Origin of the sequence: Planomonospora sp. ID82291, from assembly GCF_015711645.1 — a bacterium.
In the GTDB taxonomy this organism is placed as follows: domain Bacteria; phylum Actinomycetota; class Actinomycetes; order Streptosporangiales; family Streptosporangiaceae; genus Planomonospora.
This window is the reverse complement of sequence record NZ_JABTEX010000010.1, coordinates 1-52,147: the sequence shown is the minus strand read 5'-3', so window position 1 is coordinate 52,147 and position 52,147 is coordinate 1. Positions and strand designations below refer to the sequence as shown.

Genomic DNA, 52,147 nt, shown 5'->3' with positions numbered 1-52,147 from the left:
CGGCCGCGGCCGCCGCCTCGGCGGTCTTGGCGAGGTCTTCGCCGACCGTGACCTTGGACATGCCGACGAGGTCGGCGATCTCTGTGTTTGTGAACAGCGGTTCGCCGTCGAGCTCGGCGTCGGCCAGGGCGCGCAGGCCGCGGATGCGGACCTCGCGGACCCTCGCCTCCTCAATCGCGAGGTCCGCGATCGTCTTGACCGTCTCGGCGAGGACCTCCTCCGCCTTCTCCGCCGTCCAATCGGGGAGCCGGGTGGGGGCCTTGGGCAGGATGCCCGTCACCCAGTTGTTGCGGGCGAGGCCGGCGACGCGCAGGGTCGGCACGACCTTGCGTTTGTGGGTCCGCACGAGGACCAGGGCGCCGAGGTTGCGGCGGTGGGCGCAGCGCTTGTGCTGGTTCTGGAGGTCGAGGACGGTCTTGTGCGCGGAGGCGACTTCGTCGGCGATCTTCTTCAGGCGGCTCGGCAGGGTGGTCGTCATGGTGGGGTCCTTGGGTTCCTGGGGCTTGCTTCCTCCCGCTCACAATTGATCGGGCGGTGCGCGCCTGCCGGCGCACACCGCAGATTGTATAGGGCGTTTACTTTCCTGTGAACCAGGAGGAGATTACTCGCGCATCGGCGCGGAAGCCGGGGCCGTGCCAGGTGAGGAGAGTTCGGCCTCGATGGTGCCGTCTAGCCAGTCCTCCGGCCGCCAGACCTTCACGTCCATGCCGACTGCCGCGAGGTCGGCCATGCATGCGGCCTGGGCCTCGCTGATGACGCCGCGACTGCCGGAGCGCTTCAACTCCCGGAACATGATCCGGCCCTGACCGGTGTGGATGAGGGTCAGGTCAGGGAACCCGGGCGGCGACTTGCGGCTGTTGTACCAGCAGTGGACCCGCCAACCCATCGCGGCGGCCAGGCGGCGCACGTTGGCCTGGAGGACGTCCTCCATCATGTCTCGGGCCGCCTGCCGCAGGTATTTCTCCCGGCTCAGGCCGACCGGCACGACCGGTCGCCGTACGGTGGTGCGCCTTGTCCTCGTGACCACGTTGTTCTCCTTCACGGGGTTCCTTCCTCTCGAGTTGGTGGGCCCGCGGGCGGCGGAGGTCGATGCTCGGCGCCGCCCGCGAGCCGGTCACAGGGGGATGAGATCGAGCAGCACCTGGCCGGGGATGACGAGGGCCGGCGTGCCGGGCGGGTGCAGGGCTGCGCAGGAGCAGCCGCATGCCCCGTCGCAGTCGGCGCCGTCGCGCTGGCACTGGCCGCACATGCCGGTCGCGGCGTACCAGTCGGCGTCCGAGCCGAATTCGACGTGGTCCGGGCAGGGGCCGGTCTCGACCGAGGTCCGGCAGATGTTGCAGACCAGGCCCGCGCCGGGGCGTTCGTCGTCGGGGATGGCGTAGTACCTCACGCGGTCGGGGGTCTCCTTGCCTGGGGGGAGGGCTGGTCAGGCGGCGCGCGTGCGCCGCTTCTTGGTCCGGTAGAGATCGCGCCGGTAGGTGCGTTCGGCGTCCTGGCACGGGATGCACAGCGGTTCGGCGCGGTCACGGTGCTGCTTGGCCGTCGCGGGAGCAGCGGGGGCCCGGGTGGCGGTGCATCGGGGCGTGGTCGGCTGATTGAGGGGGCGGCCACGCTCGTCCCAGGTGATCCATTCCAGGAGCGCGTCCACCGGCTGGTCGACGGGGATGAGCGCGGCGAGCACGTACGGCAGGGCGTCGCGCTGGTCGGCGGGGAGGGAGGTGACGAACTCCCGGCAGGCGGTGGCGTCCTCGTCGCGGACCATGACCGCGAGGTTGAGCGCGGCCTGGAGGGTCCGTTCGGCGAGGCGCTGGCGCTGCCGGTCGTCCAGCGGCGCCGGAGCGGCCGGGGCGGGGACGGGAGGAGGCACGGGTGCTGCTTCTTCCTGGGGCGGGCAGAAGGCGTTGCGGTAGCGGATGACGGTCCGCTCGGAGCAGCCCAGCTCGGCGGCCAACTCCATGTTGGTGACGCCCGGCCGGTCGAGCTCCAGGAACCGCGCGTACCGCTCGGAGGTGGAGCCGTGGCGCGGCGGGCGCTTCGCTTTCGACGTCGGCGCGGGCGTCTTCGCGGGCCGGGGGAACGGCTTGCCCTGGTCCGCGAAGCGCACATAGCAGGTACGGCACAGGCCCCGCGCATGGTGGGGCCGGTCGCACCCGTCCAGGCAGCACGCTTCGCGGGCCACGGGCGCCGGTCGCTATCGGCTGGCCGGGGCGGGGACGGTCAGGCGGAGCACGGTGTCACCGCACGCGCACACCACCTCGGGCCACCGCGAGTCATGCGTCCACCCGGCGTGCTCGCCGTGCCCGGTCGCGTCGAGCAGATCCCAGATGACGGCCGGGTCCAGCTCGACCGGCTGGGCGGTCGCGGCGATCTGATGGGCGGCGTCGGCGATCTCCGCGGCCTGGCCGGGGTCGACGGCGAGGGTGATGGGGCCGATGTCGGCGGTCACCGCCGCCATGGCCCTCTTGAAGCGGAGCAGGTCGGCCTCGCGCCGCTCAGCGTCGACAGCGGTGCCGTCGTGGCCGTTGGCGAGGTCCTCGCTGATCGCGATGCACGCCAGTGCCAGCTCGGCGAAGCGCTGCTCCTCCTCCCTGCCCATGGACACGGAGATGGCCCAGTCGGCGAGACGGGGCACCTGCACGCCGTACGGGATGGGCAGGAGGTAGACAGTGTCGGAGCCGTGCGTTTCGGGCGCGTCGATGATGGTCACGTGAGGGACCTTTCTCCCTGGGGGCAGTAGGTGTGCCGGGAGGACCGCACCCCCAGACACGCTTAGAATTGTACAGCAAATTTACTGTCGCTTCTAGTCGTGTAGGGGACCACGCGGCCGATCGTTCGTACGGCCCAGGGAGATAAGCACAAAAGAGCGCTAACGTCGCGCCGCCCCCGCTGGCGGCCCGTGCGGCTCGACCACCACCCACTCCGGCGGCCCGAACACCGCCCTCACCTCATCCGGGAACGACCGGTCCTCCCCGTCGTCCGCCTCCGGCCCGAACCCGGCATTCACGATCTTCAACCACGTCCGGAACTCCTCCCGCTCCTTCCGGTAGCGCTTCACCACCTGGTCGACCCGCTCGTACACCCCGAGCCGTTCGGCCACCTCCCCCGGGTCCGCGGGCCCGCGTACCCACCCGCCGGCGACGCGCTCGGCCATGCCGTGCTCAGCAAGCGCCCGCACCCCGACCTTGGCCGCCGTCTCGGAGACCCCTGCCAGGCCGGGCAGGTCGCACGAGCGCACCGGCTCGGCGCCGAGGACCTCGTACAGCATCGCGGCCGGCCCGCCCAGCTCCCGGAACACCGGGTGGATCCCGCCGAGTCTGCCGGGCTGCCAGCGCCGCCACGCGGCCGCCTCGGCGTACCCGGCCGGGATGATGAGCTGGTAGATGTCCGGCTGCTCCTGGTGGTACTCGGCGACATGGTCGATGAACGGGTCAGGCTCGGCTCGCAGCTCCCGCAGGTGGTTCGCGACGGTCGAGTGGTCCAGGCCCGCCAGCAGCCCGATCTCCCGCACGCCGAAGCCGATCACCATGCTCCGCCGCAGCTGCGCAGCTTTCAGCATCGCGCGCAGGATCCGCCGCTTCGTGATCCCGCCCGGCCCGCTCCACCGGTGCGTCTCCGCTGCCCTGAACGCCGAGTACCACCTCCGTGTCTGCTGCAGCGCCGAAGCCTCATCCAGGGGAGAGGAGGACCTCGGAGGTTTCAGCGTCAGCGGCACCCCTTCAAGGGCTATCTCCCCTACCCCCCCGTGTGTTCTCTCCCGTGTGTGGATGTCACGCCCGGTCTCCCGCCCGGCAATCCAGGCGACCGCTTTGTCCCAGTCCGCCCGGAGCGCCTTGACCCGGGCGGCGGCGTCCTTGTACCGGGCGTAGAACCTGCCGAGGCCGGGCCAGTCCCCGGCGCGGAGCCGGGCAGCGACCTCGGCCAGCCGCCATCCACACGAGACGGCGCCCGCGATGACCGCCTGCCTGGCCTCGGAGTCGGAGCCGTACCGGCCCGAGCCGACCCCGCGCTCGTACCGGCCGGTGCACGCGATGGACTCCATGAGCGGAGACAGGCGGGGAACGGGACCTCCGGGTCGCCTCCACACGGGAACGCCGTCCTCGTCGTCGGCCACCGCCCAGGAGGCGGCCGCCACCGCCGCCCGTACTTCCTCGGGTGTCGCGTCGGGGGCCTCGGCGGCCGCGGCCGAGGTGGTCGTCTCCTGACGACGGGGTCCGATCCGCTCCAGCTCCTCCAGCTCCGGCCGCAGCGCATCCAGCAGCGCCGACCAGACCTCCGGCCCGTTCGGGTGATCGAGCACCCATTCGACGTGCGTCGGGGGATCGGTGAGCTGCCGGAAGCCGCCACCACGGACCCAGGAGCCCGGTGGGACGATCAGCCCCTCTACGGCGTTCTGGTGCGGCGCGGGGTCGAACGAGACGTAGCGGCGGGCGAGCGCCTCGGCGACGCGCCGCATCGGCCCGAAGGAGATGGCCGTGGCCCACGGGATGTAGACGTGCCGGCCGCCGGTCGCCGGCGAGACGTCGGTGAAGCCGTCACCGCCGCAGGCCGCGATCAGCGCGGCCAGGTCCGCGGTCTCGGCCTCGACCACAGCGAGCGGGTCGGCTGCTCCGGCGGCGGCCGCGCGCTTGGGGTCCATGTCGCCGAACAGGACCTTCGTCGCGCCGTACCGGTAGACGTACAGGGCAGCGACGTACGGAGGCTGCCGCCTGGTCAGCGGGAGTTCCCGGCGGCCGGTGAAGCCCCGGGACTTGCCGCTCCGGGCGATCCGGATCCGGTCGTGCTCGCTCAGCCGCGGGGCGCACAGCTCCCACGTCCGGGCAGCGGTCAGTACGGCATGCCCAGCTTGACCCATGGGGGGATCAAGTGGCGATATGTGGTTGTCCAGCGCGGCAATGCCGGGCATGCCCGGTTCCGACACGCCGAACCCGGGCATGACTGGCAGAGCCTGGGGCCCATCGTTTATCGTGGCTCCAGACGTCAGGACACCGGCCAGGCACGCGAAAGCGCTCCAGCCGACACGAGCCGGGCCGGATGTCTACTGGGGAAGGTCCTCGCGCATGAGCTTTGGTCGGCGATAGCGCGGGGGCCTTCTTGCATTTACGCGTTTGTCGTGCAGGTTCTCCTTCCGGGAGCCGTGTGGCTCGCCCGAGGTCTACGCGGACAGGCTGAGCTGATCCATCGGCTTCTGCTCCACAGGGTTGGCCTGCGGGTCAGCTTCAACGAGGATCACCAGGTACTGGGCGATCCGTACGCCGCGCACGGCAGCGCCACGGCGGGCGCGCGCGTAGACGTCCAGACGGACCCGGCCTTGCAGGAGCTTGCCCTTACCGGAGCCGAGGGCGGTGCGGGGCCGGCAGATCAGCATCGTGTCTGCCGTGTCGTCAGCCACCGTGTCGGCCTCGACCAGGATTTCCAGATATCTGGCGACGCTCACTCCGCGGGCAGCGGCACCGCGGTGCGCGCGGGCGTGGATCTCCGGGGGGACGAACCCCTGAAGGATCTTGTCGCCCTCGTCGCTGTTCGCGCGGCGGGTACGTCCCGGGATAGCAGCCATGCGGAGCATCATTGCGCACTCAGTTATGCATATGCCACTACTAGCGCCGGGCGTGTCGCACATCGTTTCCAGAAGTTGATCTTCAGAGGGTTCAACGACATCACCGATGACGACCAATCACCGCTCGTCGCGCCATTCCGGCGCCAGGATCGAGTGCACGATCGAGTCCCGCCACTGGCCGCGGACCAGGAGGTGCCCGCGGATACGGCCCTCCTCGACCATGCCGACCTTGCTCATCACCCGGGCCGAGGCCTCGTTGAGAGGGCTCCGCGCGCCCCAGACGCGGTACAGGTCGAGCTCGTCGAACGCGAGGCGCAGCAGCAGCCGCACGACGTCGGTACCGAGGCCCTGGCCCCATTGGTCGGCGCGGAGCGCGAACCCGATCTGGCCGCTGCTTTGGCCCGGGTGCTGGGTGTCGATGGCCAGGCGGGCGAACGCGATGAGGTCCCCGCCGGGCCGTACCGCGGCGAGGGAGTACTCGGTCCGCGGTACGGCCTTGGCGGCTTCCGTCACGGTGGTGATGGTGGTCTGCACCTGCTCGCGGCTGCGCGGCTCGAAGCTCATGTGCTCGGCGACCTTCGGGTCGCCGTAGATGGCGGTGAGCGCGTCCACGTCGTCAGCGGTGAACTCGCGCAGGGCGAGCCGGGGGGAGGTGATCGTGACGGGATACATGAAGGGAGGTTAGCGACCGCGGGGAAGCGCGGCACTGGCCGACACCTGCCCGTAGACCTCGATCTCCTGCTGCAATGTCCTCGCGGTGGTCGTGCCCCGGTAGGTCGGGGTCCGGAGGGCGGCGTGCACGCGCATCGCGCTGGCGACGACTCCGCCGATGCGCTGCTCGACGGGCAACTCCAGCACCGGCCGCAGCGCTTCGGCCGCGCCCTCCAGATCGCCCAGGTTCACCCGGGCGAGCGCCTGATCGGCACGGGCACCGGCCTCGTCGCTGAAGGACCGCTCATCCGGCGCCGCTTGGCCGTAGGCGGCGAGCGCTTCGCCCGCGACCCGGTCGGCCTGCTCCTCATCCCCGGGGAGCCACACGCGCGTGTCAGCGGCGTAGTAGAGCTGGCGGGGCCGCGGGAACGTCATGATCCCGCCGAGGACGTCCAGGTCGTCCGGCTCGACCTGTTCCCGAGCGTCGTTCGCGCGCTCGATCGCCGCGATCGCCCGCTCCCCGTCCCCGAGGACGGCCCATACCCGAGCCTCCTGCGCGGGCAGCCACACCGAGCTCGTCCCACGGGTCCGGGAGGCATACTCGCCGCCGGACTGCGCGTAGCGGCCGGCCTCGTGGGGCCACCCGGCCCAGTAGGAGATCATCGACTGCAGGCCGCGCGTCCACGCTCGCAGTCCGTCGTGGCCGGCGTTGTCCGCGCAGACGAACGACGCGCGGGCCTGCGTCATCGCCGAGTGCGGGTCGCCGAGGTCGTGGGAGGCCTTGGCGAGCATTCCGCTGATGACCCCGGCGAGGAGGTACATCTCGGCGGTCTCGGCGGGCCGCTGTCGGCCTTCGAGGAGCCGGAATGCGACGTCTTGGAGGTCCGTCAGGTCGCCGAGCAGGGTCGGCAGGGGTTGCTGAGGGTAGGCCAGTGCGAGGCGGCTGACCTCGGCACGTAGCTGGTCCAGTGTCTCGGGGCCGATGTTGCTGCCCTCTGCGCCGACAGTGAACCGCAGCGCTCTGCGTGCGGCCATCTCTACCTCCTTCTTCAGGCTGTCGGATGCTGGTACCTGTAGGTGGACCAGTGGACGTGCCCGTGCCGTTGGTGAAGGTGCTGCTCCGGCCGGGGCGGTCGGAGCAGCGGTGAATCCGGTGTTGCATCGGATCAGGACGTCCCGTTCCGATGGGTCGAGCCGGTCCAGGGCTGCCGGGTCGAGCAGCCTCAGCGGAGTGGTCCCGTAGACGCTGGCCAGCGTGATGATCTGCGTCGCCTGCGGCGCCCGAGATCCGGCCGCCGGGAACATCTCCAGCCGCGACAGCAGCGGCTGGTCCAGGACCGACGTCGGTGCTTGCCGCCGGCACCGCTCCACCGCCTCGGGCTGGCTGAGACCGAGTGCCATGCGGAACGCCGCCAGGCGCGAGCATCCGCACATGTGCCGGATCTCTTCGGCGATCTCCTCCACCTCGCGGCCCTGCTGGGCCATCTGGGTGCGTAGCCGGTTGACGTCCCTCTTGCTTGATCCGCTCATCACAGCTCCCTGGAATGGGCTCTGGGGGCAGAGTCGCCGTTGATACCCGCGTTCGGCAACCACGCAAATCGGGCACCGGTCTTTCGGGTGACATAGAACAGCCTCTCCTGCCGGTGAATCCGCAGGTCAATGGGGTTCTTGAGTGCATAGAAAGAATGTCCGCACGCCCAGTGACCATCCAAGTGCCGAGGGCGTTTACTAACGGCAGTCCTCCAGCCGTCTCACTTTTCCGAGGCCCCGATGAATGAGCAGTCCCCCAGTCCAGCGATGCCGAGCCACGGCACACGCATGCCGCTGGACCACCAGGGCGAGGGCGCCACGACGGTGTGGGTGAGCGACGGCAGCGTGGTCTTCTACGGACCCCACGGAGGAGTCCTCTCGCAGACGTTCACCGGCAGGGGGATGCGGTGACGGTGAACACTCCGGCGGAGCAGATAGCCCACCGAATCGCCGCGGCGCTACGGGACGAGCACGGCGTTTCCGTGGACGTGCACCCGCTCGTCTCCGGCCATGTCCAGCTCTCGATATGGCATGGTCTGGTCGCCTGGACAGATGGCCGCGTCATCTGGTGGACCGCCCCCGCGGCAGCCATCCCGGGCAGGGACCGGCCCCTGCTCGTCCTGACCTTCACAGCCCGGGGCGCGGCCGCGCGGCTCGCTAAGCACCGTGCCGCGCTCCGGGCCGACCTCGTGGCGCGTGTCCGTGAAGGCACCGCCGGCACCCTCGCTGACCTCTACCTGGAAGAGATGACTTCTCATGCCGCGCCCGTATGACGTCGCCAACGCCGCCAAGGCCCGCGAGCTCCAGGCCCGCACCGGAGGCCGCTGGTTGGTCATGTGGGGACCGTGGAGCCGGTGCTTCACCGCCTTGTACCTCTGCGACCCCCAGGGCTGCCCCACGGTCGAGGACCGCACCCCCGAAGGCCTCTGGGACCGCATGGTCCAGGCCGAAGACGACCTCTGGCAGGCGCTCGTGCTCCCCACGGCGCACCTCCGGCCGCCCACACCCATCAGGCCGGTGACGGGAGCCTGCCAGATCACACCCCGCGGCCTCGGCGGCGGTGACCACGCGGCGAAGGGGAGCGCAGTCCCCCAGCGCCGACGCAGGTCCCGCCGAGGCCGCGGGCAAGCCTCATCCGTTTCCGCTGACCATCTCCCTGGAGTCCGGTATGCCTGAGAACGACGTCCCCACGCCCGCGTCCGACGACCCCGCCGACGAGCCCTCCGAGAAGGCTCCCCTGCCGCTGTCGGCGTACCAGATCCTCGGCGCGATGCCGGGCTTCGCCGGGATCCCCCCGCAGGCCAATCGGTGATCACACGCCGGGGCTTCCTCACCCTCCGGTGGATACGCAGGCGCCTCCGGCAGAAGTCCGCGGCGGCCCGGCTCGTACACCGATGGAACCTGCTGCCGGAAGACCTCGACGCGGCCGCCGACCGGCTCGGCGTCGAACGCACGACCGTTTCCGCCGGTCCCCCATGAACTGGCGCGGCAGCACGGGGGAAACCACTCGCTTCCCGTGCTGCCGCGCCGTACGACTCCGCAGGCAGCACAAGGTCCACGGGACGCCGCCGGCGGAGGAACAACAGGCGCCACCCCTGCGGCGCCCCGGGAGGCGATGCAGGGTCCCCACCCGCTGGCGTGACTCCCATGCCGGCGTTCCCCGCACAGCAGAGGAGGACAGGGATGAGCACCCCGACCATCGACCAGCCGACCACCGCGGACAGCGAGACCGACGTCGACCCGTTCGGCTTCGACATCACCTATGTCGAGGGCACCCCGGCGGCCGACACGGTGCTGATGTGCAGCACCGGCGACAACTGCGGAAGCTCCTGCCCGAGCGCCTGCACGACGTCGTAGACCCGGCTCGCGCGGGCCTCACCGGCTCGGGCCCCTGTCTTCCCGGATGGCGTACAGGACGGAGTGAGAGTGATGACGCGGAAGCGGATCAGGCTCTACCAGCGCACCGGCGCAGGGATGCTGCGCGCTGCGGTGAACACTGCGACTCCTCCCCTTCCGGCATGGCCGGGGCCCGGGTCTCCCATCGAGCAGTGGCGATCGTGGCTTGCCACGGTGTGGGCCGATGCCCCCTTCCGGCGGGCGGTCACCAACGCCAGCCCCGACCTCGCCCACCAGGTGGCGGCGATCCTGGCCAGGCAGGTGACGAATCCTCACCGGGCCCGCCGCGCCGCCCTCGCCGTCGCCCGCTACGCCCTGCGCTCCGCGCACCGGTCCACCCCGTTCGGGCTGTTCGCGGGCGTCGGCCTGGTCGAGTTCGGCGACAAGCCGTTCGTGCGCGTCGGGGAGGCGCACGAGGTCGTCGTACGGCCGGACCCCACCGTACTGGATGCGGCGATCAGCGCCTACGAAGCAGACCCCGAACTGATGGCCGACATCGAGGTGTGCGTCAACACCCTGGCCCGCGTCCGTGCGGGCCGCGTGCATGTCCCCGCCGAGGGGGCCGCGGAGTTCTCACTGGCGCTGACTCCCGCGCTGGCGCTGGTGCTGGAGGCGGCACGGTCACCGATCCGGTACGCGGCCCTGCTCGACAGGCTCGCCGCCGCGTTCCCGCACGGGAGTGCGCACCGCCGGGCGGCGATGGTCGCCGACCTGCTGCGGACCCGGCTGCTCCTGTCGCAGTTGCGGGCCCCCGCCACCGTCATCGACCCGGCCGACGCTCTGCCGCCCGCGGTCGTGGCCGCCAGCGCTCGGGCGGCGGCAGACCTGCGGCTGGACGCCGAGGTGGTCCTGCCGCAGACGGTCGCGGTCGAGCTGGAGACCGCGGCGACCGCGCTGGCCCGCCTGTCGCCCTGCCCGGCCGGGACCACGGCCTGGCAGCGCTACACCGAGCGGTTCGCCGAGCGGTTCGGCGAGGGCGCCGAGATTGCCCTGGAGTACCTCACCGACCCGGACGCCGGGCTGGGCCTGCCGGACGGGTTCGACGTGCTGTCACAGCCGCCCCGGCCGATGTCACGCCGCGACCGGGTGCTGCTGGATCTCGCCGGGACCGCCGCAGCCGAAGGCGACCAGACGGTGATCTTGTCGGAGGCGATGGTCGAGGAGTTGGAGGCCGCCGCGGGCGGGCCGGGCCCCGCCCTCGCGCCCCACTTCGAGCTGTGCGCACAGGTGCAGGCGTGCTCGCTGCCGGCACTCGGCAGGGGCGACTTCCGGCTGCGCGTCCACACCGTCTCCCGCGCGGCCGGCACCATGACCGGCCGGTTCTGGTATCTGCTGCCGGAGCTCACCGCCGGGTACGGCGACCTGCCCACGGTGGCGCCCGGCGCGCAGGCGGCGCAGTTGTCGTTCCATCCCTCCCGCGTCGGGGCCGACCTGCTCACGCGGGCGCCGAAGGCCCTGCCGCGTCTGCTGAGCGTCGGCGAGTTCCGCACCGGCGACGAGAAGGTGCTCCTCCCCTCCGATCTGGTCGTCGGCCTCCGCGACGGCCACCTGTACCTCGCGGTGGCGACCACGGGGGAGCGCGTGGAGCTGTTGGCGCCGACCGCGATCAACTTCGTGTGGAACAACTACACCCCGCCGCTGGTCCGGTTCCTGGCCGAGATCAGCCGCGCCGCCACCCCCCAAGTCACCTGGTGGGACTGGGGGGCCGCGTGGACGCTGCCGTTCACCCCGGCGCTGCACTACCGGCGCAGCGTCCTGGTCGCCGCACGCTGGCAGCTCCGCGCCCGGACCCTGCCCGGCCGTACCGCCTCTCTGGGCCAGTGGGCGGAGCAGCTGCACGCCTGGCGCGAGAGGGCCCGGGTGCCCGAGCGGGTGCTGTGGGCCGTGGACGATCAGCGGCTGCTGCTGGACCTCACCCAGGACATGCACCTGGACCTGCTCCGCACCCACCTCGGCGGCGCCCCCGTCGCGACGCTCTACGACGCGCCGCCGCCGGACGCCGATGGCTGGATCGGCGGGCGAGCGCACAGCATCGTCGTCGCGCTGAGGGCGGCCCGATGACCCCGCCCAGAACGCAGGCCCTGGCCGAGGGCACGCTCGGGATGGCGCTGCTGCCCATCGAGCGCGGCGACCTCGAGACGGCGCGGCCGCTGCTGGCCGAGGCGGTCGCCGGCGGCGTCAGCGTCGGCGCGAACGCGTCCCTGTTCCACGGCGCCCCGGCGCTGGAGTTCGTGCTCGGCCGCGCCGGACGCACCAGCCCCGGCGTCCAGGCCGCCGTCGACCGGGTCGTGGCCGCCCGCCTGGCCGCGGCCCGGCGGCGGCGGGATTCGGCGCTGCTGGTGCCGCTGGCGGAGTTCGACCTGATCCGCGGGCTCACCGGGCTGGCCGCGCTGCTGCTGGCCCGGGAGAGCCCGCCGCCGCTGCTGGGGGAGGTGCTGGCCTGTCTGGTGTCGCTGGCCCACCCGGTCCACGACGACGGCCGGGTGCTGCCCGGCTGGTGGTCCGCGGACGGTCCCGGGCACGAGGAGGTGGTCGGCGGGCACGGCAACAACGGGGTCGCGCACGGCATCGCGGGCCCGCTGGCGCTGCTGTCCATCGCCGCCCGCCACGGCATCCAGGTGGACGGCCAGACCGACGCCATCGAGGTGTTCGCGCGCTGGCTGGACGTCTTCGGTGCCTTCTACTGGATCACCCGCGACCAGCTCACCCAGGAGCCGCCACCGTCGTCGGCGCCGCCGGGACGTCCGTCCTGGTGCTACGGGGCCCTGGGGATCGCCCGCGCCCTGCAGCTGGCCGCGCTCGCGCTCGGCGACCCCGCCCGCAGGCAGATGGCCGAGGAGATGGCCCTGGCCGCTCTCGCCGACCCGGCCCGCCTTGATCTGGTCACCGATGCGTCCCTGTGCCACGGCTGGGCGGGCCTGCTGACCGTCACCAGAGCCGTCGCCACCGACAGCGCCGCCCCCGACCGGTTCGCCGGGCACATCGAACAGCTCCATCAGCGCCTGGCCGCAGGGATCGCTGGACTGCCGAAACCCGGGTTCATGGAAGGCCGGGCCGGCGCGCACCTGGCGCTGGACGGCTCGAACACCACCGGCTGGACCCGAGCTCTGCTGATCCACTGACCCCCGCACCACCCGACCTCTACCGAGCAGGAGCGAACACGACGACATGAACTCCACCGAGGACAACCGGGTCCCGGCGGCCGAACCGGACTGGTGGCACGCCACCATCAGCTTCCCCGGCGGCAACGGGATCAGCCCCAAGGCCGCCGCCGCCCTGTCGGCCGCCCTGCACGGCCAGCGGTTCCACTTCCTGCACAAGGACGGAGGGCTCCGGCTGCGCACCGAACACCCCGCGGGCGACCTGCTCGACCAGCTCGTCGCCGACGACCTGGCGACCGGCTGGGTCGGCGGCATCTACGAGCCCGAGACCGACGCCTTCGGCGGCCCGGACGGTATGGCCGTCGCTCATGAGGTGTTCTGCGCCGACAGCCCTCCCGCCTTGGCCGAGACCGGCAGCCCGCACGCCAAGGAACGCTGCGTGCTGCTGCTGTCCACCATGTACCGCGCCGCCGGACTCGACCCGTTCGAGATCGGCGACGTGTGGGCGAAGCTCGCAGCCCTCCGCCCGCTGATCGACCCGCCGCAGGACGCGGCCCGCCGGACGGCAGCGATCGGCGCCATGCGGCGCCTGATGAACGCCGACGCCGCGCAGCGACAGGCCACCGAACCGGGCTGGGCTGAGCGGGTCACCGCGTTCGCCGACGCCGGCCGCCGCCTGGCCCGGCTCGCGGCCGGCGGGCACCTGACGCGAGGCCTGCGCGCGGTGCTCGCCCACCACGCCATCTTCGCGTTCAACCGCGCCGCCGTACCCGTGGCCGAGCAGGCCGCGGCGGCATGGCTGGGCCGCCGCGTCGCGTTCGGCGATGACGAACCGGCCACCGTGTCCACCCGCCAGTCCGTACCCGTAACCCCTACCGTCGAGAAAATGGAGACCACCATCACTACGACCGTCGACCCCACCGAGCTGCGCGAAGCCATGGTGGACAGGTTCACCGCCTCCGGGCACCTGCGCACCCCCGCGATCATCGACGCGTTCCGCACCGTCGAGCGCCACCGGTTCATCCCCGACGCCAGCGTCGAGGCCGCGTACGTCGATGACGCCGTGCCCGTGAAGCACGACGACGAGACCGGCGAGATGATCTCGTGCATCTCCGCGCCGTCCATCGTCGCCACCCAACTGGAGCAGCTGGGCGCCCGCCCCGGCGACAAGGTCCTGGAAGCCGGGGCCGCCACCGGCTACAACGCGGCCCTGCTCGGGCGGCTCGTCGCCCCGGACGGTCACGTGTGGACCGTCGACGTTGACGAGGACCTGGTGGCCAGCGCGCGGAAGAACGTGGCGGAGGCGGGCGTCTCGAACGTCACCTGCGTCCTTGGTGATGGCGCGGCCGGGCTGCCCGGCCATGCCCCGTTCGACCGGATCCAGTTCACCGTCGGCACGGGAGACGTCCCCGTCACGGTGCTGGACCAGCTCGCCCCCGGCGGCCGGGTGGTCATCCCGATGCGGATCCGCGGCAGCATCTCCCGCTCGTTCGCGTTCGAGCGTGACGGCGAGGTCTGGAAGACGGTCTCCTGCGAGATGGCGACGTTCGTCCCGCTGCGCAAGGGCATCTGCGACGACGTCTACACGCGGGTGCTCATGGCCGGGGAAGGCAACGTCCGCCTGGAGACCTTCAGCGAGCAGCTCGTCGACCGGGAGGCGATCCGGACCGTCCTGGACGAGCCCGCCCACAAGGTCTACACCGGGGTGAAGTTCCGGCAGGGCTCCCCCTGGGAGTGGCTGTACCTGTGGCTGGCGTGCGTCCTGCCGAACGGCCTGTCCCGGCTGCCCGGCCAGCGGCCCGGCTTCACCCCGCACTTCGGCTGGGGTTCCATGGCCGCGCTCGACGGCGACTCCCTCGCCTACCTGACGGTCCGCGAGGGTGAGGATGGCGAGGGCCGGTTCTGGGAGGTCGGCGTCATCGGGCACGGCTCGCGCGCCGCCGTGCTCGCCGAGCAGGTTGCGGCCGCGATCAGCGAGTGGGACCGCGACTACGGCAACGACGCTCCGGCCCCTACCTTCCGCATGGCCACCGGCAGCGCCCGCGACCTGCTGACGGCCGCCGACCCGCGGTTCGTCATCGACAAGCCCTACAGCCGACTCGTCATCGACTGGCCGTAGAAGGAGAGCAGCGCGATGAACCCAGCGATAGCCTGCCGCATCCCCCTGGTCCGGCGGCCCAAACCGCCCGGAATGCCCCTGGACAAACGCATCGCCGAGCTCACCGCGCTGGTCGAGTCGGACGGCGCGGACCACCACGAGCGGGTGGCCCGCGCCTGCGGCGTCCTGAACTTCGCCGCGCTGATCGCCTCCGACACCGGGATGCCCGACCTTGCCGCGGACCTGTGCTGGAGGCAGCACCGCGTCTTCGCCGGGGCCGGCAGCCTGGAGCAGGACATCGCCGTGATGGCGCTGATGCCAGTGGTGAACATCGCGCGGCTGCTGATCCGCGAGGGCGACGGCGACGGCGCCTTCGAGGTGCTCCAGCGGCTGTACCGCGCCGCCCAGCAGCGCGGGACGGCGCTCATCCGCGGCCACGACGTCGACCTGTCGCCGTGGATCCGCACCGACGCCGACCACCGGAAACTCTGCGAGGAGCTGTGGGTCGCCCTGCTCATCGACGGCGCCAGAGCCCTCGCCCGCGGCGGCCGCTGGACCGCGGCGGCCGCGACCATGGCCGCGCACCACGGCATCGGCAACCGGCTCCTCGACGGACGCCAGATCAAGATCATGTCGCTGCTGGAGCAGGGCCTCCACCAGCAGGCCACCGAAATGATCGACTCCACCGCCCCGGACGAGCCGTGGGAGAACACCGTCGCGGCCATCCTGCGCATCTACTGCCGGCCGGACCCCTCCCTGGCGCCGGAGCAGGAGATCGACCAGGTGGTGCGGGAGACGCTCACGTTGATCGCGGAGCCGGAGCCGATGACGGCGGCGTTCCGGGCCCGTCTCGGCCTGACCGCGTTCGACCTGACCGCCGACCGGTCCACGCCGTGCGCCGCTGATCTGCGGGCCGCGGTCATCGACGTGGCATCCGGTGACGCCTACGCTGCCCGCGATGTCCTGGACCACCCCGTGATGCGCTCGCGGATGACCCACCGGCAGGAGGAGGTGCTCACCGCCGTGCTCGCCGCGTCGGGACTCGGCGCGGGAGTCCTGCCGGCGGATCACATGGACGCCGTCACCGCTGCGGTTCACGCAGCAGAGGAGCGACTGCGCGTCCTGCTGAAACAGCCCTCCCTTGGCCTGACGGGCGCATAGCGGGAGGCGCGGCCGGAGTAAGATCATCGGCTGCGGATGATGACCTCCCGCCGTCCTGAAGCGGCCCGCACCCAACGGCCGCGTCGAGCAGGTGGGAGAAAGATGGGTGGGGTGGCCCCGGGAGGCTGCCCCACCCGTCGCGTTACCCCGCCGTCTGCAGGAACCGCTGCGCCGCCGTGCAGCCGGACTGCGTGGCCATGCACTCCGGGCACCTGCACCCGCCCCGGTACGTCCGCGCCCGGCCGTGCTCCAGGCTCGGGTCCCGCCCGTCCATGAGCGCGCGGTAGAGCTGATCCCGCCACTCGGTGTCCCACCGGGCCCGACCGAAGGCGATCTCATGCGGCAAGCCGTACCGCTCCATGGCCTCGCTCACGGTCTCCCCGCCGGCCACCGCGGAGAGGACACCCGCACGCGCCTCGGCGGGGAAGATCAGCCCCATGGCGTCGCGACGCCACGGGGTCGATCGGTGCCGGGGCTTGTCCATGGTGTCCTCCCACTGCGAGCTGCTGTCACTGCGTGACGACCCCTCTGAAGGGGCGATGAGGCACGGTCGCGGATTCATCAGCGATACCGGCCGATCCCTCGCAGGGATGATGAGGACTTCTCTCGGCACGCTACAGCGGCGCCGCGCGGCTCTGCAAGCTCTCCTCAGTCTCGGGGCGGGTGAGGGTCGAGACGAGAACGTCGTACGGGATGCCAGCCAGGCCGAGCTCGTAGAGCAGTCGCATCCCGCCGACGTGCTCGCGCACGATCCGCGCGGCCTCGGCGACCTGCCGGGCCCGCTCGTCCGCCCGGCGCTTCGCTTCCTCGGCCGCCGAGGGCAGCCGCAGGGCGGCGGCCATGAACCCGCGGACGACGTGGCCGCACCGGTAGCGCGCCCACCCCGGGCCGTTGATCGAATGACGCATCTCCACGAGCTCCGCGGACAGGCAGACCGGGCAGCACGGCAGGTCCCGCCGGTTCATCGGCGCCTCCGCCGGTACAGGCTTTTGACCCGGTGGGCGGCCGGGTGGGTGCGGCCGGTCCGGCGCCGGTACGCCCGCCACGACCTGGAGTCCGGCCGCCACGGCAGGAGATCGAACATCAGCGTTCGGGGAGTCGACCAGTCAGGCAGCATGCGGCTCCAGTCGTCCACCGGCCAGGGCCCGAGGGTCATGTCCGGGAAGTCGAGCGGTTTCCGCTCCCCCGCGAGCTGGAGGCCGGCGCCGTCCAGCACGCCGAGCGGCTTCCACGTGTCCGGGTGGTCGACGTCGCTGTCCTCCGGAATGACGTACAGCGTGACGGGCCCCTTGAGGAGCAGCGGAGCGGACGCCACGCGGCTCTCCACGATCGGGATCCGATACAGGCAAGGGGAGACAGCTTCCGGGAGCGGGCCGGGGTCGACGTCGAGCACGCCGGCGGGGACCTCACCGCCTCGGGCGTAGGAACCGGAGTCGGTCACCGCCGCCTCCGCCGGATCTTGGTGATGTAGGAGCGCTTCGCCCGGTGCAGGCGACGACGCGCCGCCTCCCCTTCGGGGCATTCCTCGGTATGGCGTCCCCGCTCACACCACATGCACCACGAGTCACCGCACCACAGGCACCGAGGCCCGTTGTGGATGTGCCACTCATGAGCGAAGTAGTCGACCTCGCCGTACTCGTCGCGCTTGAATCGGTGCTTCACGGCAGCCACTCCCGCCGGTGGCCGGGGAAGTCGAACCGGTACGGCGCGGCCACCATCCGCAGCGTCCGGCACGGGTACGGCCCGCCGCGACTCCCGCACTCCCGGCACTCCTGGACGGCCTCCGGCGCCCTCCACCTGCCCGTCGTGCGGACGATCTCGACCGGCTGGTGCCAGCCGAGCAGCGCCACGTCCGCCTCTCCACGATGGCCGACGAACGGCGGCTCCCCAAACCGGCCAACGCGATCAGCGATCGCCTCCTTCAACCACTGCCGGAACGCCGCCGTCGACGCCTGCGCCTCGGCCGGGATGCCGGGCGGCTCGTAGACGACGCCGTACCGGCCGCACGACTTGCAGGTCCCGGTGATCGGCTGGCCCGGCTCCGGCACGGGCAGCCGCCAGTCGAGTTCGACGGGGAGCCGGTCGATGGGGTGCTCGGTGCTGGACCACCAAGAGCAGAAGCTCTCGGGCCCGTGCTGGACGAATCCCATCACGCCTCACCCCGCAGACGGGCCAGGAGGTCAGCGCGGCTCTGCTCCTGCTTGCGCTTCCGCTCGCTCGAGAGGACGCGGTCCACCGTACGGAAGAACCTCCGGACCGTCCGGTCGGGGCCCGCGGCGGTGACTCGGTGGTGGCGGAACAGGAGAGCGCCGTCGTGCTGGTGGGTGACCGTCAGCCCGAGGTGCTCGCCGTACAGGGTGATCCGCCGGAGCAAGCGGCGGCCGCCGCCGAGGGTGACGAACCACAGGCTCATTCCGGGGTTGTCGGCTCTCACCGGCTCACCTCGGCTGGGGCGGGCTTGGCGTCCTGGGGGGCTTCGTCCCATTGGTAGCCGCAGCAGCGGCATTGGCGGGCCATCCGTTCGGGCCGGGGCCCGTCGACCAGGACCTCCGGGTTCCACGGAAGGGCGATCGGCCCGCGGGCCGGTCGGTGTTGGGTGTTTGCGCCGGTCGCGCCGCACTTCAGGCAGTCGGTGTCCGGGCCGCTGTACGGCGGCAGCACGGCCGCATCGGGGGGTTGGGGCATGCTCTGGCTTCCTCTCCAGGACGGCGGGGAGAGGAAGCTAGAGCATTTCGTGCTTAACGTCGCATCGGCAGGTCAGGGTGCTTTCGGCGTTGCACCCTGAGTCATCAGGCCGCCCGCTGCATCGAACTCGTACAGCGCCTTCCCGAGCATCTGCGCAGAGAACAGGAGGTCCAGCTCCTCCGGGCCGAGCCCGCCGCTGGCGAGCCGGGCAGACAGGTCTTCGGTGGCGCCCAGCGACTTATGGAAGCGGTGCGCGGCACCGTGCACGTTGAACAGCATGGGCTTCCGCTGCAGGGCGGCAGCCAACGCCTGGCGGGCGTCTTCGTAGTCGCTGGTCGCACCGAGATTGGCCGGGTCGGCGTTGGCCGCCAGCTCAGCGCACTCCATGGCATGAGCGACCACAGAGCGCCACAGCGCGTTCCAGTCCTTGGCCGTCGAGTCGCCGGCCGGGCCGGTCTGCTCCGGGGAGGTGGGCATGCGGTTCCTTCCTGTCTGCGCCGCGTGGCGCTCGTTCAGCCGCTCCGGCGGCCGCGTGAGCGAGTCTCATCTTCCTGTCTGGCGGGCGGCTTGTCCCGCTTTCGTACGACTCCGGGAAGCGGGACCGCGGGCGGTGTGCGCAGCTGGTCGACGGCCTCGCGGCGGCGTCGCTCCGGCCGCCGGTCGTAGCGGGCGGTCGTGGTCGGTGAGGCGTGCCCGGCGAGGGCTTGGGCGGTGGCCAGGTCCACGCCGGAGTCGAGCAGCTCACCGATGAACGTGCGGCGGAAGTCGTGCGCGGCCTGCGGTCCGACCCCGGCCTGCTCGCCGCGCAGGTTGAGGACGTCGCCGACCGTCCGCCCGTCCATGTGCGCCGGGCGGCCCTGGGCGTCGCGGCGGATGTGGCCGCCGCGCGGCGTGAACGGCGTGAATAGGCCCCCGGGCTCGCGGCCGCGCACCGTCAGCCATGCCTCGACGCGGGCGACGGCGCTGGTGGTGATGTAGACGAGCCGTTCCTTGTCCCGCTTGCCGCGTACCCGCAGGGAGCGGGCGGCCGGGTCGTAGTCGGCCAGGGCGAGCCCAGCGAGCTCTGCCCGCCGGACCCCGGAGGCGTACAGCACGGCGATGATCGCCGCGTCCCGCAGCGCCACCCGGCGCAGGACCTCTCGCCGGGCACGCTCGCGCGGGGTCTCGTCGTCGGGCCCGGCCAGGACGGCGTCGGCGTCGCACTCGGCGAGCAGCGCGCCGACCCGCTCGATCGGCAGGTGCTCGCCGGCAGGGAGTCGCGTGCCTTTGAACGGGTCGAGCCGTACGGCACGGTCCTTCTCCTCGGCGCTCATGAGACCGAGCTGCCACGCCTGGTCGAGGATCTGCCGGAGCGCCACCAGATGCTTGTTGCGGTAGGCCGGTGACCAGGGCTCCCCCTGCTTGTTGGTCTGCTCGGCGAGGAGTTCCCGGAGCCGGATGGCGTGCTCGTAGCGCAGGAGATGCCAGCGGACGTTCTCCCCGGTGATCGACAGCACGGCGGGGTCGGGCTTGCCCGTCTCCGGGTCGGTGCCGTTCGGATCGCGGCCCGCGAGGATGCGGGCGATCCGGTCGAGGCAGCCGCGCATGGTGCGCTTGGACTCTACGGAGTCGAGGGAGGCGAGGTAGGCCAGGTAGGGGTTCCGGAGGGAATCGACGGGCGTCACCACGGCGGGCAGCGCATCGCTGCCCGCCGTGGTGGTCTCGGGGAGGTGCTCGTTCACCGAGTGCTCTGCCTGGTCTTGCTCACGTGTGCTCCTGCTCGCGCTTCTCGGCGATCTCGGCGAGCGCCGCCAGCAGGAGTTCCCCCATGGTCAGCTCCTTGCCATCCAAGAGCTGGTCCAGCTCGTAGGCGACGTTCGACGGCTCGTCGGAGGCGGCGCCGAGGGCGACGGCGATGCGCCGAGCGTGGTTCAGCATGAGCAGGTTCCGGTCGATGTGGTCGGTCTTCTCCTGGGTCACGGCTGCTCTCCTGGCCGGTTGGTGAGGTGGATGAACACGTCGTACTCGGTGGCGCCCCAGGGCCCGCCCGGGTAGATGACGTCCTCAACCTCCACTGAGACGGGGATCTGCACGAGGCAGGTCGCGTCGTGCTCGCCGCCCTGGATGTGGATGGTCGTGCCGTCGTCGGCGGTGAGGTCGCCGACCATGAGGTCAGTGGGGTCCTCGGGGAACAGGGTGTGCGCCTGCGCCGGGCAGCCGTGCGCGCAGGACAGGACGGGGGCCTCCTCCGGTTCACACTCCAGCATCCAGGCGTGGCCGCCGTGGCGGGCGACGCACGCGGCGATCGCCTCGCGTGCCCTCTGCTCGCCGCGCTCCATCTCCGCCTCGGTCTGGTGGGCGAGGATCAGCGTCTCCATCTCGCCATCCCTCAAGGGCGGGAACGCGGCTACCCGTCCCGTCTTGCGGTCGGCCAGGCTACGTCGCAGGATGCTCTCAGCCCACCATGAGCCGCGCTTCCGGATGATGTCGGTGACCTCGTTAAGCACCGCGGGATCGCCCGGGGCGGAGCATGCGGCCTGCGTGTACCCCTGGGCGGCGAGCTCGTCGAGCTGCTCGGAGGAGAGCGTGGTCTGCCAGGTCGTCATCAGGCATCTCCAGTAGCGCGGGCGAGCGCGGCCTTGACCGCCTCCAGGCGGCGGCCGCCGAACTTCGGGACGCCGAGGAGTTCGGCGTCGGTACGGGCAGCGAGGTCGCCGACCATGACGATCGACGCCTTCTCCAGAGGCTTGGTGACGTGCCAGGTCAGGCCGGGCAGCGCCTTGATCGGGTGATCGTCGGGCAGGCCGCTCTTGGCGACCAGCTCGGCCATGCTCTGCGTCGGGGTGCTCATGCGGGCTCCACCGCCTCCACCTGTCCGGAGGCGATGAGGGCGATGGTGCTACCGGGCTCGGCGAGCCGGTAGATCGCGGCGAGCCGCTCAACGGCGTCGGGGCGGGTGCTCGGGTCCAGGCCGAGGGCCACGGCGTTGATGGTGTTCACCGCGTCGGCGCACCAGCTCTCGGTGTCGACGTGCTTGGCGACGTCGACGGGGAGGAGGCTCACGCTGTGGTGGCGTCCACCGTAGACGGCATCGGAGACGTCGGGGGAAAGGTCCCAGGTGAGGAAGCCGGAGCGGCGCGTGGCGCGCTCCCAGACGGGGCTGGCGTCGAGAAACTGGATGAGGGCGGGGAGGGTGGCGTTGAACGGGACGAGCCGTACGGCGGTGGCGGTCATCGGGCGTCACCGCCCGCCGCGCTGACAAGCTGCTCCCACTCCGCCTTGTTGGCGAGGACCAGCGTCTCCATCTCCCCATCCTTCAGCCACGGCAGGTGGGGGAAGAGGAGGGAACGGCGGGACAGGTCGCGCATCAGGATGCTTGCGGCCCACGTCTCGCCTCGCTCGCGGAGCAGTTCCTTGAGCTGGGCGACCGTGTCGGGGTTCACGAAGGGGGAGCGGCCGGCTTGGGCGCGGCCCTGGGCGGCGAGTTCGGCGAGCCGTTCGGGCGACAGGGTGGTCGGCAGGTCGCTCATCGGGCGTCCTCCGCTCCGGTGGCAATGGCGACCAGTTCGGCGGCGAGGGAGTCGGGGATGCCCGCTCCGCGCGTGCGCGCCCACTCGGTGATCTCGACCAGGCGGCGGAGGGGCTCCTGCGGGGTGGTGGTGGGCAGGCCGAGCGCGACGGCGTTGATGAGGCGGGCAGCGGTCTGGCAGATCTTGCGGTCCTCGGAGACGAACCGGGGATCGTCGTTGGCGGGGATCTCGATGTGGTCGTGCGGCCGGGAGAAGGAGGGGTGCCGGTAGTAGGCGTACTGCGGGCCGAAGAGGACGCACTCCCATTCGGGGTGGGCGTCGAGGTACTCGGCGAGCGCCGCGCGGTTGGCGTCGAACGGGACGAAGTCGTTGTGCACGCGCTTAGGTCCTTTCGTGCGTCCTGGGGCTGTCGCGGGCGGGCCGGTCGGGGACCGCTCCCCGGGGCGGGCCGCCCTTGGCATGATCATAACAGTTTTATCGGTGGGAACACTAATTCCCGGAAATAAAAACCTGAGAGATTTACCAGCGCCACTAACAGCAGCACTAGTAGCGTGACTCTCATGCGAAGTATCATCACGAGTATGAGTACGACGAAGAACGGTTCCTACAGCCTGAGCGAGGTCGCCCACGGGTTCATCGAGTCCGGCGCCGAGCGTGACGGGCTCAGCAAGTCGGCCTGGGTCGAGAAGGCCGTCACCTACTACGCGCTCGTCACCGGCGCGCCCACCACCGCGGCCGCCGACGACTTCGCCGAGGCACTCGCCGACGAGCACGAGGCATCCCTTGCCGACGATGAGTCCCGCGAGCGAGGCGCCGCGTGATCCAGCTCCAGACCGGCGGCGTCTACCTCTACTCCCCCAAGGGAATCGACCGCGAACGGCTGATGCTGGTCATCTCCGCCCCCGGCGTGCTCGACTCGCGCCGGCGCTTCATCACTGGCCTGACCGTCCTGTCCGCCCACGACGGGGACACGCTCACGGTGCCGATCACGGTGAGCGGCGCCCGCCGCTACGTCAACACCACTCAGCCGATGCGCCTGATCCGCGACTGGTTCATGGAGCACCACGACGTCCTCTCCCGCCAGGAGATGGAGGCCGTGCGGGCGATGCGGCGCATCGCCGAGGACCTGTAAGCAGGGATGAACGCCTGAAAGGGCTCAGGAGCCGCCGAGGCCGCTCCTGAGCCCTTGCCCTTTGGCGTCCCGAGTTCGCCCGCCAGCGTCCGCTACAGAGAGATCATTTAGCGGTGATCGCCGGATGCAAGCCGGGCATGACGCCAGGAACCCCCTGAAACGGGCCTACGCGATCTCTCGCGTGACGGGCTCGTACCACCAGCCCCACGCCACCGGAGCCTCCCCCGCCCCCGCGGGAAGAGGATCCGGCGCGCTCTGCTCGCCTCCGGCGGGAGCATCGTCCGGCTCGCCCGTGGGCTCCGGAGCGGGCGCGCTGCTCTGCGTCGGAGTCGGCTCCGGAGCGGGCGACTCGCTCGGCGGGTCCGTGGGCGTCGGCGCGGGCGCCGAGGTCTCCGTCTCGGTGGGAGTCGGCTCCGGCTCCGCCGTGGGCGAGTCCGTAGGCGTCGGGGTGGGGGCCGGGTCCGCAGTCGCCGTCCCTGTAGGCATCGGCGCCTCCGTGGGCGTCGGCGCGGTGGTCGGCTCCGGAGGCTTCGGCTTCTCGGTAGGCATGGGTGCGGGCACCGACGTCGGCTCCACAGGGGCCGGGGTCTCGTGTGCCTGCGTGGGCGTCGGCGCGTGAGAAGCAGTAGGAGTAGGTGCCGGGCTCGCGTCGCTGGTCCGGTGCGTCGGCGAAGGCGTCGACGCGGGCGTCGTCGCCGGTGCCGACGCCGGCACCCGCTCGGCGCCGACGTCCGGTTCGGCCGCCGCGGTGTCGGCAGGCTTTGGGGGCTCCAGCGTCGGCGTTGGCAGGGGCGTCGGCGGAGCGCCGGCCGAGGCGGGTACCTCACTCGGTGCCCCGGTCGGCGTCTCTGCGGGGAGCGGTACGACCGGCGGCACCAGGACCGGGCCCGGGTCCCCGCCGTCCAGGCCGAAAGCGGCCGCGATCGGCTTGGTCACCGTGTCCGCCACGACGGTCTCGACGGCGCGGACCACGGGCGCACTCGCCGCACCCATGGTGGCCACGACCACCGTGGCGGCCGGCGCCGAGACGCCCGCGGTGGCCTGCACACCGATGATGGTCGAGGCGACGAACTTCCCGACCGCCGTCGCCACCGGACCCGACGCCTGCGCGGTCGTCGTTCCGGAGGCCGCCGACAGCACGCTCGTCAGGCCGGTACCGCTCACCGGGTCCACGGCGGGGAGCGGCAGAAGCGCGCCGTTGCTCATCAGCGCCGTGTGCACGGTCGAGGTGTAGCCCTCCACGGCGGCCCGCGCCGCGACGTAGGCCGGGCCCACAGCGGCGGCGGCTCCGCCGAGCCAGTGCCGCAGCCGCCGGTAGATGATCGTCAACCGCGCCGCGTCCTGCTCGTTGCGGACCTTCTGGCGGACGGTGGACAGGGTGAGGACGCTGCTGCCGCCCTGCTCCGCGGTGGCCTCGGGCTCCATGATGTTGCGCAGGTAGGCGGCGCGTTGCTCCTCTTCGGCCTCCTCCAGCAGTCCCAGGAAGTCGTCCACGATGTCCGCGGGCAGGGTGTGCTGGTGGGCCCAGGTGCGGGACCTATTCCCGGCTCGGGCCCCGATGCGGTGGTAGGGCATGCCCTGCACGCGGGCCATGCGGGTGACGGCGAGGTCCTCCAGCTTCCGGTAGACCTCCATCCGCTTGTTGTGCTCGGCGACCTCCTGGTCCATCGCGTTCCGGATGACCTGCCAGAAGGCCAGACCCTCGTTGCGCTGAGCATCATCACCGGTTGCGCGCTCGACGGCTTGCTCATACAGGTGGGCGGAGAGCTCAAGGAACAGTCTCCGGCCGTCATGGTCCAGTTGCAACGCGGGTCTCCGAGGCGTGATGTCGCTGGGGCTGGGGGTCGAGCTGGCCGTGTGACACAGGCCAAACCCCCAGGTCGTTCATCAGTTGTTAACTACGGTGTATGCCTTGTCCCAGGTCAGGAGGTTTTAGTTAAATTCCGGGGGCTACTGTGTCCGGAAACGATACGATATGTCAACCGGATCGCGTCATGGACCACCCGAGGGGTAACGTCTCCACCGATCCGCCCTGTATCGACCTGGAAGGCAGCAGAGTGCCCACGTTTGCAGACCGGCTCAACCGGATCTGGGAGCAGGTTCCCCGCGAGGACGGTAAGCCGTACACCCTGCAAGAAGTGGCCGACGCTCTCGCCAAGGCGGGCACGGAGGTCTCGGCCGCGTACCTGTCGATGCTGCGCTCGGGGAAACGGCCCAACCCATCTCCGGAGCTGAAGGAGGCGCTGGCGAAGTTCTTCGGCTTCGATGACGCCACCGTCTTCGCCGACTCCCCAGCCGGCGCGCGGATACGGCAAGAGCTGAGCGAGCTACGGGCGATGAAGGAGTCAGGGCTGCTCGACCTCATGCGGGAAGGCAAGATCGCCGCCTTCGCGCGCACGGCCGCCGGACTACCGGAGGCTGACCTCGACACGCTCCAGGCCGTCGTCGAGGCAATGCGCAGGGGGGCGGGCCTCCCCGATACCCGCCCCCCGAGCCAGCCCGGCCCCTGACCGCCGTACCGTTGCGCGGCATTGCGCTCTTTGATCAAGGTGTGCCTGCATGCCCAAGTTCGACCTGTCCGCGACCTTGCAAAAGATCGGCCTACCTCGCCGACTCACCGCTCACACCCTGATCGACCACTACGCCCATGCGCTGGGACGCGACATCCGCCTCTCGACCCTGCCCGGCCTCTCCGCCTCCATGGGCTGGTGCGGCCTATGGATCCGCGGCGAGGACCTGGTCGACTACATCTTCGTTGACCAGGCCGCCGCCGCCGTACCCATCTTCGAGACGCACATCGTCGCGCACGAGCTCGGCCATGTCGTCGCCGGACACGATCAGGGCGCCACTGCGGAAGCCAGCCTCATCGCTCTCTTGCAGGCCCGGTTCCCGGCCTTGCCGCCTCACGTGGTCGTCCGGGCTGTGATGGCCCGCACCACCTACGAGCTGGAAGCCGAGCAGGAAGCGGAGCGTTTCGCCACGCTCGTGATGGCCCGCGCCAACCTTCAATCCCGATCCCCCATCGGGCGTGCCGCTGAACAGGCGCTGAACCACTGGAAGGACTAACCCCTCATGTCGAAAGCGGAGCTCTTTCACCTGATCGTGATGGTGCCCATGTGGCTGGTCGTCGCTTGGCGTACCCGATCAGCGAACACCCCAGGCCTTCCCCGTCAACGGTGGCTCATGTACCTGGGCATCACGCTGACGTGGACGTTGTCCTCCCCCACCGTGCTCGGGCCCTGGTTCGACCAGGTCGACGCCTGGGCGGGGTGGCCCCTCATCTCCGGTGTGAAACGGGCTGTAGCCGTCTTGTCCGGTGCGTCGCTGTGCGGCTTGTACTTCACCATCGCCCAACGGCCTACCCGCTGGGTATGGCCCACCGCGCTGGCCACCCTCGTCGTCATGGCCGGCGCGCACTTCGCCTCCGGTCACACGGTCGGTGCCATCGCTGACTGGGACGGCTCCATGGCGGGCCGCGTCTACTTCACCGCCTACGAGCTGTTCCTGGCCGTGACCTTCGCCAGCGCGGGCGGTGTCAGCCTGTGGCACGCGGCCACCGGCCGCGGAACCCGACGAGACATTCGCATCGGCATGGCCATCCTCGGCTGCGGCACCATCATCTGCTTCCCTGTGGCCTTGTACATCCTGTGGTGCCTGCTGGTCGCCGGGCCCGGCGTCTACGTCGACCAGCAGTTCCGCGGTATCCAGGGGGCGATGATGCTCGCCAGCGTGGCCGGCTCGATCGTGTTGGAGGTCGGCGCCGCGAGGCACTCCCGCCGAGTCCGCCGCCTCCTGAACGACTTGACGCCCCTGCACTCCGCGGCGGCCGCGATCTTCCCCGAGCGGGTGCTGCCGATGCCCAGCAGCGAAGAACAGCTGATCCGGCATGTGGTGGAGATCCGCGACGCTCAGGCCGGCCTGGCTGCCTTCCACCCGGACCCCGCTCCCGAGTCCGATCCGCAGGCGGCGGCCCAGTGGTTCGCCACGGCGATCGCTAACCACGCTGCAGGGGAGAGCGTCTCCAGGAGCGGGGTGGCGGTGGCCACCCGCGGGGCGCGGCAGGAGTTCATGGACGAGGCGAAATGGCTCGGCGCCGTTTCGCAGTCCTATGCGCGCATCGCGGCAGGGCAACGGTGACGTCCAGTACGGACGCGGCGACGCGCACTCACCGCGTCGCCGCGGTGACCTCAGCGGTCCTCGGCCCGAGCGTCCTCGGGCCGGTCCTGCCGCCCCTGGCCGGGACGCTTCAGGCGGGCGGCGTGGGACTGCTGTGGGGCCTCGCCACCACGGTGGCGTGCGTCATCGCGCCCTTGGTCGTGATCAAGGCGATGGATGACAAGGGGAGTCCCCTCAAGAGGACGCTTCCGTTGGTCATCGCGGCCGGCATCCTCCTCGCATGCCTGGTCGTCTTCGTCGTGGCGGGCGCGCCGCCGGTCCTGGTGAGCCTCGTAGCGTCGATCCTGACCGGCTTCGTCGTCAAGATCCCCGTGGCGCGCGTATGGAATGTGTCCTGGCACGCCTCATCAGTCGCCGGGTTCGGCGTATGGATGGTCTACCTCCTCGGGCCGTGGATGCTGCCTGCGGCAATCGCCGCGAGTGCGGCGATCGCCTGGTCGCGGGTCCGCCTCGGCGAGCACACCCCCGCGCAGGTGATGGTCGGCCTGGCGCAGGGAGCCACGACGCCGCTGCTCATCCTCGCGATCTTCAGTTAGAAAGCCGAGCAGATGTCGACATTCAGTACGTGCCTGCGCCAGGTGTGGCAGGCAGTCCCTCACCCTGACGGCCGGGAGTACGCCGTCGAGGAGGTCCAGGCGGGGCTGGCGGCCGCCGGCATCCGGGTGGATGCGGCGGCGCTGCAGGACCTTCTGGAAGGCGTCCGGCCGCGGCCCGACGAGGCCACCGTGGCGGCCATCGCGGCGTTCTTCGGTTTCGGCGCCGACGTCTTCGCGGACTCCCCCGCCGGGGAGCAGATCCGGCGCGAACTCGCCGACTTCACCGAGCTGCGCGCCTCGGGGGTCCTCCAGGTGCTGCGCGAGGCTCAGATCAAGCACCTGAACTTCCGGGGGTGCACAGCCGATGGGAATCCGCGGCTGGCGATCGAGGCGCTGGCGCAGGCGCTGAAGGCCGCCCAGGCGCCGCCCGAGCAACCGTAGTCAGCCGTCCCGTACGCGCCCGGCCGGGGAGAGGGAGGGCTGCTATACGCTGACTTGATCATTTCGCAAACATGAGACGCTGTCATCTTTGTGTCTGAAAGAGGCTGGTGCGTGGAGCGAGACACGTTCGATCCTCATCGGATCTTGAAGCAGATCGGGCTACCCCACCTCGTGACCGCGGAGACCCTGGTCGACCACTTCGGCGCCGCGCTCGGCCGGACCATCCAGCTCGACGTCATCACCGGCCTGACCCGCTCCGGCTGGTGCGGCCTGTGGGTGCTGGGCGGCGACGGCATCGACTACCTGTTCATCGACGCTGGCTATGCCCGCATCCCGGCGCTCAAGGCGCAGGTCGCCGCTCACGAGCTGGGGCACATCGTGGCCGGGCACGACCAGTCCGCTACCTCTGAAGGAAACGTGATCTCCCTGCTGCAGCAGAGTTTCCCGCACCTGCCGCCCGCTGTGATCGCCCGCGCGGCCGCGGCCCGCTCGACCTACGACCAACCCGCAGAGCAAGAGGCCGAAGCGTTCGCCACCGCCGTGATGAGCCGGGCGGCCGCCGAAGCACGCCGGGCTTCGGGGGCCACCGGGCGCCGCGCCGAAGGCGTCCTAGGGCACCCGCTGGGCGGCGGCCGTGGCTGAGGCCCGGCAATACCTTGTGCTGGCCGTGCTGTGGGCCGTCGTCGTGTGGCGGGCGCCGGCTGTCCGCCGTTCCAATGCCGCCCGCTCGCTGTGGCTGACCTTCCTGTCCTTGGCGGTGGGCTGGACGCTGACCCTTCCGCCCGTCGCCGACTGGTTCAACGCGCTCGTCGGCTGGGAGTTCACGCCCCTGGCCAAACGGGTGGCCATCACCGTGGGCGCCGCCTCGATCGCCGCGTTCACCATGGCCGTCACCGGCCGAAACACCCGCATCGTGTGGTTCGCGGCCGCTGCTACCGGCTGGGCGCTGGTCATCGCGCACAACGCCGCCGACCACAAGGTCGGCGAGATGGAGGACTGGGACGGCAGCGCCGCGGCCGGCTGGTACTTCGGCGTGTTCGACGGCTTCCTCGGGCTGGCCCTGGCCGTGTCCGGCTACGCCTCCCTGCGGTATGCGCTCGGCCGCGACAGCTCCGGCGACCCCGGCACCACCCGGCTCGGTATGGGCATCCTGGGCGTCGGCATGCTCATCGGCATCGGCTCCCCGCTCTACACGCTGTACGCCCTGCTGATCGCCGGACCCGGCTTCCTGAAACTGACTCAGGCCCGCTGGGTCATGGCGGCCTGCCTGCTGCTGTGCACGCTCGGCACCTGCATCCCGGCGGTCGCCACCGGATGGCGGCGCCTGCAACTGCGGCGGACGGTGCGAGCGCTGCGGCCGCTGCACGCCGAGCTGACCCGCCTGTTCCCTGACACCGTCATGGCTGCCGCCACCGCCGACGAGAAGCTGGTGCGCCACACCGTGGAGATCCGCGAAGCGCTGGTGGCGCTGACGCCGTACGGGCCCGGCCCGCTGTCGGAAAGCGACGCTCAGCAGGCTGCGCGCTGGGTGGCGGACGCGGCCGCCGCCTACCGCCGCGGCGAGAGGTCAGCGGCGCCGGCGGGCGCGGTGGACGTGGCCGAGCAGACCGCGCCCACCCGCACCAGCATCGAAGCCGAGGCGGCGTGGCTGGCTCAGGTGGCCCGCGCCTACGTGACCCTGCCGAGGCCGCAATGACCGCCACCGACGTCCGCGACCGGGCGGCGCTGCTGACGGCGGCCCGCTGGCTCACCGAGGTGTTCGCGCCCGCGCACTTCGTCATGGGTCTGCCGCTGGCGGTGGGCGCGGTCACCGGCGGCTGGTCCGGCCTCGGATGGGCGCTGCTGGCAGCCGGACTGTGCGGCGGTATCCCCGCCCTGGTCATCGCGGCCGGGGTGAAGTCCGGCCGGTTCGGCGATAAGCACATCACCGACCGGGCGCAACGGCCCTGGCTGATCGGCGTCATCGTCGCCCTGGTCGTGCTCGCGCTCGTGCTCCTGGTCGTGCTCGGGGCGCCGCGGGTGATGGTGGCGTGCGTGTCCATCATGCTCGCCACGCTGGCCGTGGTCGGCCCCATCACGTTCTGGTGGAAGATCTCCTTCCACACGGCGGTCGCGGCCGGGAGCGTGGTGATGCTCGCGTGGGTGCTGCCGCCCGCCCCTGTCTATGCGGTCGGCGCCGTGGTGGTCGCGGCGATCGGCTGGTCGCGGGTGATGATCCGCGACCACACGCCCGCCCAGGTCACCGCCGGGACCGTGGCCGGCGCGGCAGCCACCTGGGCGACGCTGGCCGTTCTGCTGTAGCCCTCCGGAGATATGGGTGACGCCCGGCCAGACTTCCCCGCTGGCCGGGCGTCGTCGCGTTCCGGGAACCGTTAGGCCATGGGCCTCGGACAGTGGTCTCGCTCGCGTTCGAGCTGGGCGATGCGGCGCTCGTGCGCGGCGAGCTCGGCCCGGAGTTCGTGGTGGCTCTTGGGTAGGCGGCCGGTGAGGACCGCGCCGAGCAGGATGAGCGGCCAGGGGATCGCTATCAGCAGTCCAATGGCGCGGAACGCGGCGTCCTCAGTCCAGTCATCGGGCTCGTACAGGCCGTCGTCCCGGAGGAGCGTGATCACCTTGCGCGCTACGACGACGACCCCGGTGAGGTAGATGATCCAGCCGATCACCGGGCGGGCCCGCTCTCCGCCGACCGGGCCCGCGCCTCGCGGGCCGCGGCCTTCAGCGCCTCGGCTATCTCGTCGGCCTCGTCCGGCGGCATGCATGCCTCGGAGCCGCCCCAGTCGAGAGTGACCTCGAACCAGCCGTTGACCCGGGCGCGGCCGCGGCCGGCCTTCCACTCCTCGGCGTTCACTTCTTCGCGGCCGCCTTCTCGCTGGCCTTCGCCCACGTGGTCTTGTCCACGGTGCCGGTGACGAGCAGCCCCGCGTCGGCCTGGAACTTCTTGGTGGCCGCGGTCGAGCCGGGCCCGTACAGGCCGTCCACGTCGACGTCGTAGCCGAGATCGTCCAGGCGGTCCTGCCACGCCTCGACGTCCGGGCCGGTCATGTACGGCTTGCCCTTGACGTAGACGAGCGGGCGGGACCAGGCGACGGGCTTAGCGGGCTTGCCGTCGAGCTCCTCGCGGACGAACGCGAAGAACCGATCCCAGGGGAAGCCCTTGCCCGGGTCGGTGTGGGAGCCGGTGCCCGGGTAGGCGTTGGTGACGTCGACGTGCGCGCAGAACCCCTTGCGGCCGGCGCGGACCTCGGCCGGGGTGAGCTTGCGGACGGGGATCTTGTACTTGGTCACCCAGGCGGCGGCGACCTTCGCCGCGTTGCGCAGCATGGCCAGAGAGAACGCGTCGAGCCATTCGGCGCGGGACTGGCGGGCGTAGCCGGCCATCTCGATGTGCAGGCCGTCGGCGTTGGCGTTCGGCGCGCACCACGCGGTGTCGCCGTCGTCCACGCAGCGGACGATGCTGTTGTTGTCGACGCAGACGTGCGCCGAGGTCTTCGGGGAGCTGGTGGCGAACCAGCGGGCGACGTTCTCGGCGGTGGCGGGCTTCTCCGGGGCCTCCATCGAGTGAATGACGATGAGGCGGATCGGCTTGATACGGCCTCGGTGGTAGTAGCGGGCCTGGACCTTCTTCATCGCTCCCCCGTGGGCGGCTCGGTGGTTTGTCGCCGGGGAGGATGGCGGAAAAGGGGCTTAACGTCGCGCGGGGCCGATCCGTCGAGTTTGGCTGCGGCCGAAGCGAGCGCTGTCTTACGCTCGGCTGGCTTGCCTGCCGTGGGCAGGCGTGCAAGCGGAGAGGGCCTCTGCTGTGACGATCAATCTGGCGGCTGCTGTGGTGGCGGGAGTGACGTCGATCGTGGTGACGCTGCTGGTGGAGTACGCGGCGAAGCCTCGCTTGGAAGCGCGTAAGGAGCGCATCCTCGATGCTGTTCGAGCGCGCAGGAAGCTGACCGCAACGCTGCTGGACATCGGTCTCGCGGCGGCGGTGCTACGGGAAGACTTACCGGCGATCGCTGATCCCGTAGTCCAGCAGAAGGTGCGGGCGGAGCGCGCCCGGCAGTACAAACGGCTGGAGGAGCTAGGGCAGGAGCTGGTCGACGGCTCCGGCCGCTACCTGGTGACGTTGCTCGGACTGCCCCGCCGGCTGACAGCCAATGCGGCGTTCGCGGTGCTGGGGGTGCTGATGTCGGCTCGAACGCGCCGTGATCAGGCGGAGGCCATCACGGGGTTGGTGACGCCTCTGGCCACAGTGCTTGAGACACCGCTCTGGCGACTGCTGAAGCGCGGGCGGGCGGCTCTTGAGCTGACGAGGCAGTTGGCGGCGATCCAGGAACCTTCCAGCGAGGAGCGCGCGGGGGGCGCCCAGAACGGTGTCGAGGCGCCCCCCACGAAGTTGAGTCAGTAGGGCCGGGCGAGGAGGTCGGCCTTGGAGGTGAGCCGGGCCCGTTCCGGCCGAACGAGTCCGGCTCGCGCTGCTTCGGCTTCCAGTTCCTCGAGGCCCCGGGCTGTGTAGACCGGTCCGAAGACCTCGGGGTCGCCGGTGGCCGGGTCGTAGGCGATGAGGACGTGCTTGCCCACAGGTCAGGCTCCGATCTTGACGTCGCCGATGCGGCGCTCGTTCAGGGGGAGGGTGCCCGCCCCTGCCCGGGGCGGGCCGGGGCGGGTCAGTTGTCGAGGTGGCTGTCGATGTCGGGCTCCCACGCCTCGGCGGCCGGTGCCTGGGCGGGGTCCCACGCGGGGACGGGCGCGATGTCGATCACGATCCCGCAGCCCAGGCACACGTAGATGCCGGTCTTCTCGGGGGTGATGTCGGCCTCCGGCGGAAGGACGACCGTGCCCATCTCGTTGGCGAAGTCGAAGCCGGAGCCGTGGATGTCGTTGTTGCAGGGTGCGGCGCACTTCAGCGCCTCCCACCGGTCGATGACGACGGTCGGGTAGTGCTGCCGTTCGTCAATCGCGTAGACGCGGGTGGGAACGACGATGGTCGTGGGCGCGGTGGTGGTCATGGTTGGCCTTCCTGGGGCTGTCGAGAGGGCGGAGCCGCTCCCCGGCTGTTTGGGCCGGGGAGCGGCCGGGCGGGGTTATTCGCCGGGGGTGTGGCTGGGGCAGTGGCCGACGTGGGTGCGCTCGGTGGGGCTGTGCTGGTAGCAGAGGCAGCCGCTCCGCTCGCGGGCCTCGGCGAGCGCTTCGGCGGCCGCGTCGACCTCGTAGGAGATGTCCGGGCAGACGTCGCCGCTGTGAACGGCGATGGCGAGGGACAGGGCGTTACGGGCGGTGATCTCGACCTCCTCGACGGTGGCGAAGTTGTCGGCGTCGCGGCGCTCAGCGGCCTCAAGCGCCTGCCGGGCGGGCAGGTAGAGCAGGACGAGCGCGGCCTCCACGTTGGGTCCGTGGTCGGCGGCGGTGCCGTTCGGGTCGATGCTCATGAGGTTTCCCCTTCCAGGGATGTTCGGAGACATAAGGGCTGGTGAGGGGGCCTGCGCTACCCACAGGGCAGCGCAGGCCCGAGGGGGTGTTACGCGGCGGAAGCGCCTGCCTCGATCGCGAGCCGGTTGTAGGCGTTCATCTCGACCATGTGGCGGGCGAGAGCCCGGATCGCGTCGGGGTCGAGGTTCAGCCACTCGGCGGGGGTGTTGGGGTCTTCCACGATCTCGGCGAGCGTCGGCACCTCGTCGTCCAGGGAGGCGTCCGCGAGGCAGATGACCGGGTTGCAGTCGCCGGGCTCGGCGCCGCAGTCCTCGCAGGGGCCCGCGAGGTCGGGGTACGCCTCGGCGTAGACCTCGCGGGCCTTGTCGAGGATGCGGCCGAGCTTGGGATCGTTGCCGCCGTAGGCGGGCAGGGTGAGCCAGGCGCGCAGAGAGGAGACCTTCACCATGGGGGTCAGGTGGGCGGGGAAGCCCGCGCTGATCGCGATGGAGACGATGTTGGTGTCGGCGATGCCGTCGAGCCATTCGCGCATGAGGCGGCCGAGGGTGGTGATCTCCGGCAGCTTTTCGGTGGGGAGCCCGGCGGCCTCGGCGCCGGTGAGGTAGCAGTCACGGGCGGCCGCGATGTGCTTGGCCAGCATCGGGTAGCGGGCGGCGACGGCCGGGACGACCTTGGCCTTGGCTTCGGCCTCGCGGCCGTAGGCGACGGCGTTCGCGATGGTGGCGAGGGTGGTGTTCACGGGAGCCTCCTGGGGCCGTAGGAACCGGGTGGAGCGGGGAACCGCATCCCTGCTCACACGTAGAACTGTACAGTAGATTTACTCACTGGGCAAGTGGGTGGGGCGGGAATCCGGGCGCCCGTCCCGGTGCAGGCCCGGCGGCCGGGGTGCCGGCGCCCCGGCATGCGCAAGCCCCCGCCAGCGAAAGGCCGGCGGGGGCCGCGGCCGCCCCGTGTGTTCGGGTAACCAGCCCGATGGGTGGCGGCCTGTCCCGGTCAGGAAAGGAACGGGAACGCTTGGAGCTTACGCCGTGGCGTCCACAGCGGCGCCAGAGGTGAGCTTGGAAATGGTCTGGTGGGACAGGCCCATGGCGCTGCCCGCGTCGCGGGTGGTCCACCCCTGGCCAATGAGTGTGCGGGCGGCGGCCCGGGTCGCGTCCCGCTCGGCCTGCTCGGCGAGGACGCGGGCGTATCGGGCCCGCTTGACGGCCGCCAGGGCGTCCGCGGCCGCCGAGTCAGCGGGGACGAGCTGGACGGCGACCGTGCCGGGGGCGGCCTGGAGCAGGTCGACGATGCAGAGGGTCACGTTCTGTCCGACCTCGCTCCAGGTTGAGCCCTGGGCCTGGACGGCGTGGCCCTCGGGGAGGTCTCGGACGGTGGCGGTCCACTGCTTGCCGGTGCGGGTGACGGTGGCGCGGTAGTCGGTCGCGACGACGTCGTCGGCGTCGAATTCGGTCGTGATGTCGGGCTGGCTGAGGATCTCTTCGGGGAGCGTCATGGTCATCACGGTAGGGCCTCCGACAACTCTTGTCTAGTCCGTCTTCCAGATTTTGGCGCTTGAGATTTACAAAATCCGGCCCTCTTGAGAGCCGAGCGCTTCCGGGTCCGGAAGCGGCCGTGCCCCCGCCTGGCGGGCGGAGGCACGGCCGCTCACATCACCCCGCCATCCCGGTCCGGAACGAGTTCCCCTTGGCGGGGCACGGGTTGCCGAAGTCGTCGCGGTGCGCCGGGGTCGGCGAGCCCGGCGGGACGTCCAGCCGCTTGCAGCAGAGGATGCACTGGCTCACCTTGTACTTGTTGTTCGGCATCTCGGATCCTTTCCTGACCTGCCCCGGGTGGTTAGGCCGGGGGCGAGGGGAACGACTCCCTCTCACACCTCAAACTGTACAGCATCCTTACTTAATGAGCAATAGGGTGTGCCGGAGGAATTCGTTGCTCGGCCAGGTGCGCCCGCCGCTTCCCGTCGTTCTGGACGACGGCCACGGGGGCGGTGCGGGCGAGGGGGCCGCCTCGGTCAGTCCTGCACGTCCAGGGCGATCCCGCGCGCGGGCACGCCGTGGTGCCGGGCCAGCAGCCGCGCCCCGGTCCGGTAGGTGCTCGCGGTGCCGACCGGCTCGGGCCGGAAGTCGGCGCGCACGAGGATGCCGCCTTTGCCGCGGGTGAGGGTGCCGCCCCACGCCGGGCCGATCACGCGCCGCCCGCCGATGCCGCCCCACGTCACGGTGACGTGCGTAAGCGGCTTGCCCTCCTTGGCCGGGGCGGAGACGGTGCGGGCGAGGTTGTAGGCCGCGCGGTCGGCCTCCCCCTCGCTCGGCCAGCATGCGACGTCGGCCACCTGCCCGGTCTCGGCGTCCCACCGGAAGGAGAGGAACGCCGCATGGTGGATCGGGGCGGCGGCCACGTAGGCGGGCACGCCCCACAGACGCCGGTCGCGGGTGACGACGGCGTCCACGGGCGCGCGGTCCACCAGCTCGGCGGGCAGCGCCTCGGCGGGGATCGGCACGACCGCGCCGGGGGTGAAGTAGGCGCCGGCGCCGGGCGCGGGCAGGTAGGTGGGCATGGCGCGGACTCCGCCGGTGAAGTGGTTGACGAGCGGGGCGATGACGGGCACGGGGGCCTCCAAGGTCGTAGCGGGGTGGGAGAGGGGCGGCGCGGGCCGTGCGGTCGGCCCGCGCCGGGGAGGGGCTACCAGGTGGCCAGCGCGGGCCGCTGGCGCAGGTCGGCGATGACGCTGTAGGCGTCCACCGTCCCGAGCTCCAGCTCGGCGGCCAGCGCGTGGATGGCGTTCTCCACGCGGACGAGCAGCGCGAGGCGGGCGGACCGCATCGCCGCGCGCAGCTCGTCCAGGCCCGCGCCGAGAATGCCGCTGGCCGGGTCGGCCTCCTGGGCGGCGGCGAGCTGCCGGGCGGGCTTGGCGTACGCCTCCTCGACGGCGAGCAGGGCGCGGATCTGGGTGACGGCCGCGCCGGGCTCGGCGTCGGTGTCGAGGACGTGGCCGACGAGGACGGCCGCGCGGGTCCGGCGGGCGGTCATGCTCTCGCCGTCGAGTCCGGCCGGGATGTCGTAGTCGCGGGCGGCCTTGTGCAGGCACGGGTGCAAGACGACGCCGGGGAAGCGGTCGCTCAGCTCGCCGAGGTCGGCGACGTCGCCGGACCAGTCGCCGGGCTCGCCGGACCGGGCCGGGATGTAGAAGTCGCTGGCGGGGCACTCGATCGAGTGGGCGCTCGGCTGGTTGGTCGGGGCGAGGACGACGGTGATCAGGGCGCGGGTGGCGGTGGCGGTCACGTTGGGCCTTCCTGGGGCTGTGAGGGGCGGGGAGCGGGGCGCGGGGCGGGCCGTACCGGTCGGCCCGCCCCGGGCGGGTCAGGCGGGGAACGACGGCACGGGCACGGTGTCGGCCAGTGCGCGGAACTCCTCGGGCAGCCACCGCTCCTCCGGGGTGGTCGGGGTCTGGCACCGTTCACCGATGAGCGAGCTGACCGCGCCGTCCTTCTTGCGGAGCCGGGGGCCGCGCGCGGTGATGTAGCCCTGCCATCCGGCGATGCTGTGGCGTCGCCACTCGATGGTGAGCGTCTCGGCGAGGAACCGCCGGTTGGCGTAGTCGGTGATGACGGGCGCGTCGGTGAGGATGAGCGTGGTCGTGTAGGTCGTGTAGGCGGGCCTGCTGGCGAGCGGGGTCATGCGGGTTGTCTCCTGTTCGAGGGGGTGGCCCGCCCCGGGGCGGGCCGGGGACGGGTTACTTGGGGGCGTTGGCGTAGCCGAGGTTGACCAGGCCCTGGAGGATCACCCAGTCGCGGGGCATCTCCTCGTTGGCCCACATCTCTTTGAGCCAGTCGATCGCGCCGAGCCACCGGTCGGTGCGGCCCGCGCTCTCCAGCGCCACCAGCTCGGCGTAGGCGCGCGGCCAGTCCTTGTCGGTCACGGTGGGGCCGGTGCCGATCTCGCGGAGGCGGGCGCGGCGCTGGGTGGCGTTCATGCGGGGGGCGGGCGGGACGGCGGGGGTGGTCTTCTCGGACACGCTGAGGGCCTTTCTCGGGGCGGTGGGAGGGAGGTCGGGGAGCGGGGCCCGCCCCGCGCGGTGCGGGGCGGGCCGGGCGGCTACCGGGTGGGGGCGAACTCGGCGACCTTTGCGCCCCACTTCTCGACCAGGGCGGGCAGGGCGGGGACGCCCTGCTGGTCGCCCTTGGTGTAGTCCCAGATGACGCGCTTGGTTCCCCAGCGGGGGCGCAGGTCGCCGTTGGGGAGGATGTCCCAGCTACCGGCGTGCATGGCCGGGTCGGCGCTGCGGAGGACTCGCTCGGCGGCGTCGAAGCCGAGGCCCGGCCGCATGAGGGCGAGGAGGGTGATCGCGCGGTCGCGGGTGTACTCCTCGGTGGCGATGAGGATGTGCAGGTCCTCGGCGAGGTCGCGCAGGTCGGCCATGGTGAGCGCCTGGTCGGTGGTGGTGAACATTGGGGCCTCCTGGGGCTTTGGGGCGGGGACCGCTCCCCGCTCACATCTCAAAATGTACAGGAGGTTTACTCAATGGGCAAGTGGGTGGGACACCTTTTCGGGTGGGCGCTCACCGCGCCCCGCGCCTGGATCGGCCGGGGCGAATCGTCGGGACATGCCGGTCACCCGGGCGTCCCACCCGCTCGCCTGCTCAGATGAGCGTCGTCACGGTCGTGTGACAGCAGTCCGTGACGGTCTCCCCGCTGTCGCCCAGCGTGGTCACGGGCGGGTCATCACCGCCGCACGTCGGGCACTCGGCGAGGTAGCCGCGCCCCGGCTCGGCGTCGTCCTCGTCCGGCTCGGCGAGCGCCAGAAGCGCCGCGTCGGCCACCACGGTCACCCGCCACGCGTTGAACGGGCCGTGCTGGTCCTGGCGGACATGCCGATCGGCTGCGACGGTGGCAAACAGGCCAGCGTTCTCCAGCCGTGAGGCGACCATGCGGGCTTCGGCCTCGCGCCGGAAGCTGCCCGCCGGGAGGAGCTCGGCGTCCACCTTGCCCGTCTGCCAGCGGCCATAGATCACGTACGCCGGGCCGTAGTACGCGCCGACCCCGTCCGGCTTCCACGCGAGCTCACCCTCGGCGAGCTGGATGCCGTACAGGTGGGTAAGCGCCGGCGCTTCCGGCGGCGCGGCCGGGTGGGCGGCGAGTCGGGCGCGGATCTCGGTCTCGGGGAAGTCCATCAGGTGCCTTTCAGGCCTCGGGCGGGGCGGAGTCGGGCCTAGCGGCCTTGGCCGGGCACGGTCGCGGGGTGGGCGCGGCCGTGCCCGGCCAGGGGCGCTAGCGGCCGATCAGGGCGCGTACGGCGTCGGCCAGCTCGGTGGCGGCGTCGATCTCGGCGTCGCCGCTTTCGCCCTCAATCGCGGCGTCCCACGCGTCGAGGAGCTCGGCGAGTTCCTGGCGGGCGCTGGGGTCGAGGGTGATCGGCTCGGTGTGGCTGGTCATCTCGGTTCCTCCGGTGGGGCGTTCAGGGGAGGGAGGGGGCTCCCGGCGGGTGGCCGGGAGCCCCGAGGGGGTCAGTCCTTGGCGAGGGCGTCGGCGGCGTGGCGGCCCTTGCCGTTGCGCCGGGTCAGGAAGGTGAAGGCGAGGGCGAGGGCTCCGAGGGTCGGCAGGAGCACGTTGCCGATCGCGCCGAGGGCGGTGGCGAGGGTGCCGTCATTGGCGACGGTGTGCATGGCGACCGGGACGGCGGCCGTGGGGGTGGTGGACGTCGCCGGGGCGGCGGCGGCCGGGGTGGTGGTTCCGGCGGGGGCCGGGGCGGTCTCCTCCTCGGTGGGGGTGGTGGGCGTCGCCGGGGCGACGTAGACGGGGGCCGGGGTGTCGGCGGTGGCCGTCACGGTCGCGGTCGCGGCCGGGGTGGGGGTGGGGGTCGCCTTGGGGGTGCTGCCGGGCACGGTGCCGGGCTTGGCCGTGGTGGTGGCCTTGGGCTTCGGGGTGGCGGTGACGGTCACGGTGACCTTCGGCTTGGGCGTCTCGGCGGCCGTGCTGGTCTCGGCGGGCTTGGCCGTCTTGGTGGGCTCCGGGGCCGGGGCGGGCTTCTCCGGGGCGGGGGTCTTGGTGGGCTCCGGGGCCGGGGCGGCGGCGACGGTGATGGTCACCGTGTCCACGGTCGCGCCCTTCCCGGCGGCGAGGGTGAGGGTGTGCTCCCCGGCCTGGGCGGGGGTGTAGGTGCCGGTGAAGCTGGTCGGGGCGCACATCGGGTCGGCCGGGGCGGCGGCGACCAGGAGGGTCGAGCCGTTCGGCGCGGTCGCGGTGATCTTGGCGTCGCACACGTTGGCGACGTCGGCGCTCACGGTGAGCGCGGTGCCCTCCTTGCCGGTGGTGGGGGCGGTGAGGGTGCCGCCGTTGTCCGCGTGGGCGGTGGCGGGGGTGAGGAGGGTCGCGGCGGCGGCGAGACCGGCGAGCGCGAGGGTCTTGAGAGAGCCCATGGTGGGTCCTTCCTGGGTGGTGGGGGCGAACCGCATCGCCCCGTTCACATCTCAAACTGTACAGGTGATTTACTAACGACGCAAGACGATCCCCCCGTGTAGACGGATCAATAAATCTGATGTACAGTTTAAAGTGTGAGCGGGGATGCGGTTCCCCGCCCCACCGATCCAGGAGGTCACCATGCTCGCTCTCGCCCTCGCCCTGATCGCGGCCAGCATCGCGCAGGCCATCACCACCGGCCTCGCGGCCACCCGCCCCGCCCCGGTCACCATCTGCGGCGAGAACCTCGCGGTCGCCCTGGTCGCCACCAAGGGACCGAACGGGATGGAACCCACCCACTTCTGCGGCGAGTGCGGCCTGAACCTCTGGCTGGTCGAGGACGGCGCTTCGGTGTGGTGCCCGGACTGCACAGACGTCGAGGCGACGGAAGCCCGCTACCCCGCTTACATGTGACCCCGCCCGGGGGCGGGCGGAGCGGTCCGCCCGCCCCCGGCACCCCGCACAGCCCCAGGACCCCCGTACAGCCCCGAAAGGACACACCCCGTGTCGATCACCCTGCCCGCCGCCCTCGCGCCCACTCCGGCCCCGTACAGGCTCCACCTGGACGTCGCGTGCCCCGAGTGCGAGAGCACCGACCCGAGCACCTACGAGGCCGGGCTCGACGGCGACCAGATCGTCACCGGCTGCTGCGGCGCGGACCCCGTCGCCTGGACCTGCCGCACCTACCACGTGTTCGTCTACCTCTCCCCGGAGGGCGAGGAGCCGGAGGAGTGCCCGCACTGCGGCACCTGCCGGTAGCCCGCCCGGGGCGGCGCGCACCGCGCCGCCCCTCCTTCCCCCATGACTCGCTCGCCCTCGGAGGCAATCCCGTGATCTCCCCCACCATCACCGACCTTGGCCCGGTCTGGGTCGTCCCCTCCTACGTCGCCCACAACGCGGGCACGTTCGACGTCACCGTCGAGATCACCCGCGCCGTCTGGGACGGCCTGGTCCAGAACCCCGACCTCCTCGACGGCGACGACTTTCAGGACCGGCTCAACCTGCTGCTGCGAGACGCGTACGAGGTCGCGAACACGACCGACGACGAGCGCGCCCCGCTGAGCGTGGCCCGCAACCGCACCAACGGCGAACGGTTCGTGACCGAGCTGACGATCCAGCTCAACGACGCCGACGACCCGGGCAGCCGGATCGTGCTCGCGCTCGCCTCGCAGCTGCCCGTGGACGCTCCGAGCCGCGCTGACCGCCTCGCCTCCGGCGACCTGGTCGAGGTCCCCGCCGACCTGGCCCGGGAGGCGGGCCTGCGGTTCCCGGTCGCGCTCACCCGGGCGGCGTGGGAGGACTGCGTGGCCTGGAGCGACGCCGACAACCGGCGTAAGGGCACCGTGCAGGACGAGACCGGCCGCCTGTGGGATGTGCTCTGCGCGGCCCGTGGCGCGCTCGTGGGGATGCCGCGCGCCCACCGCCGCGCCGCCGTCTCCCTGGTGCGGACCCCCCGTGAGCGCCGCATCCGCAAGGCGCACCCGGCCACGCTGCACGTCTCCGTGATCCGCGAGAACGGCCAGCAGGTCATCACCATCTCGCACCCCAGCGAAGCCTGATCCCCCGCGGGGCGGGCCGACCGCACGGCCCGCCCCGCCCTTCCCCCTGTCTCGACTCTCTGAACGGAGCACCACCATGACCGAGGTCCCCACGATCGAGGAGATCCGCATCGCCCTCCTGCAGCAGGACCGGGCCGCCCGGCTCGGCTGGACCGCCGCGCACGCCGACGCCGTCGCCGCGGCGGCCGCCGGCGACTTGCACGCCGACGCGCGCGGCTTCTACCGCACCGGCCGCCACGGTGGCCGAGGCCGCGCCGTCGCTCGCGCCCGCATCCGCGCCCTGGCCGCCGCCGGGTTCCTCACCATCGACGGCCCGACCGTGACCCCCACCGACGACGGCCGCGATGCGCTCGCCGCGTGGACCGCCTACCCGCCCGCCCCGGCCGACGTCGAGGCCGACGAGCTCACGCCGCTGTACCGGGGTCGGGAGGCGACCCGCCGCGCCCGGGAGTGGCACGACAGCATGGCGCAGCGCGAGGCCGAGATTCAGGCCCGGTTCGCCGAGACGGTCGCGCGGGCCGAGGCCAACGCGGCGGCCGAGGCCGAACGGCGCGCGGCACGCGACGAGACCGGGCACCGGTACGCGACGGTGTGGGACGCGATCCACGCCGACCGGTCGGAGGACTTCCCCGGCGACGACGGCACGGTGACGACGTACGTCGGGGTCGCTCCCGGATTCGACGTCGAGGAGACCGGCCCGGCCGTCTCGGTGCCGACCGCCCGGCCGCACGCCGTACCGGCCCGCCGTACGGCTCGGCGCGCGCTCCCCCGAAAGCACGTCGCCCGGCGTCGCCCGCGCGCCGCCGTACCGGCCCACCGCCCCGCCGTACGGCCGCACGCCGTACGACGCGGCCGCCCGCCCCGCTCGGCCTCCACCCGCTGACCGCCCGGGTGCGGGCCGACCGCACGGCCCGCACCCCGCCCGTCCGCTCTCGACTCGATTGGAACCCCGCCCATGCAGCGCACCGACATCGCCCGTGCCCTCCTGGCCGCCGCCCGCACCGCGGCCCTGCCCGAGGAGCTTGTCCGCCCGCCCGTGCCCGTCCGGCCCGCTCGACTCCCGAACCCGAACGGGTGCCGATGGTGCGGCCTCGACGCCTACGGCCACATGACCGAGTGGAAACCGCCGATCGGCTGGCACCGGTGGGAACCGCCGACCTCCGCCCAGCGGAAGGCGCGCATGCTCGCCCGCCGCGCCCGCCGTACCGCCTACTGACAGCAGAGGGCCCGGACCCCCTCGCCGGGTCCGGGCCCTCTGCTCCTGCCGGTCAGCCGCGGACGGCCGCCAGGAGCGCCGACGCCAGGCACAGCACCGACAACCCGAGCAGCATCCCGACGCACGCCAGCGTCATCGGCAGGTTCCCCCGCGTCGCCGCCTCCAGCGCGCCCGCGCCGAACACGCCGACCCCGGTCGCGAGACCGCCCCGGTACGCCCGCCCCGCCGGCTCCCGCCACCCAGGAGCCGCCCGCCCCGCCGCGTGCCTCACCGCTCCCCCGCGATCGTCCGTGTCTGGCCGTCGAACGTCGTGACCTCGATGCCGTGAGAGCCTGCGGTCTCGAGCTGGCGGAGCCTGCGTTCAAGTCGCTCGACCCGCTCGCGCAGCTCGACCAGCTCGCCCCGGCCCGCCTCGCTCGTTCCGGTCAGCCACGGATGCGACTGGGTGAACCGGCCCGCCAGCGCCCGCCCGGCCGGGTGCCGCGCCATCGCCTCCGCCCGCGCTGCCTCCCGGGCCTCCCGCGCCCGAGGGGAGACGAACGCCGCCACCGGGACCGGCACCGGCTCGGCACGCAACCGCTCGGCCGTCTCCTTCCCCAGCCCGGCGTCCCGGGCCCGCTCGGCGTCCCGTCGCGCCGCCCGCTCCACGAACTGGCCCCGATCCACCCACGTGTCACTGTCCGTACTCGATTCCGCCGGAAGGTCTGCCGCCTCCCGGGTCTCATGACTACCGTCCGTCATTCCTCTCCGTCCCCCGCGCGAGCCGCCGCCTCGGCGGCCCGCCGCTCCTTCGCCTTGCGCACCCGCGCGAGAATCCCCTCGACCACCTCGGCCTGATGCGACACCTCCACTGGTCCCGAGTTCGGCCCCGACAGCTCCAGCGCCTTCCGCGGGAGCCACTCCTCCGGATCCAGCAACGCCATCAGCTGCATTGCGACCTTGCCGTTCGGCGGAGTCACCTGGACCTCCTCCGACCCGTCCGGCCGGACCGTCCGCTTGATCTCCACCCCACCGATCGCATCCTGATAGGCCGCGTTGAACAGGTCCCCGATCGCCTTCGTGCGCGCGCGCGTGACCCTGTCACAAAAGTCACGTAACTCCGGTGAGGCGTCGTCTTCCTCCCCTTGGGCTATCCACGCGTGTGCGGTCTTGCGGGTGATGCCGCAGAGGGCTGCTGCCCTCCGGATGGAGTTGCCTTTCTCCAGTGCTTCGATGAAGTGGTCGGCCAGTTCGGGGGTGAGCTTGGTCGGGCGTCCCATGCGGGTGTCTCTCCCCTCTGTGTGCGGGTGTGTCTGGTGCTCTGTGTGGCCCTGTGGGGCTGCGTATGGGTCAGGCGGTGGTCTCGACGGTGGGGGCGGCGCCGATGCGCTGGATGTACTCCAGGAGCGCCTTGCGGTGGACGATGATGGCGCGGCCGACGCGACGCCCGCCGAGAGCTCCGGTGTTGACCAGTTCGCGGACGCGGGTCTCGGAGACCTTCAGCACGGTCGCGGTCTCGGGGACGGTGAGGTCGTGGTTGGGGAGGCGGCGTCGCATGGCGTTGATGACGGCGGTGCGGTTGCGGTCGGTGTGCCAGTGCAGGAGGCCGTGGCCGACGCGGAAGACGCGGCCGGAGGCTTCGAGGGTGCGCAGGGCGCCCTGCACCCGGTTGAGGGTGTCGTTGCCGGTGACGAGGTCGGCGGCGGTGGCTCCCTCGGCGCCGGTGGCGTTGATGCGGGCGTAGAGCTGTTCCCGGTAGGCGGCGTGGTCGGCGGGGGTCGGGCGGGCCGGCTGTTCCTGGGCGGGCTTGCCGGTGTCGAGGCCGGGGAGGGTGTCGGCGACGGGGAGGTCGTCGGCGAGCTCGATGATGGTGCGCAGGGCGGGCGCGGTGTCGGTGACGGTGCCGGCGAGGGTTCGGGTGGCTTCGCCGAGCTGCTGGACGAGGTTGGTGAAGCGGGTGAAGTCCGCGGCGGGGACGGTGACGACGGCGGCGGTGTCGGGGCTCATGGGGTTCTCCGTTTCCGGTTCGGGGGGTTACTGGTTGCGGGTGGCGTTGGTGAGGATGTCGGCGAGTTCGGCCTCAAGGAGAGCGCGGTGGTCGCTGTGCTCGTCCAGGAGGCGGCGGAGCACGCTGGCGGCGGCGCGGGCTGCCTGGCGGGCCGGGACGGGGTCGGGGTTGTGCCAGGTGGCGGAGTTGTTGTCGGTCTCGCGGACGGTCACCTGCGAGACGTAGACGTCGCCGCGGTCGGTCGACTCGGTCAGCCAGGTGTGGGCGTGGTGGGCGAGCAGCTGCGCGACGCCCTCGACGGAGGGCCATGCGGCGTCGGGGAAGTCACGGCCGAAGATGAACAGCCGCTGCCCGCGCTCGGCGAACGCGGTCGCGAGCGGGGACGGGGTGCCGTCCGGGCTGGGTTCCAGGAGCGGGACGAGGTTGTCGGCGTTGCCGAGCATGAGGGCGTGGTCGAGGTGGGTGTCGATCCAGGCGTTCATGCGGGCCTTGAGCGGCCCGAAGTCCACCAGGAGACCGTCCGCGCCGAGGCTGGGCCCGGCGATGGTGAGGGCGGCCCGCCAGGTGTGGCCGTGGAGGCTGGAGCAGCGGCCCGGGATGTGCGGCAGGGAGTGGCCGGCGTGCCAGGTGGTTTCGACGGTCTCGGTGAACACGGGTTCGGGGTCCTTGTCGGTGGGTGGGTGTCGAGCGCGGTGGAGTGTGACAGATTCCGGCGTTAACGTCCTGCCGGAGCGGATCAGGGCGTTGAACTGGGGGTTTAGTCGGCTGCTTCGATGAGGAAGCCGAGGACGGCGGAGCCTGCCAGGGCCCAGCAGAGCACCGCGAGCGGGGTGCTTTCGGTGGTGGTGGCCGACCAGACCAGGGCGACCAGGTACGCGAACTTCATGAGCCGGAGGAGGCATCCGTCTTCGCCGCGGCCGCTCATCAGGCGATTCCGGCGATGACGACGGCTGAGGCCGGGTTCAGGCAGTGCAGGCCGGCGAGGTAGTAGGGGGAGCCGCCGAAGCGGACGATCTGGAGGAGGGCGTCGGGCTCGACGGGCTCGGCGTCGGAGGCCTGGGCGGTCACTCGTTCGCTCCGGCCGCCGTGGTGGCGTGGGAGTCGCTGAGGTCAGCTGCGGGTGTCGTGTCCGGGGCGGGCCGGTACAGGATGCGGGCGAGGCCTTGGAGTCCGGGCGGCGCCGGGGGTTCCGGGCGGGCCGGGGTCGCGGGTGCGAACCAGTCCCCCGCCGGGCCCGGGGCGGGGGCGGCGGCGACGAGCAGGTCCGGCCGGGCGGGGCGGCGGGGGAAAGGCTGGGTGTCGGCGCGCTGCTCGGCGAGGTCGGCCACCAGGCCGTCATAGATCGGCGTGTCTGTCACGCCGGGAAGGGGTAGCAGGTTCTTTCGTTAACGTCGCGTCGCCCTGATCAGCAGGGCGACGCGGGTTACTCCGCGGTCTTGCGGGGGCGGCCGGCCTTCTTGGCCTGGTGGGTGCAGACGCCGCACTCGCACAGGAGGGTGATCTCTTCGGCGGGGCAGTCCGGGTCCGGGTTGGTTCGCGTGCCCTTGCACTCGTCGTGGTGGCCGGCGGCGCACGCGAAGGACCACGTGTCGAGGTCGGTCATGGTGTAGCCGGGCGGCGGGACCAGGGGGGAGTTCGGCGACAGCATGCTTTCAGGATCGCATGCTGTGACCGGCGCGTTGCCATGCGCACAAGTGTTCGAGTGTATGAGAAGAGGCGGCCGTTATGTGATGCGGTCGCCTTTACAACGTCCATCTATTCTGTTGTCCTTTGTCCTGGTAATGATCCGTCTGCCCGGAGACTCGAGCACCGTCGCCACCCACGCTCGGGTCGACGGACGGCACGCAGACGGGCACGCCCGGCTGAACGGCGATGCAGAGCAGTGATGTCGATTCCGGGTTTCAAACTGGGGTTGAGTCTGATGCCCTTACATGCCTTACGGTTCCCCTCGCGCATGTCCAGGGCCAGGCGGTCACGTTGGGGCCGCCGAACGGCGGGGATGGACGCGGCTGCAAGATCCACGGCGCTTATGGCGCTGCGGAGACACGGCGGCGGACCTGCGGGGACGGTCATCCGGACAGAGAAAAGCACCGTTGCCAGAGGCTCTCTGGGAGGGGTTGAATCACTGTGATTCAAACGGAACATGCCGACGCTAACCGGATGGAGTTTCCGCCAGTTTCCTAAACGTTTCTCCTGAGAAAGGAACTGGGAAATTAGACAAACACAGCGCTTATTGCGGACCCATGCTAGGGGTTTCCGCTGGTGAGAGTCTTTACAGTCGCTCGGCGGCGCACCCCGATGCGGAGTCCTGCGGAGTCCTGCGGAGGCTCGCGGAGGCGTCCCCGAGGGCTGTGCCAAGATATGCCAAGAATGCCGGGGCGATCGCCACACGGGACGCCGGGGAAACCGCTAATATCGTCCCCGTACATGCGGGAGCCCGGTCTACCTCTTGCCGGAGGTGGACCGGGCTTTGCGGTACGCAGCCGGACCTGTAGACGGTCCTGATGCTGCTACACACGCGGTTCGCGCCCTCAGTGTAGCGCGTCAAGGGTTCACGTTTCCGCAGGTCCGGCAACCCACCTCAACAGAGGCAGGTTCGCCCTGCAGAAAGGAGCTCATCGTGGAGTTCCGTTTCAGTCTCAGCTCCCTGGACCGCGCGCAGCGCTGGCTCGTCGTCGTCGTGGTCATCCTGGTCGTGCTCGTGCACCAGGGCGGGATCTTCAGCTTCTCGATCGGGAACTAGCGCCCGCCGGCGGGCAGAACGAACCGGGGCGGCCACCATGTCGGTAGCCGCCCCGACTCATGTTCCGGACCCCTGGGCGGGCGGCCGGGGTGGTCACAGGCTGGTCTGGCCTTCGTGGACGGGGGCGGGCCTCCGGCGACGCGGCCGGGGTCGCTTCCGGGGCGCGGGGGCGGCCTTCGGCGTCGGGGCGGATGGTGGGGCGGGGGTGCGAGGACGGCCGGGAATGTACGGGCTGTAGCGCTTACCGTCCTGCCAGCAGCCGCACGGGCATTCCCAGCGGCAGATGCGATCCGCGTGGTCGAGCTCGGCGAGCGGGTAGCCGTGGCGGGTGGTGAACGATCCGGCGCCACCGGACGAGCGGACCGGACGGCCTTCCTGCCGATCGCGGCGGGTAAGGCACGCGTGATGCCTCGCCTCTCCCTTCTCGGGGTGGCAGGCGCCGCACGGGCCCCACTGGCAGGGGCACAGGTGCCGGGTGATCAGGGACGCGACGCCGCGCGGGAGCACCTGCTCGGCGATCGCCGCGGCGACGTCGAGCGGCATCAGGTACCTGCCGCCGGGCAGCGCGGCCGCGGGCAGGCGGGTGGCGGGTTCGAGCCGCTCGGCGTTGGTCCTCACCGCTGGTCCTCGGCAGCGCGGTTGATGAACCGGGCCAACTCCAGGGCCATCCTCAGGTCCGGGTAGGTGGTGCCGCGTGCGTCCTTGACCAGGCTGCGGCGCTTCTCGCCCTCGCCGAAGTGGGCTTCCTCCACCTGGCAGACCAGCATGCGGCCGGCGAAGTAGTCGAGCAGGTCGGCGAACGGCTCGGCGAGGGCCGGGGAGGTGAGGACGATCCACTCGGCGACCCGGGCGTCCATCATCCCGCCGATGAACTCGCTCTCGTACCAGGCTTCTCCGTGGTCGTGGGCGAACCGGTGGTGCGCGGGAGCGGCCTGCCCGGTGCGGGTGAGGGCGGGGCCGGTCATCGGTCCCCACGGGCTGGGCGTGGTCACGAGCGGCTGGGCCGGGTCGGGCTGGGTCTCCTGCACGACGTACCAGGGCCGCCAGTCGTCGCCGGGGCCGGGCGTGGTGGCCTCCCGGGCGGCGGCGGCCATCTCGCGCAGCGTGGTGGCGGCGGTGCGGACTTCCTTGGCGAGAGCCTCGTACACGGGGATTCCTTTCGGGAAGGGGCGGGTCAGAAGAGGTGGATCTGGCCGACCGGCTCGGCGTGGCGGGCGCGGGCGCCGCCCCGCCGCAGTGCCGCCGTACGGCGGGCAGGCCGAGGGGTGAGCAGGCGTCGGCCGGTCGGCGCGACGGGGTCCGCGGGCACGGTGGTCTCCACCCGGGCCGTCTCCAGCAGGCGGGCGGTCTCCTCGGCGTCGGCCTTGCTGGTGATGTCGAACCAGCCGTACTCGGCGTACTGGGTGGCGACAGCGTCGGCCTGCTCCCACAGCGGCGCGTCCTCGCGGATCTGCGGGGCGGACTCCAGGTCCGGGCGGAGCAGGGTGTCCACGATGACGTCGAACGCGCGGGCCCGGAACGCGCGGAGATGGGCGCGGCGCTCGGTCTCGCTCACCCCGGCCAGGTGATGCTGGGTGGTGGAGTGCTTCTCCCAGCGGCCGTAGTGACGGACCACGAGTGAGGTGTAGTTCTCGACCTGCTCGACCAGGCGCGGCAACGCGCTCACGAAGCGGGCCACCCGCTCCGGGCTGCCGTGCGCCTGGAGGGTGACCGCGTCGAGCTGGGCGGCGGTCACGCCGTTGGCGGCGGCGAACCGGCGGGCCGCGCGGATGCGGGCGGCGACCTTCGCCATGCCGGAGCCGGTGGGGAAGGTGAACCGCACCGACGCACGGTCGCCGACGATGCGCAACGCGTCGGCGGTGACGTAGGCGGCGCGGCGGCGGGCCTCCTTGGTAAGCCTTTCGGCGCGGCGGGCCTCGGCGTGCTGGCGGGCAGCCTCCCACAGGGCGTTGACGTCGACCGGGGCGGCGGGGGCCTGCGGGGCGGGCTTGTAGATGGCGGCGAGCCGCGCCATCTGCTCGCCGATGCCGCGCGTCCCCTGCAGCGGCGAGTCCAGGGTCGGCCACACCTCGCGGGCCAGGGCGACGTAGGCGCGGCCGCCGAGGACGACCGCGTGCGCGTCGGCGATGCCGAGAGCCGCGGCCTGGGCGCGCAGCGTCTCGCCGGTCACGGTGCCCGCCTGCCCGGCGCGCAGTTCGTACGGCGCGACGAGCTGGTCCAGCTCGACCAGGCCGTGCAGCGCGGACAGGATCAGCACGCGGCCGCCGCCGGAGGTGAGGGCGTCGGCGGCGCGGCGTGCGGCCCGGTGGTAGGAGCCGGTGTAGAGCTCGCCGGCGGGCACGGGGGCGTCGGTGTCGGCCTTCTTGCCTCCGCACGGCACGATCACGACCAGGTCGCTTCGTGTGGGGGCGGTGCTGTCGAGGGTGGCGGGGGCGAGCATCGGGGCCTCCTGGGGCTTCGGAGCGGGGAACCGCTCCCCCGCTCACACCTCAAAATGTACAGTAGATTTACTGCATGGGCAAGTGGGTGGAGTCCGTGGATGTCGCGGCGGCCGCCAGGTCGATCGCGCGGCGAGCGGAGGTCACGAGCTGGTCGACGCGGGCACGGGTCCGCTCCTCCACCTGCTCGTCGCTCCATCGCTTCGGCAGGCCGGTGCGGGCGTACGTTCCGGTCCGCAGGTCGTTCTGTTCGGCCACGATCTCCCGGGTGATCCGGTGCAGGAACGCGACCTCCTCCGCGGTGTCCTCCCCGTCCAGCTCCATGCGGGCGACGTCCAGGGCGGCGCGGATCTGCGCGATCGACAGAGTGAAAGTGAACCGGTGGCCGAGCTTGTACTCGGCGCGCAGGTAGTCGTCCAGCAGGCGCGGGCGCAGCGCGCCGGCGAGCATCAGGTCATCGACCGACGCCAGGATGCACAGCGAGCACGACAGGCGGCCCATCCCCCACGAGTAGGCGGCATGCGGGCGCAGGCCCGCGGTCTTGATCTGGTCCCACACCTGCTTGATCGTCCACCCGTGGATCGGCAGCCACCGGGTGATGGTGCGGACTCGGCTGGAGCGCGCGGTGTCCTCGGCGAGGACCGGCTGCTTGCTGCGGCCGGTGGACTCCTCGGCGCGCAGGCCGAGGCAGTACAGCACGCGCACGGGCCGGTCCGCGATGCCCTGGTGGGCGCGGATCTCGTTGACGATCCGGGTGACGTGTTTCATGCCGACCCCCGTCTTCTGGTCGGCAGTGCACCAGCGCGTGCGTTCCCCCATGAAGCGGAGCCGCTCGCCGAGGAGCTGCCGCCACAGGCCGCCCTTGGCGCGGCGCAGGATCTCGATGCGGAAGCCGTACCGCTGCGCGTGCTCGCGGGCCAGGGCCTCCACGCCGGGCCACTCGATCGGCTCGCCGGAGTCGGTGACGCCGAGGTCGTTGTGGAAGACGACGACCTGCCCGGTGTAGCCGTGGGTGGTGATCTGGTCGGCGACGTAGGCGAGCATCGCCATGGAGTCCTTTCCCGCGCTGGAGTTGATGACGATCAGGTCGTAGGTGCGCAGGTCGGGCGCCGCGGGCGCGTCAGTGGGGGCCGGCGGGGTGGGCTGCTGGAGTTCGGGGGCATCCAGGAGGAGCTGCACGGTGAAGCCTTTCGAGGGGCCGGGGCGGCGCGGAGTGGGCGCCGCCCCGGCGGGCGGGGAGCTACGGGTTAGGCGGGCTGGGGGAGACGGCGGACGTTGCGGCCGATGTAGAGCGCGGCGCGGTGGGCGAGGGCCTGCACGAGCGGGGTCTGCGCGAGCCAGGCGAGCGGGTCGGCGAGGATCGCGGCGGCCTCGGCGTCGGCCGAAACGCTCACCTCGTCGTATGCGTGGGTGTGGAACGGCGGGAGCGGGACGTCGCGCAGGGCTGCGGTGGCGGCCCGTGCGATGCCCTCGTGCTGGCGCTCTATCCAGGCGAGGACGTTGCGGGCGTGGCGGGGGTCCATCTCGGCGACCGGGGTCGTGGTGCCGTCGCCATCGGTCCAGGTCTCTTCCTGGAGGCGCTCGTACCAGTTCAGATACATGGGCGGGGCTGTCCTTCTAGGAGGCTTGGCGGATGAGGGCCTGGGCGAGCGGGGTGGCGGTGACCCAGGCGATCGGGTCGGCGATGGGGGTGATCCGCGCGGCGTTGACCTCCAGCCACGCAAGCGCCATGTACGTCTCGTACGGGGTCATGTGGGTGACGGGCTTCTGGTCGCCGTAGGGGTCGGTCCAGTAGCCGGTCTGCTGCAGGCGGGTCCGCCAGATGGTGGGCTGGATCGGCGCGAGGGGGCGGGCGGCGCGG

The 52,147-nt window shown here is 71.8% G+C and carries 82 protein-coding genes (1 of these 82 cut by a window edge); 25 read left to right on the top strand and 57 right to left on the bottom strand.

The annotated features are described in order from the left end of the window. The 9 genes from HS045_RS33030 to HS045_RS32990 all read right to left on the bottom strand — a co-directional run. On the bottom strand, positions 1-478 hold the 5' portion of the coding sequence (locus HS045_RS33030) for a hypothetical protein (protein WP_196455562.1). It extends 383 nt beyond the left edge of the window; only the first 478 of its 861 coding nucleotides appear in the window; it begins with the start codon at positions 476-478; the stop codon falls past the left edge of the window. Positions 479-601: 123 nt separating this feature from the next. After that, positions 602-1,027: a VRR-NUC domain-containing protein gene (locus HS045_RS33025; protein ID WP_196455561.1), complete on the bottom strand. Its 426-nt coding sequence runs from the start codon at positions 1,025-1,027 to the stop codon at positions 602-604. 87 nt (positions 1,028-1,114) lie between these two features. Next, positions 1,115-1,390: a hypothetical protein gene (locus tag HS045_RS33020; RefSeq protein WP_196455560.1), complete on the bottom strand. Its 276-nt coding sequence runs from the start codon at positions 1,388-1,390 to the stop codon at positions 1,115-1,117. Between the two features lie 36 nt (positions 1,391-1,426). After that, positions 1,427-2,179 (bottom strand): hypothetical protein, encoded by a 753-nt coding sequence (locus HS045_RS33015; protein WP_196455559.1) that lies wholly within the window; start codon positions 2,177-2,179, stop codon positions 1,427-1,429. Positions 2,180-2,191: 12 nt separating this feature from the next. Further along, positions 2,192-2,707, bottom strand: coding sequence for a hypothetical protein (locus tag HS045_RS33010; protein WP_196455558.1), 516 nt, complete (start codon positions 2,705-2,707; stop codon positions 2,192-2,194). A gap of 159 nt (positions 2,708-2,866) precedes the next feature. Then, complete coding sequence (locus tag HS045_RS33005) at positions 2,867-4,852, bottom strand: hypothetical protein (RefSeq protein WP_196455557.1); 1,986 nt, start codon at positions 4,850-4,852, stop codon at positions 2,867-2,869. A 300-nt stretch (positions 4,853-5,152) separates the two neighbouring features. Next, entirely contained in the window at positions 5,153-5,554 is a 402-nt protein-coding gene (locus HS045_RS33000) for a hypothetical protein (RefSeq protein WP_196455556.1), read from the bottom strand. A gap of 117 nt (positions 5,555-5,671) precedes the next feature. Then, complete coding sequence (locus HS045_RS32995) at positions 5,672-6,226, bottom strand: GNAT family N-acetyltransferase (RefSeq protein WP_196455555.1); 555 nt, start codon at positions 6,224-6,226, stop codon at positions 5,672-5,674. Positions 6,227-6,235: 9 nt separating this feature from the next. Then, positions 6,236-7,735: a hypothetical protein gene (locus HS045_RS32990; RefSeq protein ID WP_230885239.1), complete on the bottom strand. Its 1,500-nt coding sequence runs from the start codon at positions 7,733-7,735 to the stop codon at positions 6,236-6,238. A 288-nt stretch (positions 7,736-8,023) separates the two neighbouring features. Between HS045_RS32990 and HS045_RS35700 the strand changes: the two genes are divergently transcribed. The 8 genes from HS045_RS35700 to HS045_RS32955 all read left to right on the top strand — a co-directional run bounded on the left by HS045_RS35700 (position 8,024) and on the right by HS045_RS32955 (position 15,991). Then, positions 8,024-8,146, top strand: a complete 123-nt coding sequence (locus tag HS045_RS35700; protein ID WP_255532003.1) for a hypothetical protein — start codon at positions 8,024-8,026, stop codon at positions 8,144-8,146. Continuing rightward, a complete protein-coding gene (locus HS045_RS32985) occupies positions 8,143-8,508 on the top strand; it encodes a hypothetical protein (protein ID WP_196455554.1) in 366 nt (121 codons plus the stop codon). Before HS045_RS35700 ends, HS045_RS32985 begins: the two co-directional genes overlap by 4 nt. Positions 8,509-8,903: 395 nt before the next feature. Further along, the gene (locus tag HS045_RS32980; RefSeq protein WP_196455553.1) at positions 8,904-9,047 is read left to right on the top strand and encodes a hypothetical protein; all 144 of its coding nucleotides are present in this window, start codon (positions 8,904-8,906) and stop codon (positions 9,045-9,047) included. 371 nt (positions 9,048-9,418) lie between these two features. After that, positions 9,419-9,592 (top strand): FxLD family lanthipeptide, encoded by a 174-nt coding sequence (locus HS045_RS32975; protein ID WP_196455552.1) that lies wholly within the window; start codon positions 9,419-9,421, stop codon positions 9,590-9,592. 213 nt (positions 9,593-9,805) lie between these two features. Beyond that, positions 9,806-11,692 (top strand): lantibiotic dehydratase family protein, encoded by a 1,887-nt coding sequence (locus HS045_RS32970; RefSeq protein ID WP_307827836.1) that lies wholly within the window; start codon positions 9,806-9,808, stop codon positions 11,690-11,692. Further along, positions 11,689-12,753 carry a lanthionine synthetase LanC family protein gene (locus tag HS045_RS32965; protein ID WP_196455550.1) on the top strand — a complete coding sequence of 355 codons (1,065 nt, stop codon included), beginning with the start codon at positions 11,689-11,691 and terminating at the stop codon, positions 12,751-12,753. The genes HS045_RS32970 and HS045_RS32965 overlap by 4 nt, the downstream gene beginning before the upstream one ends. 46 nt (positions 12,754-12,799) lie before the next feature. Beyond that, positions 12,800-14,851 carry a methyltransferase, FxLD system gene (gene fxlM / locus HS045_RS32960; RefSeq protein ID WP_196455549.1) on the top strand — a complete coding sequence of 684 codons (2,052 nt, stop codon included), beginning with the start codon at positions 12,800-12,802 and terminating at the stop codon, positions 14,849-14,851. Between the two features lie 15 nt (positions 14,852-14,866). Beyond that, a complete protein-coding gene (locus HS045_RS32955) occupies positions 14,867-15,991 on the top strand; it encodes a hypothetical protein (RefSeq protein ID WP_196455548.1) in 1,125 nt (374 codons plus the stop codon). A 142-nt stretch (positions 15,992-16,133) separates the two neighbouring features. Here the strand turns inward: HS045_RS32955 and HS045_RS32950 are convergent, their stop codons facing one another. The 15 genes from HS045_RS32950 to HS045_RS32880 all read right to left on the bottom strand — a co-directional run bounded on the left by HS045_RS32950 (position 16,134) and on the right by HS045_RS32880 (position 22,562). Next, positions 16,134-16,475, bottom strand: coding sequence for a hypothetical protein (locus tag HS045_RS32950; protein WP_196455547.1), 342 nt, complete (start codon positions 16,473-16,475; stop codon positions 16,134-16,136). A 130-nt stretch (positions 16,476-16,605) separates the two neighbouring features. Next, positions 16,606-16,956 (bottom strand): hypothetical protein, encoded by a 351-nt coding sequence (locus HS045_RS32945; RefSeq protein ID WP_196455546.1) that lies wholly within the window; start codon positions 16,954-16,956, stop codon positions 16,606-16,608. Next, positions 16,953-17,432 (bottom strand): hypothetical protein, encoded by a 480-nt coding sequence (locus HS045_RS32940; RefSeq protein ID WP_196455545.1) that lies wholly within the window; start codon positions 17,430-17,432, stop codon positions 16,953-16,955. Before HS045_RS32940 ends, HS045_RS32945 begins: the two co-directional genes overlap by 4 nt. Further along, entirely contained in the window at positions 17,429-17,653 is a 225-nt protein-coding gene (locus HS045_RS32935; protein ID WP_196455544.1) for a hypothetical protein, read from the bottom strand. Before HS045_RS32935 ends, HS045_RS32940 begins: the two co-directional genes overlap by 4 nt. Then, positions 17,650-18,141 (bottom strand): hypothetical protein, encoded by a 492-nt coding sequence (locus tag HS045_RS32930; protein WP_196455543.1) that lies wholly within the window; start codon positions 18,139-18,141, stop codon positions 17,650-17,652. Before HS045_RS32930 ends, HS045_RS32935 begins: the two co-directional genes overlap by 4 nt. Then, positions 18,141-18,425, bottom strand: a complete 285-nt coding sequence (locus HS045_RS32925; RefSeq protein ID WP_196455542.1) for a hypothetical protein — start codon at positions 18,423-18,425, stop codon at positions 18,141-18,143. The genes HS045_RS32930 and HS045_RS32925 overlap by 1 nt, the downstream gene beginning before the upstream one ends. Beyond that, entirely contained in the window at positions 18,422-18,676 is a 255-nt protein-coding gene (locus HS045_RS32920; RefSeq protein WP_196455541.1) for a hypothetical protein, read from the bottom strand. Before HS045_RS32920 ends, HS045_RS32925 begins: the two co-directional genes overlap by 4 nt. A gap of 72 nt (positions 18,677-18,748) precedes the next feature. Next, positions 18,749-19,153: a hypothetical protein gene (locus HS045_RS32915; RefSeq protein ID WP_196455540.1), complete on the bottom strand. Its 405-nt coding sequence runs from the start codon at positions 19,151-19,153 to the stop codon at positions 18,749-18,751. Between the two features lie 35 nt (positions 19,154-19,188). Beyond that, on the bottom strand, positions 19,189-20,397 hold the full coding sequence (locus HS045_RS32910; protein ID WP_307827834.1) for a tyrosine-type recombinase/integrase: 1,209 nt from the start codon (positions 20,395-20,397) through the stop codon (positions 19,189-19,191). A 22-nt stretch (positions 20,398-20,419) separates the two neighbouring features. Next, entirely contained in the window at positions 20,420-20,635 is a 216-nt protein-coding gene (locus tag HS045_RS32905) for a hypothetical protein (protein ID WP_196455539.1), read from the bottom strand. Continuing rightward, the gene (locus HS045_RS32900; protein ID WP_196455538.1) at positions 20,632-21,261 is read right to left on the bottom strand and encodes a hypothetical protein; all 630 of its coding nucleotides are present in this window, start codon (positions 21,259-21,261) and stop codon (positions 20,632-20,634) included. Before HS045_RS32900 ends, HS045_RS32905 begins: the two co-directional genes overlap by 4 nt. After that, complete coding sequence (locus tag HS045_RS32895; protein WP_196455537.1) at positions 21,261-21,506, bottom strand: DNA-directed RNA polymerase subunit alpha C-terminal domain-containing protein; 246 nt, start codon at positions 21,504-21,506, stop codon at positions 21,261-21,263. The genes HS045_RS32900 and HS045_RS32895 overlap by 1 nt, the downstream gene beginning before the upstream one ends. Beyond that, entirely contained in the window at positions 21,503-21,889 is a 387-nt protein-coding gene (locus tag HS045_RS32890) for a hypothetical protein (protein ID WP_196455536.1), read from the bottom strand. The genes HS045_RS32895 and HS045_RS32890 overlap by 4 nt, the downstream gene beginning before the upstream one ends. After that, the gene (locus HS045_RS32885; RefSeq protein ID WP_196455535.1) at positions 21,886-22,185 is read right to left on the bottom strand and encodes a hypothetical protein; all 300 of its coding nucleotides are present in this window, start codon (positions 22,183-22,185) and stop codon (positions 21,886-21,888) included. The genes HS045_RS32890 and HS045_RS32885 overlap by 4 nt, the downstream gene beginning before the upstream one ends. Next, positions 22,182-22,562: a hypothetical protein gene (locus tag HS045_RS32880; RefSeq protein WP_196455534.1), complete on the bottom strand. Its 381-nt coding sequence runs from the start codon at positions 22,560-22,562 to the stop codon at positions 22,182-22,184. Before HS045_RS32880 ends, HS045_RS32885 begins: the two co-directional genes overlap by 4 nt. Before the next feature lie 204 nt (positions 22,563-22,766). Between HS045_RS32880 and HS045_RS32875 the strand changes: the two genes are divergently transcribed. Beyond that, positions 22,767-23,006, top strand: coding sequence for a hypothetical protein (locus HS045_RS32875; RefSeq protein ID WP_196455533.1), 240 nt, complete (start codon positions 22,767-22,769; stop codon positions 23,004-23,006). Further along, positions 23,003-23,317 (top strand): hypothetical protein, encoded by a 315-nt coding sequence (locus HS045_RS32870; RefSeq protein ID WP_196455532.1) that lies wholly within the window; start codon positions 23,003-23,005, stop codon positions 23,315-23,317. The genes HS045_RS32875 and HS045_RS32870 overlap by 4 nt, the downstream gene beginning before the upstream one ends. Before the next feature lie 165 nt (positions 23,318-23,482). On the opposite strand, the gene HS045_RS32865 is transcribed toward HS045_RS32870, so the two are convergent. Next, positions 23,483-25,123 carry a hypothetical protein gene (locus HS045_RS32865; RefSeq protein WP_196455531.1) on the bottom strand — a complete coding sequence of 547 codons (1,641 nt, stop codon included), beginning with the start codon at positions 25,121-25,123 and terminating at the stop codon, positions 23,483-23,485. 251 nt (positions 25,124-25,374) lie between these two features. On the opposite strand from HS045_RS32865, the gene HS045_RS32860 reads away from it, so the two are divergent. The 8 genes from HS045_RS32860 to HS045_RS32825 all read left to right on the top strand — a co-directional run bounded on the left by HS045_RS32860 (position 25,375) and on the right by HS045_RS32825 (position 30,771). Beyond that, on the top strand, positions 25,375-25,827 hold the full coding sequence (locus HS045_RS32860; RefSeq protein ID WP_196455530.1) for an XRE family transcriptional regulator: 453 nt from the start codon (positions 25,375-25,377) through the stop codon (positions 25,825-25,827). Positions 25,828-25,876: 49 nt separating this feature from the next. After that, on the top strand, positions 25,877-26,383 hold the full coding sequence (locus tag HS045_RS32855) for a hypothetical protein (RefSeq protein ID WP_196455529.1): 507 nt from the start codon (positions 25,877-25,879) through the stop codon (positions 26,381-26,383). A gap of 117 nt (positions 26,384-26,500) precedes the next feature. Beyond that, positions 26,501-27,454 carry a DUF6545 domain-containing protein gene (locus HS045_RS32850; RefSeq protein ID WP_196455528.1) on the top strand — a complete coding sequence of 318 codons (954 nt, stop codon included), beginning with the start codon at positions 26,501-26,503 and terminating at the stop codon, positions 27,452-27,454. After that, entirely contained in the window at positions 27,451-28,029 is a 579-nt protein-coding gene (locus tag HS045_RS32845; protein WP_196455527.1) for a hypothetical protein, read from the top strand. Before HS045_RS32850 ends, HS045_RS32845 begins: the two co-directional genes overlap by 4 nt. Before the next feature lie 12 nt (positions 28,030-28,041). After that, complete coding sequence (locus tag HS045_RS32840) at positions 28,042-28,470, top strand: hypothetical protein (RefSeq protein ID WP_196455526.1); 429 nt, start codon at positions 28,042-28,044, stop codon at positions 28,468-28,470. Positions 28,471-28,581: 111 nt separating this feature from the next. Continuing rightward, positions 28,582-29,112, top strand: a complete 531-nt coding sequence (locus tag HS045_RS32835; RefSeq protein WP_196455525.1) for a hypothetical protein — start codon at positions 28,582-28,584, stop codon at positions 29,110-29,112. Continuing rightward, a complete protein-coding gene (locus tag HS045_RS32830; RefSeq protein ID WP_196455524.1) occupies positions 29,105-30,166 on the top strand; it encodes an MAB_1171c family putative transporter in 1,062 nt (353 codons plus the stop codon). The genes HS045_RS32835 and HS045_RS32830 overlap by 8 nt, the downstream gene beginning before the upstream one ends. After that, positions 30,163-30,771 (top strand): phosphatase PAP2 family protein, encoded by a 609-nt coding sequence (locus HS045_RS32825; RefSeq protein ID WP_196455523.1) that lies wholly within the window; start codon positions 30,163-30,165, stop codon positions 30,769-30,771. Before HS045_RS32830 ends, HS045_RS32825 begins: the two co-directional genes overlap by 4 nt. Positions 30,772-30,842: 71 nt before the next feature. On the opposite strand, the gene HS045_RS32820 is transcribed toward HS045_RS32825, so the two are convergent. From HS045_RS32820 to HS045_RS32810, 3 genes are read right to left on the bottom strand one after another with little or no spacing between them, the layout of a single operon-like run. After that, the gene (locus HS045_RS32820; RefSeq protein WP_196455522.1) at positions 30,843-31,133 is read right to left on the bottom strand and encodes a hypothetical protein; all 291 of its coding nucleotides are present in this window, start codon (positions 31,131-31,133) and stop codon (positions 30,843-30,845) included. Then, complete coding sequence (locus HS045_RS32815) at positions 31,130-31,318, bottom strand: hypothetical protein (RefSeq protein WP_196455521.1); 189 nt, start codon at positions 31,316-31,318, stop codon at positions 31,130-31,132. The genes HS045_RS32820 and HS045_RS32815 overlap by 4 nt, the downstream gene beginning before the upstream one ends. Beyond that, positions 31,315-32,097, bottom strand: coding sequence for a peptidoglycan-binding domain-containing protein (locus tag HS045_RS32810; RefSeq protein ID WP_196455520.1), 783 nt, complete (start codon positions 32,095-32,097; stop codon positions 31,315-31,317). Before HS045_RS32810 ends, HS045_RS32815 begins: the two co-directional genes overlap by 4 nt. 172 nt (positions 32,098-32,269) lie before the next feature. Here HS045_RS32810 and HS045_RS32805 point away from each other — a divergent pair, with 172 nt between their 5' ends. Continuing rightward, a complete protein-coding gene (locus HS045_RS32805; protein ID WP_196455519.1) occupies positions 32,270-32,866 on the top strand; it encodes a hypothetical protein in 597 nt (198 codons plus the stop codon). On the opposite strand, the gene HS045_RS32800 is transcribed toward HS045_RS32805, so the two are convergent. From HS045_RS32800 to HS045_RS32735, 14 genes are all read right to left on the bottom strand, one after another. Next, a complete protein-coding gene (locus HS045_RS32800; protein ID WP_196455518.1) occupies positions 32,860-33,039 on the bottom strand; it encodes a hypothetical protein in 180 nt (59 codons plus the stop codon). The two genes, HS045_RS32805 and HS045_RS32800, sit on opposite strands and share 7 nt — an antisense overlap. Positions 33,040-33,125: 86 nt before the next feature. After that, on the bottom strand, positions 33,126-33,467 hold the full coding sequence (locus HS045_RS32795) for a hypothetical protein (protein ID WP_196455517.1): 342 nt from the start codon (positions 33,465-33,467) through the stop codon (positions 33,126-33,128). Between the two features lie 75 nt (positions 33,468-33,542). Continuing rightward, positions 33,543-33,887, bottom strand: coding sequence for a hypothetical protein (locus HS045_RS32790; RefSeq protein WP_196455516.1), 345 nt, complete (start codon positions 33,885-33,887; stop codon positions 33,543-33,545). Positions 33,888-33,976: 89 nt separating this feature from the next. Further along, on the bottom strand, positions 33,977-34,627 hold the full coding sequence (locus HS045_RS32785; protein ID WP_196455515.1) for a hypothetical protein: 651 nt from the start codon (positions 34,625-34,627) through the stop codon (positions 33,977-33,979). 282 nt (positions 34,628-34,909) lie between these two features. After that, the gene (locus tag HS045_RS32780; RefSeq protein WP_196455514.1) at positions 34,910-35,383 is read right to left on the bottom strand and encodes a hypothetical protein; all 474 of its coding nucleotides are present in this window, start codon (positions 35,381-35,383) and stop codon (positions 34,910-34,912) included. 157 nt (positions 35,384-35,540) lie between these two features. Beyond that, complete coding sequence (locus HS045_RS32775; RefSeq protein WP_196455513.1) at positions 35,541-35,693, bottom strand: hypothetical protein; 153 nt, start codon at positions 35,691-35,693, stop codon at positions 35,541-35,543. 206 nt (positions 35,694-35,899) lie between these two features. After that, positions 35,900-36,496: a hypothetical protein gene (locus HS045_RS32770; RefSeq protein WP_196455512.1), complete on the bottom strand. Its 597-nt coding sequence runs from the start codon at positions 36,494-36,496 to the stop codon at positions 35,900-35,902. A gap of 74 nt (positions 36,497-36,570) precedes the next feature. Further along, on the bottom strand, positions 36,571-37,170 hold the full coding sequence (locus HS045_RS32765) for a hypothetical protein (RefSeq protein WP_196455511.1): 600 nt from the start codon (positions 37,168-37,170) through the stop codon (positions 36,571-36,573). 78 nt (positions 37,171-37,248) lie between these two features. After that, positions 37,249-37,566, bottom strand: a complete 318-nt coding sequence (locus HS045_RS32760) for a hypothetical protein (RefSeq protein ID WP_196455510.1) — start codon at positions 37,564-37,566, stop codon at positions 37,249-37,251. Positions 37,567-37,621: 55 nt separating this feature from the next. Beyond that, positions 37,622-37,903: a hypothetical protein gene (locus tag HS045_RS32755; protein WP_196455509.1), complete on the bottom strand. Its 282-nt coding sequence runs from the start codon at positions 37,901-37,903 to the stop codon at positions 37,622-37,624. An 80-nt stretch (positions 37,904-37,983) separates the two neighbouring features. Beyond that, entirely contained in the window at positions 37,984-38,337 is a 354-nt protein-coding gene (locus tag HS045_RS32750; RefSeq protein WP_196455508.1) for a hypothetical protein, read from the bottom strand. A 190-nt stretch (positions 38,338-38,527) separates the two neighbouring features. Then, positions 38,528-39,058, bottom strand: coding sequence for a hypothetical protein (locus HS045_RS32745; protein WP_196455507.1), 531 nt, complete (start codon positions 39,056-39,058; stop codon positions 38,528-38,530). Between the two features lie 97 nt (positions 39,059-39,155). Further along, entirely contained in the window at positions 39,156-39,320 is a 165-nt protein-coding gene (locus tag HS045_RS32740; RefSeq protein ID WP_196455506.1) for a hypothetical protein, read from the bottom strand. 71 nt (positions 39,321-39,391) lie between these two features. Further along, positions 39,392-40,351 (bottom strand): hypothetical protein, encoded by a 960-nt coding sequence (locus tag HS045_RS32735; RefSeq protein WP_196455505.1) that lies wholly within the window; start codon positions 40,349-40,351, stop codon positions 39,392-39,394. 133 nt (positions 40,352-40,484) lie between these two features. Between HS045_RS32735 and HS045_RS32730 the strand changes: the two genes are divergently transcribed. The 5 genes from HS045_RS32730 (at position 40,485) to HS045_RS32710 (ending at position 43,118) form a co-directional block, all read left to right on the top strand. Further along, complete coding sequence (locus HS045_RS32730) at positions 40,485-40,757, top strand: hypothetical protein (protein ID WP_196455504.1); 273 nt, start codon at positions 40,485-40,487, stop codon at positions 40,755-40,757. Positions 40,758-40,847: 90 nt separating this feature from the next. Then, entirely contained in the window at positions 40,848-41,102 is a 255-nt protein-coding gene (locus HS045_RS32725; RefSeq protein WP_196455503.1) for a hypothetical protein, read from the top strand. Between the two features lie 71 nt (positions 41,103-41,173). Further along, positions 41,174-41,902, top strand: coding sequence for a DUF6573 family protein (locus HS045_RS32720; RefSeq protein WP_196455502.1), 729 nt, complete (start codon positions 41,174-41,176; stop codon positions 41,900-41,902). A gap of 76 nt (positions 41,903-41,978) precedes the next feature. Then, positions 41,979-42,785: a hypothetical protein gene (locus tag HS045_RS32715; RefSeq protein WP_196455501.1), complete on the top strand. Its 807-nt coding sequence runs from the start codon at positions 41,979-41,981 to the stop codon at positions 42,783-42,785. A gap of 72 nt (positions 42,786-42,857) precedes the next feature. Next, positions 42,858-43,118: a hypothetical protein gene (locus HS045_RS32710; RefSeq protein ID WP_196455500.1), complete on the top strand. Its 261-nt coding sequence runs from the start codon at positions 42,858-42,860 to the stop codon at positions 43,116-43,118. A 52-nt stretch (positions 43,119-43,170) separates the two neighbouring features. Here the strand turns inward: HS045_RS32710 and HS045_RS32705 are convergent, their stop codons facing one another. The 9 genes from HS045_RS32705 to HS045_RS32670 form a co-directional block, all read right to left on the bottom strand. Next, positions 43,171-43,389, bottom strand: coding sequence for a hypothetical protein (locus HS045_RS32705; RefSeq protein WP_196455499.1), 219 nt, complete (start codon positions 43,387-43,389; stop codon positions 43,171-43,173). Continuing rightward, positions 43,386-43,784 carry a hypothetical protein gene (locus HS045_RS32700; RefSeq protein ID WP_196455498.1) on the bottom strand — a complete coding sequence of 133 codons (399 nt, stop codon included), beginning with the start codon at positions 43,782-43,784 and terminating at the stop codon, positions 43,386-43,388. Before HS045_RS32700 ends, HS045_RS32705 begins: the two co-directional genes overlap by 4 nt. A gap of 71 nt (positions 43,785-43,855) precedes the next feature. Then, a complete protein-coding gene (locus HS045_RS32695; RefSeq protein ID WP_196455497.1) occupies positions 43,856-44,377 on the bottom strand; it encodes a hypothetical protein in 522 nt (173 codons plus the stop codon). 70 nt (positions 44,378-44,447) lie between these two features. Next, on the bottom strand, positions 44,448-45,104 hold the full coding sequence (locus tag HS045_RS32690) for a helix-turn-helix domain-containing protein (protein WP_196455496.1): 657 nt from the start codon (positions 45,102-45,104) through the stop codon (positions 44,448-44,450). Between the two features lie 27 nt (positions 45,105-45,131). Beyond that, positions 45,132-45,758: a 6-carboxytetrahydropterin synthase gene (locus tag HS045_RS32685; RefSeq protein WP_196455495.1), complete on the bottom strand. Its 627-nt coding sequence runs from the start codon at positions 45,756-45,758 to the stop codon at positions 45,132-45,134. Positions 45,759-45,862: 104 nt separating this feature from the next. Further along, the gene (locus tag HS045_RS35695) at positions 45,863-45,991 is read right to left on the bottom strand and encodes a hypothetical protein (protein WP_255532007.1); all 129 of its coding nucleotides are present in this window, start codon (positions 45,989-45,991) and stop codon (positions 45,863-45,865) included. A 38-nt stretch (positions 45,992-46,029) separates the two neighbouring features. After that, positions 46,030-46,173, bottom strand: coding sequence for a hypothetical protein (locus HS045_RS32680; protein ID WP_196455494.1), 144 nt, complete (start codon positions 46,171-46,173; stop codon positions 46,030-46,032). Then, positions 46,170-46,463 carry a hypothetical protein gene (locus HS045_RS32675; RefSeq protein WP_196455493.1) on the bottom strand — a complete coding sequence of 98 codons (294 nt, stop codon included), beginning with the start codon at positions 46,461-46,463 and terminating at the stop codon, positions 46,170-46,172. The genes HS045_RS32680 and HS045_RS32675 overlap by 4 nt, the downstream gene beginning before the upstream one ends. Before the next feature lie 65 nt (positions 46,464-46,528). Further along, positions 46,529-46,753 (bottom strand): hypothetical protein, encoded by a 225-nt coding sequence (locus HS045_RS32670; RefSeq protein WP_196455492.1) that lies wholly within the window; start codon positions 46,751-46,753, stop codon positions 46,529-46,531. A gap of 972 nt (positions 46,754-47,725) precedes the next feature. On the opposite strand from HS045_RS32670, the gene HS045_RS35690 reads away from it, so the two are divergent. Continuing rightward, positions 47,726-47,848, top strand: coding sequence for a hypothetical protein (locus HS045_RS35690; protein WP_255532002.1), 123 nt, complete (start codon positions 47,726-47,728; stop codon positions 47,846-47,848). A 93-nt stretch (positions 47,849-47,941) separates the two neighbouring features. On the opposite strand, the gene HS045_RS32665 is transcribed toward HS045_RS35690, so the two are convergent. The 6 genes from HS045_RS32665 to HS045_RS32640 form a co-directional block, all read right to left on the bottom strand. Next, positions 47,942-48,466 (bottom strand): DUF6248 family natural product biosynthesis protein, encoded by a 525-nt coding sequence (locus HS045_RS32665; RefSeq protein ID WP_196455491.1) that lies wholly within the window; start codon positions 48,464-48,466, stop codon positions 47,942-47,944. Then, positions 48,463-48,996 (bottom strand): hypothetical protein, encoded by a 534-nt coding sequence (locus HS045_RS32660; protein WP_196455490.1) that lies wholly within the window; start codon positions 48,994-48,996, stop codon positions 48,463-48,465. Before HS045_RS32660 ends, HS045_RS32665 begins: the two co-directional genes overlap by 4 nt. A 26-nt stretch (positions 48,997-49,022) precedes the next feature. Beyond that, positions 49,023-50,288: a DUF6884 domain-containing protein gene (locus HS045_RS32655; RefSeq protein ID WP_196455489.1), complete on the bottom strand. Its 1,266-nt coding sequence runs from the start codon at positions 50,286-50,288 to the stop codon at positions 49,023-49,025. A gap of 67 nt (positions 50,289-50,355) precedes the next feature. Further along, positions 50,356-51,465 (bottom strand): phosphoadenosine phosphosulfate reductase family protein, encoded by a 1,110-nt coding sequence (locus tag HS045_RS32650; protein WP_196455488.1) that lies wholly within the window; start codon positions 51,463-51,465, stop codon positions 50,356-50,358. A gap of 68 nt (positions 51,466-51,533) precedes the next feature. After that, complete coding sequence (locus tag HS045_RS32645; RefSeq protein ID WP_196455487.1) at positions 51,534-51,887, bottom strand: hypothetical protein; 354 nt, start codon at positions 51,885-51,887, stop codon at positions 51,534-51,536. A gap of 16 nt (positions 51,888-51,903) precedes the next feature. Next, a partial coding sequence (locus HS045_RS32640) for a hypothetical protein (protein ID WP_196455486.1) occupies positions 51,904-52,147 on the bottom strand: 244 nt, incomplete at its 5' end.

Coding starts and splice junctions, on each gene's coding strand:
- HS045_RS32750 (WP_196455508.1), bottom strand. CDS start 38,337: ATGTTCACCACCACCGACCAGGCGCTCACCATGGCCGACCTGCGCGAC.
- HS045_RS32950 (WP_196455547.1), bottom strand. CDS start 16,475: ATGGACAAGCCCCGGCACCGATCGACCCCGTGGCGTCGCGACGCCATG.
- HS045_RS32740 (WP_196455506.1), bottom strand. CDS start 39,320: ATGACCAGCCACACCGAGCCGATCACCCTCGACCCCAGCGCCCGCCAG.
- HS045_RS35700 (WP_255532003.1), top strand. CDS start 8,024: ATGCCGCTGGACCACCAGGGCGAGGGCGCCACGACGGTGTGGGTGAGC.
- HS045_RS32745 (WP_196455507.1), bottom strand. CDS start 39,058: ATGGACTTCCCCGAGACCGAGATCCGCGCCCGACTCGCCGCCCACCCG.
- HS045_RS32825 (WP_196455523.1), top strand. CDS start 30,163: ATGACCGCCACCGACGTCCGCGACCGGGCGGCGCTGCTGACGGCGGCC.
- HS045_RS33005 (WP_196455557.1), bottom strand. CDS start 4,852: ATGGGTCAAGCTGGGCATGCCGTACTGACCGCTGCCCGGACGTGGGAG.
- HS045_RS32965 (WP_196455550.1), top strand. CDS start 11,689: ATGACCCCGCCCAGAACGCAGGCCCTGGCCGAGGGCACGCTCGGGATG.
- HS045_RS32895 (WP_196455537.1), bottom strand. CDS start 21,506: ATGAGCACCCCGACGCAGAGCATGGCCGAGCTGGTCGCCAAGAGCGGC.
- HS045_RS32995 (WP_196455555.1), bottom strand. CDS start 6,226: ATGTATCCCGTCACGATCACCTCCCCCCGGCTCGCCCTGCGCGAGTTC.
- HS045_RS32775 (WP_196455513.1), bottom strand. CDS start 35,693: ATGCCGAACAACAAGTACAAGGTGAGCCAGTGCATCCTCTGCTGCAAG.
- HS045_RS32795 (WP_196455517.1), bottom strand. CDS start 33,467: ATGACCACCACCGCGCCCACGACCATCGTCGTTCCCACCCGCGTCTAC.
- HS045_RS32885 (WP_196455535.1), bottom strand. CDS start 22,185: ATGAGCGACCTGCCGACCACCCTGTCGCCCGAACGGCTCGCCGAACTC.
- HS045_RS32875 (WP_196455533.1), top strand. CDS start 22,767: ATGAGTACGACGAAGAACGGTTCCTACAGCCTGAGCGAGGTCGCCCAC.
- HS045_RS32710 (WP_196455500.1), top strand. CDS start 42,858: ATGCAGCGCACCGACATCGCCCGTGCCCTCCTGGCCGCCGCCCGCACC.
- HS045_RS32855 (WP_196455529.1), top strand. CDS start 25,877: ATGCCCAAGTTCGACCTGTCCGCGACCTTGCAAAAGATCGGCCTACCT.
- HS045_RS32900 (WP_196455538.1), bottom strand. CDS start 21,261: ATGACGACCTGGCAGACCACGCTCTCCTCCGAGCAGCTCGACGAGCTC.
- HS045_RS35695 (WP_255532007.1), bottom strand. CDS start 45,991: ATGAAGTTCGCGTACCTGGTCGCCCTGGTCTGGTCGGCCACCACCACC.
- HS045_RS32645 (WP_196455487.1), bottom strand. CDS start 51,887: ATGTATCTGAACTGGTACGAGCGCCTCCAGGAAGAGACCTGGACCGAT.
- HS045_RS32975 (WP_196455552.1), top strand. CDS start 9,419: ATGAGCACCCCGACCATCGACCAGCCGACCACCGCGGACAGCGAGACC.
- HS045_RS32840 (WP_196455526.1), top strand. CDS start 28,042: ATGTCGACATTCAGTACGTGCCTGCGCCAGGTGTGGCAGGCAGTCCCT.
- HS045_RS32980 (WP_196455553.1), top strand. CDS start 8,904: ATGCCTGAGAACGACGTCCCCACGCCCGCGTCCGACGACCCCGCCGAC.
- HS045_RS32690 (WP_196455496.1), bottom strand. CDS start 45,104: ATGAGCCCCGACACCGCCGCCGTCGTCACCGTCCCCGCCGCGGACTTC.
- HS045_RS32990 (WP_230885239.1), bottom strand. CDS start 7,735: ATGAGCGGATCAAGCAAGAGGGACGTCAACCGGCTACGCACCCAGATG.
- HS045_RS32655 (WP_196455489.1), bottom strand. CDS start 50,288: ATGCTCGCCCCCGCCACCCTCGACAGCACCGCCCCCACACGAAGCGAC.
- HS045_RS32670 (WP_196455492.1), bottom strand. CDS start 46,753: ATGCTGTCGCCGAACTCCCCCCTGGTCCCGCCGCCCGGCTACACCATG.
- HS045_RS32730 (WP_196455504.1), top strand. CDS start 40,485: ATGCTCGCTCTCGCCCTCGCCCTGATCGCGGCCAGCATCGCGCAGGCC.
- fxlM (WP_196455549.1), top strand. CDS start 12,800: ATGAACTCCACCGAGGACAACCGGGTCCCGGCGGCCGAACCGGACTGG.
- HS045_RS32715 (WP_196455501.1), top strand. CDS start 41,979: ATGACCGAGGTCCCCACGATCGAGGAGATCCGCATCGCCCTCCTGCAG.
- HS045_RS32890 (WP_196455536.1), bottom strand. CDS start 21,889: ATGACCGCCACCGCCGTACGGCTCGTCCCGTTCAACGCCACCCTCCCC.
- HS045_RS32945 (WP_196455546.1), bottom strand. CDS start 16,956: ATGAACCGGCGGGACCTGCCGTGCTGCCCGGTCTGCCTGTCCGCGGAG.
- HS045_RS33000 (WP_196455556.1), bottom strand. CDS start 5,554: ATGGCTGCTATCCCGGGACGTACCCGCCGCGCGAACAGCGACGAGGGC.
- HS045_RS32915 (WP_196455540.1), bottom strand. CDS start 19,153: ATGCCCACCTCCCCGGAGCAGACCGGCCCGGCCGGCGACTCGACGGCC.
- HS045_RS32920 (WP_196455541.1), bottom strand. CDS start 18,676: ATGCCCCAACCCCCCGATGCGGCCGTGCTGCCGCCGTACAGCGGCCCG.
- HS045_RS32850 (WP_196455528.1), top strand. CDS start 26,501: ATGTACCTGGGCATCACGCTGACGTGGACGTTGTCCTCCCCCACCGTG.
- HS045_RS32930 (WP_196455543.1), bottom strand. CDS start 18,141: ATGGGATTCGTCCAGCACGGGCCCGAGAGCTTCTGCTCTTGGTGGTCC.
- HS045_RS32955 (WP_196455548.1), top strand. CDS start 14,867: ATGAACCCAGCGATAGCCTGCCGCATCCCCCTGGTCCGGCGGCCCAAA.
- HS045_RS32790 (WP_196455516.1), bottom strand. CDS start 33,887: ATGAGCATCGACCCGAACGGCACCGCCGCCGACCACGGACCCAACGTG.
- HS045_RS32810 (WP_196455520.1), bottom strand. CDS start 32,097: ATGAAGAAGGTCCAGGCCCGCTACTACCACCGAGGCCGTATCAAGCCG.
- HS045_RS32760 (WP_196455510.1), bottom strand. CDS start 37,566: ATGACCCCGCTCGCCAGCAGGCCCGCCTACACGACCTACACGACCACG.
- HS045_RS32695 (WP_196455497.1), bottom strand. CDS start 44,377: ATGGGACGCCCGACCAAGCTCACCCCCGAACTGGCCGACCACTTCATC.
- HS045_RS32780 (WP_196455514.1), bottom strand. CDS start 35,383: ATGACGCTCCCCGAAGAGATCCTCAGCCAGCCCGACATCACGACCGAA.